Genomic DNA, 49,186 nt, shown 5'->3' on the forward strand with positions numbered 1-49,186 from the left:
GCGGCCATGTCTTGTGTCGCGCCGCTCTTCACCGTCACCAGGATCACGTCCGCCTCGCGCAGGGCGGCCGCCGGATCGGTGGTGATCCTGAGTGCGTCCGATGGGACCGAGCGACCGCGGCCGTCGACGTCGGTGACGAGCAATCCTCCCCGCAACGCCGCCGCGATGCGAGGCCGGGCCAGCAGGATCACCTTGCGCCCTGCGAGCAGCAGGCAGCCGCCGGCATAGCATCCGACGCTGCCGGCGCCGGCAATGACAATCGTCTTGTCCGCGTCCGCCATTCCGTCGCTCCGTCCGCGCCCGCGATTATACGACATGAAAACCATAATGTCGGCAGATGGTCGGCCATTGCGCTGGCCCCCATGTCTGGCCGTGACAGGCCATGCGCTTTCGACTATCGCTTTTGCCATGACGCTGCCGACCGACCCCGCCGCCAACCTCGCCGCCCTTATCCGTTGTGCCTCGGTGACGCCCGCCGAAGGCGGCGCGCTGAGCGCGCTGGAGGCGATGCTGAGGCCGCTCGGCTTCCTGGTCGACCGACCGGTCTTCTCCGAGGATGGCACGCCCGATATCGAGAACCTCTACGCGCGACGTTCCGGCAATGGCCCGCATCTGATGTTCGCCGGCCATACCGATGTCGTGCCGGTCGGCGACGAGGCCGCCTGGACGCATCCGCCCTTCGCCGCCGAAATCGCCAATGGCGAGATGTATGGCCGTGGCGCTGTCGACATGAAGGGCGGCATTGCCTGTTTCGTCGCAGCCGTGGCGCGCCATGTCGAGGCCCATGGCGGCCCCAAGGGCTCGGTCTCTCTGCTGATCACCGGCGACGAGGAGGGCCCTGCGATCAACGGCACCGTCAAGCTGCTCGACTGGGCGGCTTCGCGGGGCGAGAAATGGGATGCCTCGATCGTCGGCGAACCCACCAATCCGGACGCGCTCGGCGACATGATCAAGATAGGCCGGCGCGGCTCGCTGTCCGGCGCCATCACCGTCAACGGCCGCCAGGGCCACGCCGCCTATCCCCAACTCGCCGACAATCCGGTGCGGGGGTTGATCAGCCTGGTCGACGCCCTCCTGTATCCGGTCTTCGACGAGGGGACGAAGGATTTCCAGCCGACAAATCTCGAGGTGACGTCCGTCGATGTCGGCAACCCGGCCACCAATGTCATCCCGGCCAAGGCGACCGCGCTCTTCAACATCCGTTTCAACGACACCTGGACGGCGGAAACCGTGCAGGCGGAAATCCACAACCGGCTGGACCAGGCTGCCGGCCGCAAGAAATACCGGCCGGGCAAGGACACGCCGGTCGACTATGATCTCGTCTGGCGCGACCGGCCGAGCCATGTCTTCCTGACCCGCGACGACCGGCTGGTCGAGACGCTGAGCGGTTCGGTCGAGGCCGTCGTCGGCAGGCAGCCCACGCTATCGACCTCGGGCGGCACATCGGATGCGCGCTTCATCAAGGACTATTGTCCGGTGGTCGAGTTCGGGCTGGTCGGCAAGACCATGCATATGGTCGACGAGCGAGTTGCCCTTGCCGATCTCGAAACGCTGACGCAAATCTACCAGCGCTTCATTGAAGACTGGTTCGAACGGGGCTGAGCAGGATGCTTTCGGCGGAAGAGACCCAAGCTTCGCTGATCGGCGCCTGGCGACTGATGCTCGGCAAGGTCGATGGACTGCGTCTGCTCGACCTGTCGGCCGACGGGTTCTGGAATTCCTTTTTCGCCATCGTCGTCGCCGCGCCGGCCCTGATCGTCGGCTGGGTCGGCACGGCCAACCAGATCGGCGATCCCAATGCGTTCGCGGGGCGCCTGGGTATGTTGATACGCCTGGCCACCGTGGATCTGAGTTCGTGGATGCTGCCGCTATTGGCGCTTGCCCTGGTCGCCCCGCGCGTCGGCATAGGCGACCGGTTCGTCCACTACGTCGTTGCCAGCAACTGGGCGTCGGCGATCACTGCATGGATCATGCTGCCGTCAGCGCTGATCCAGCTCGTATTGCCGCCACCCAATGAAGTTTCCGACCTGGTGTGGCTGTTTCTGTTTGCGCTGTCGCTGGTGCTGACCTGGCGAATGACTGTCGCGGTGATCGGCAAGGGTATGGCTGTCGGCGCCGCTGTGTTCGCAGGCATGCTGGTTGCGTCATTCGTCGTCCTCTACAGCCTGGCCACGGTGCTCGGTATCACCGTGCCGACGGCGGCCGGGAGCTAGAGCAATTCCAGGAAAAGTGTGAAACGGTTTTCCGTCCGGAATTGCGTCAAAACAAAAAGTTAGAGCGGTTTGCCGTTTCCGTGAAACGGTGAACTGCTCTAACTTTCGGGATAATCGACACCAACGAGAAAGAGCCCATCCGGCGGCGCCACCTGGCCGCAGGCGGCTCGATCCCGTGCATCGAGTGCCGCTTTCAGGTCGGCCGTGGTCCAGCCCCCTTCGCCGACCCGCTTGAGCGAACCGACCATTGAGCGCACCTGGTTGTGCAGGAAGGAGCGTGCCGAAGCCTTGACCTCGATAAGGTCTCCCTCCCGGCTCACATCGATCCGCTCCAGCGTCCTGACCGGGCTGTTGGCCTGGCATTGGGTCGAGCGGAACGTGGTGAAATCATGCCGTCCGAGCAGGACCTTTGCCGCTTCGTGCATGGCGTAGGCGTCGAGCCTCTTGGGCACCCACCACACCTTGCCCTTGTCGAGCGCCGCCGGCGCGCGGCGGTTGACGATGCGATAGATATAGTGGCGGCCGGTGGCCGAGAAGCGCGCGTCGAATGCATCCGGCACCGCCGTCGCCTTCAGCACCGCGATGCGGTCGCCGGCGATCTGCAGATGCGCGTTGATGGCGTCGCGCACCTTCTCGCTTGGCCAGGCCTTGGCGAGATCGACATGCGCAACCTGGGCGGTGGCGTGGACGCCGGCATCGGTGCGGCCGGCGCCGCGCAGCGTTACCTGCTCGCCACAGAATTTCCCGATCGCCTGCTCGATCGCCTGTTGCACGGAAGGCTGGCCGGCCTGGCGCTGCCAGCCGGCGAAGAGACCGCCATCATACTCGATGTCGAGACGGAAACGCGGCATATCCGCGGGCCTTCGCCGCTCAGGCGGCGAGGGCGGCGAAGGCCGAGGCGTAGACCAGCCTTCCGGCATCGGGCGCGTCGCCCCAGGCCAGCGCCTGCAGCGACTCGCTTTGGTATCCGCTCTCGAAGTTCTCGGCGCGCGCGTGGGTGTAGCCGAAACGCCCGTAATAGGCGGGATCGCCCAGAACCACGGACAACGTCTCGCCTGCGTCCCTGAGGCGGATATGCGCCTCGCGGATCAGTGCGCCGCCGATGCCGCTGCCGTGATACGAAGGCTCCACCGCCAACGGCGCAAGCGCCACGGCGGCGAAGCTCTTGCCTTCGCCTTGCACCAACAGCCGCGAAAACAGGATGTGGCCGACGACCTGGCCTTCCTCTTCCGCCACCAGCTCGGCAACGGCATCACCGCCGGTGACCAGCGCGTCGACCAGCCCGGCCTCCGCCTGCTGGCCGAAAGCGTGTTCCTCGACGAGGCGGATGGCCTCGCGATCCCGCGGCGTCGCCGCGCGTATCGACATCATGCTCATGAGAATGCCATTCCTTTTTCGATCCTGGTCCCGCGCAGGAATTCCGATGCGACAGCAGGTCTTCCGCCCGCCCGTTGAACTTCGACCAGCCTGACCGCGCCCGACCCGCAGGCGACGGTGAACCGATCGTCGAGAATTCCACCCGGCTCGCCAACGCCGTCCGACAGCGTCGAGCGGAGCAGTTTCAGGCGCTCCGTGCGGCCGCCAATAACAAGCTCGGACCAGGCGCCGGGAAAGGGCGACAGGCCACGGATGGTGTTGTGGACGTCGGTCGCCGGCCGGGTCCAGTCCACGCGCGTCTCGGATTTATCGATCTTGCGGGCATAAGTCACCCCGTCCACCATTTGCTTGGTAAATGTCAGGCTATTGGCTTCCAGCCGCGCCAGGGCTTCCAGCATCAGGGCAGCACCGAGCCTCATCAATCGATCGTGCAGGTCGCCGGCCGTCATGTCCGGGTCGATGGCGCATTTTTCGACCGGACCCACCGGGCCGGTGTCGAGGCCCTCCTCCATGCGCATCACCATCATGCCGGTCTCGCTGTCGCCCGCCATGATGGCACGCTGTATGGGTGCAGCCCCTCGCCAGCGCGGCAGAAGCGATGCATGGCCGTTGATGCAGCCGAGCCTGGGCGCGTCCAGGACCGCCCTCGGCAACAGCAGGCCGTAGGCGACGACCACGGCGATGTCGGCCTGCACGGCACGGAATGCCTGCTGCTGGGCGTCGCCCCTGAGCGAAGTGGGTGTCCGGACCTCGATGCCCAGCCGTTCCGCCTCGCGCTGCACCGGCGACGGCGTCAGTTCAAGGCCGCGCCGTCCAGCCGCGCGCGGCGGCTGCGTGTAGACCGCGGCGATGTCGTGCCCGGCCTGCGAGATCGCGCGCAGGGTCGGCACGGAAAAGTCCGGCGTTCCCATGAATATGACGCGAAGCGGCATTGTCGTCCCATGTCCTGTCTTCCGCCCGGCCGTGAGCCGGCTCAGCTATCCGCTTCAAACGGGTTTATGAGCTTCAGGTCAAGGCCATCGAAGTCGCGAACATTGCGCGTGGCAAGCGTCGCACCGTGCGCAAGGCAGATCGCAGCGATCATCGCGTCGCAAAGGCTTATAGGGCGTCCGATACTCTCTCGTCGTGCCCGCAGCTTCCCGGCAAGTCGAGGGATCGAAGCGGAAAATTCCACGATACGACCGGCAAACTGCTGCGTGATCAGCTGATCGAGCACCCGAACGTAACGGTCCGATCCCGTCTTGCTCAAAAACCGTTCGGCACCGAAAGACTGCTCCATGATGACGGGCCCGCACATATAGAGTGCGAGAAGGTCCTGTTTGCGGAACCACGCGGAAACACTCGGATCGGGCAAAGGCTTGCTGGCTTCGGACACAACATTGGTATCGAGGACGATCACTCGAAATCCTCGACCGGGCGCCCGAAGTCGCCTTTCCTGGCTGCTTCGATCTCATCCATTATCTCGGAAAACTCATCGTCAATGGCGTTTTCCGCGGCGAATGCCGAACGAATAGCATCCCATGCCGAAAGCCTCGTTTCCGGCCGTGCTTCTTTTTCAGCAACCATACCTTTCCGCAAGAGATCGATCGCCTTGCCTGACAAGCTCTGGCCCCCCTTGTGTGCCGCCTGTTCAATCTCGCGCTTCAAAGGTTCGGGAATGTCCCTGATCAGCATGTCGCCCATCATCAACTCCAACGCATGATATCAATGATATCAAAGCTAGGTCCCGAGATCAACGAGCTCCGAGGATCTCCAATGACCAAGCATCGTGAACAGCGCCCGGCCTGATCGAGCCTAGCCCACCAGCTTGCCCGGAGCCTTGTCCTTGGCGAGCTTCTTGAATTTCTTCACCACCATGTCGCGCTTCAGCTTCGAGATGTGGTCGATGAACAGCACGCCGTTGAGATGGTCGATCTCGTGCTGCAGGCAGGTCGCCATCAGCCCTTCGGCTTCCATCTCCTGCAGCTTGCCGTCGCGGTCGAGATACTTGACCCGCACCGAGGCCGGGCGTTCAACCTCGGCGTAATAGTCCGGGATCGACAGGCAGCCTTCCTCGTAGACGGAGCGCGCGTCGGCGCTCTCCAGGATTTCAGGATTGATGAACACATGCGGCGCCGGCGTCTCGTCTTCCTTGGCGAGGTCGATGACCAGCATGCGGACCGGTTCGCCGATCTGGATCGCCGCCAGTCCAATGCCGGGCGCGTCATACATGGTCGCCAGCATGTCGTCGGCCAGCTTGCGCAAGGGTGCGTCGACGCGTTCCGCCGGCTTGGAAACCTGGCGCAGGATGGGGTCGGGAAGGATGATGAGCGGCTTGATCGGCATGGCGTTCCACGTAAGACGTCCAGCCAAAAGCGTCAACCTGTGGGTCCGGGTCTCGTTCCCGTTTTGATCTGTGACGGCGGCGCGAATCGTCTATGCTGTCCACATGAATGACCTGACATCGATCCTTTCGGAGCCTGTCGCCCGGCTTGGCGCCTCCACGGTCACGCTCGGCCACGCGCTGGCCTTTGGCGCCCTGCTGTTTCTTGGTCTCTTCATGGCGCTTGTCATCGCGCTGTGGCGGTCGGCCAAGGCGCGTGCCATTGCCGCGGCCGAGGCTGCGGACCATGCCCGCGATGCCGAGGCGCGCATGGCTGGCATCTTGCAGTCCCAATCGGAGATGCAGGGCCGCATGGGCGCGATCGCCGAAGTTTTCGGCGCACGGCAGGCGGAACTGACGCAATCGATCGGCCAGCGGCTCGACGCCATGACCGGCCGCCTTGGCCAGACCATGACCGAGCAGACCCGGTCCACGCATGAGAGCCTGGCCAAACTGCAGGAGCGGCTGGCCATCATCGATGTCGCGCAGGGGAATATCCAGTCGCTCGCCGGGCAGGTCGTGCAACTGCAGGCGATCCTCTCCAACAAGCAGACGCGCGGTGCCTTTGGCCAGTCGCGCATGGAGGCAATCGTCGCCGATGGCCTGCCGCATGGCGCCTACGAGTTCCAGGCGACTCTGTCGAACGGTAGCCGCCCGGATTGCCTGGTGAAGATGCCGAACGGCGCGCCGTCGCTAGCCATCGATGCCAAGTTTCCGCTCGAGGCCTGGAATGCCATCCGCGCCGCCGATGGCGCCGAACTTCAGAAGTCCGCCTCGCAGGCTTTCCGTCGCGACATCGAGATCCACGTCCGCGACATATCGGAAAAGTACCTGATCCAGGGCGAGACGCAGGACACCGCCTTCATGTTCGTGCCGTCGGAATCGGTGTTCGCCGAGATCCACGAGAATTTCGAGGCGATCGTCCATAAGGCCCACCGCGCCCGTATCGTCATCGTCTCGCCGTCGCTGCTGATGCTGTCGATCCAGGTCATCCAGGCCATCCTCAAGGACGCCCGCATGCGCGAACAGGCGCATCTGATCCAGGGCGAGGTCATCCGCCTGATGGAGGATGTGGCGCGTGTCGATGAGCGCGTGCGCAAACTGCAGGTGCATTTCGGCCAATCGGCCAAGGACATCGATGACATCCTTGTTTCGACATCGAAGGTGACTAAGCGCGGCCAGAAGATCGAGGCGCTGGAGTTCGGCGTTCAGCCCGACGGTGATGCCGCCGCGGACGCTGCGTCACGCACCCCTGCCGCAAAGGCCGATACGAGTACCCGGGTTGCCGACTCGAAGACCGGCCAGCTCAGGCTGAGGGTTGTCGAAGGGGACGATTGAGGCGTGGCGCCGCCCGGCGCTATTGCTCTTCCACGGTGGTCATACCCTGGAATTCCGGCAGCCAGTGCAGCGCCGAACGATGCCATTTCTGCAGTGTCGGAATAAGCTCCTGGCGTTGCCGTGCGGTCCCAACGCGAATGCCATAGACCTTCGGGCCATCTCCGACCGACGTGGCGTAAAGATGTGAACCACAGTCGGCGCAGAACGCCTGCTCGCGCCTGGCGCCGCTCGCCACGGTCTTGATGTAGACTTTCGGCGCGCCCTTCGTGATACGGTAGTTGCTTTCGGGCGCCGGAACCGTCACGCGGAAAGCCGTGCCCGTCAGTTGCTGGCAGTCCGTGCAGTGGCAGACGGTCGTCTTTTCCGGGTCGACCTCCGCCTCGTAGGTGATGGCGCCGCAATGGCACCCGCCGTCGATCTTCATCTTCCTTCCTCCAAGCCGCTTCAATCTAGCCGGTCAAAATATTGAGGCAATGGCGTCGCGCTAGTCCAGGACTGGATCGGACGCGGTTTCGATCAGCTTGCGCCGCTTCTTCCAAGTGCCGGTGGTCTGGGGCTTCACGAACAGCCGCGTGATCTCCGGCATCTCCTTCTTCAGCTGCGCCTCCAGTCGCTCGACGCAGGCTTCGATTTCCGGCGCCGTCAGATGATCCTCGAACTCGACGCTCAGTCCGGCGACGATCTCTGTCGGCCCCATATGCACGGTCAAAACCCCGTTCGCCTGCTGCACCGCCGGATCCTTCTGCACGATCGCCAGGACCTGTCTCTCCACCTCGGGCGATGCCGGCTCGCCGATCAGCAGGCCCTTGCTCTCGCGCGCCAGGAAGATGGCCGTCGCGCCGAGGACCAGTCCAATGCCGATCGAGGCGGCGCCATCGAGTTCCGGCATCTCCAGCAGTTCCGCCGCGAGAATGCCGACGAAGGCGACGATCAGGCCAAGCAGGGCCGCGCTGTCCTCGAACAGCACGGTGTAGACGCTCGGATCCTTGCTCGATCGCACGGCCCGCAGCCAGCCTTGCTTGCCCTTCTGCTGGCGGAACTCCTTCAGCGCCACCAGCCAGGAGCTTCCCTCGAACAGGAACGACAGGCCAAGGACGATATAGTTGACCTTGACATTGGCGACCGGCTCCGGGTCCATCATGTGGGCCACCCCCTCGTAGAAGGAGACGCCCGCGCCCAGCGCAAAGACCAGCAGGGCGACGATGAAGCTCCAGAAATAGAGTTCGCGGCCGTGGCCGAGCGGATGCGTGCGGTCGGCGGGGCGGGCCGCGCGATGCATGCCGTAGAGCAGCAGGCCGCCATTGCCGGTGTCGACCAGAGAATGCACGCCTTCCGACAGCATCGCCGAACTGCCGGTGAAGAAGGCGGCGCCGAACTTGGTCAGCGCGATGGCAAGGTTGCCGGCGAGCGCTGCGTAGATAACCCTTTTCGAGCCGCCATGCCCGGCCATGGTTTGGTCCCCGTTCAATGCATGCGTTTTAGCGGCCAGACGGCCGAAGCTACCACAACGCGCGAACGGGTGGGTCGTTCAACGCTTGATCTGTTAAGGTCTGGCGAAGGCCTGCTACTCGACGATCTCGTCGGTCCACACCTTGAAGCTTTCCAGCATGCCTGGTCCGAACGTATGGGTCAGCGGGACGTCGGCGGCATCGCGGCCGGAGGCGATCAGGATGCGGCCGATGCGAGGCGAATTGTTGCGCGGATCGAAGACGTGCCAGCGGCCGCCGAGATAGACTTCCATCCAGGCCGCGAAATCCATGCTCGACCACGGCTTCGGCATCCCGATGTCGCTGATATAGCCTGTGCAGTAGCGTGTCGGGATGTTGAGAGCCCGGCAGAAGGTGACGGCGAGATGGGCGAAGTCGCGGCAAACGCCGCTCTGCTCGCGGTAGGCTTCCGCCGCAGTGCGCGTCGGCCGCGCATTGCCGTAGCTGAAGACGATATGGTTGTGGACGAAGTCGCAGACCGCCTGCACGCGCGCAATGCCGAGCGGCGTATGGCCAAACAACCGCCATGCTTCGTCAGCCAGAAGGTCGCTCTCGCAAAACCGGCTCGGCAGCAGGAACAGCAAGGTCTCCGACGGCAGGTCGCGCACCTCGTGCTGCCAGGCCAACAGGTCGGTCATCTCGAACGTGCCGGGATCGCGAATGACGGCGTCGGTGCCCAGGGTGAAACGTCCGGGCGGGGCGACGAACCGGCTGCACCAATTGCCGAAACTGTCGCGATAGCTCTCGATGGGGACCGGCGGGTCGGAGATCAGGAAGTCCGGCCGCTCAAGATCGGAGGCTCGGGAATAGTGGACATTCAGCATCGCGATGAGCGGCGTTTCCTGCCGAAAGTCAAAGCTCATCTCGCAGCCGATATGGATTCGCATTTTCGTCCTGACCGTCCTGCCCGTTCATCACACGGCGGAGGCCGGGCCGATGCTGCAGTGCGAAGACGATAATGGCATGGACCGGCATGGTTTACGAGAAAATTAGAAACCGGTTGAAAGCGTCTGGCCGACAGCTGGTTGGTGCGCGAACCCCTTGCGGTCCGACCCTTCTCTTGTTTCAATTCGCTTCCCGCAATCGGAGAAACGAATCATGGCTAAAGGCGCGATGAAGGCCGGCAAGGAAGCCCGCAAGCCGAAGAAGGATGCCAAGAAGCCCGCCCCCGCCCCGGCCCTGAAGGCGCCGCCGGTCAAGGCGATGAAGCTCAAGGACAAGTAAATCCGGCCAATCCGTTTTGGTCAGGATGATGGCCGGCAACATTGTTATGTCGCCGGCCTTTGTTGATCAGGCGCGCGAGATTCCCATATTGCCGTGGCGGGGACGACCTCGCGCCCCCGAAATCAGGCCGGGACGACCCGCCATTCCTTGGTCGAGCATCGGTCCGATGCTCGGATGGAGCGTTCCCGATGTCATGGATCCTGCTGTTTTTCGCCGGCCTGTTCGAGGTCGGTTGGGCGACCGGCCTCAAATACACCGATGGGTTCTCGAAGTTGGTGCCGACTGTCCTGACGGTGGCTTCGATGATCGTCAGCCTCGCTCTGCTCGGCCTGGCGCTCAAAGTGCTCCCCGTCGGTACCGCCTACGCGGTCTGGACCGGCATCGGCACGGTTGGCACGGCGCTGCTCGGCATCTGGCTGCTCGGCGAGCCGGCCACCGCGATCAGGCTGGCCTGCATCGCGCTCATCGTCTGCGGCATCGCGGGGTTGAAGTTCGCGGCCTGAGCCTGGCCGTCGTCAGGACAAACGCCTTCAGGGCCGCTGAAAGGCGACCCTGATCTGCAACAGATGGCTTGACCCGAAGGTCTTAGCGGGCGGAGAAACCCGGAGGCGTTCTGCCGGTGCGCTGCTTGCGGGCCGCGTAGCGCGCATCGCGCTTGGCCTTGCGCTCGGCTTCATCGGCGAGCAGACGGGCGATACGCTCGTTCTCCTCGGATTCCTTGATCTTCGCTTCCGCGAGCGCCGCTTCTTCGGCCGCAAGGCGGGCTGCTTCGGCCGCTGCCTCGCGCTCGGCCTTCTCGATCGCCTCGCGCGCCAGCTTTTCCTGCTTCAGCCTAGCCTTCTCGGCCTCGCGGATTTCGCGGGCCTCGAGGATCGCCTTGCGTTCGGCCTGCCGTGCCAGCACCGCTGGATCGTCCGCCGCCGGCTTCGACTTGAAGCGCTCCAGAAGCGCTTTCTTTGCCTCGTTTGCGGCATTGCGCCGCTCGAACACGTCTTTTTCCCTGTAAATAGCCAAGTCCACTTCCCTGAAGTCAATTCGCGACGCTTACATACGCGCGAAAACCGAGAGTTCAAGCGCCAAAACGGCATGGCAGCCATGAAATTGTTGGCTGTTGCAGCCGGGAGACGCCTTTTCGACCGAACCGATATGCACTGTTCACCCATCCGCCTCTGGCGGCCAAGCAAGTCGGCCGCTACCTCTAGCCCGAAAACTCGACATCAGGATGACACTGGAATGGAACTCGGTCTCTATACTTTCGCCGACGTCAGCCCGCAGCCGGGGCCTGGCGCCATCAGCCCGCATGAGCGGCTGCGCAACCTGATGGAGGAGGTCGAACTGGCCGACCAGGTCGGCCTCGACGTCTTCGGCCTCGGCGAGCATCACCGGCCGGACTACGCGGCGTCGGCGCCGGTCGTGGCGCTGGCCGCGGCCGCCGAGCGCTCGAAGCGCATCAAGCTGACCAGCGCGGTCACCGTCCTGTCCTCCGACGATCCGGTGCGCGTCTTCCAGCAGTTCGCCACGCTCGACCTTCTGTCGGGCGGGCGCGCCGAGATCATGGCCGGGCGCGGCTCATTCATCGAATCGTTTCCGCTGTTTGGCTACAATCTCGAGGACTATGACGAGCTGTTTGCCGAAAAACTCGACCTGCTGCTGGCCATCCGCGACAGCGTGAACGTAACCTGGTCCGGCAATCTGCGTGCGCCGATCAACGATCGCGGCATCTATCCGCGCCCCTTCCAGGACAGGCTGCCGGTCTGGATCGCCATTGGCGGCACGCCTCAATCCGCCGCCCGCGCCGGTGCGTTGGGCCTGCCCCTGGCTTTGGCCATCATCGGCGGCGAGCCGGCGCGCTTCGCGCCGCTGTTCGATGTCTATCGCGAGGCGGCCAGACGCGCCGGCAGTGACCAGGCCGGCCTCGCCACCAGCATCAACGTGCACGGCTTCATCGCCGAAACGACCGAGCAGGCGGCCGACGATTTCTACGGTCCGCAGGCGGAGGTGATGAACCGCATCGGCCGCGAACGCGGCTGGGGGCCGACGTCTCGGGCGCATTTCGATCAGTCGCGTGGTCCGACCGGCGCATTGTTCGTCGGCAATCCCGAACAGGTCGCGGAAAAGATCGTCGCCCATCACAGGATCTTCCAGAACGACCGTTTCCTTCTGCAAATGGCAATCGGCACCATGCCGCACGCCAAGATCATGAAGGCGATCGAGCTGTATGGCACCAGGGTGGCGCCGATCGTGCGCAAGGAAACGGCCACCGCCGCGCCAGAGCCTGTGGCCTGACGCATGTTCCCTGCTGATCTGGCCCCCCGCTGATCTGGCCCCCCCTGCTGACTTGGCACTGGAACCTTGGCGGGGCGCGCACGTTTGAGAGGATTCGCCCCGTTGGCGGTGCGTGGGGGAAGAGATGAAAGCCGAACCGATCGCTTCGTCCGCCAGTGTTGTCGAGATCTCGGATCAGCGCGCCGCATCGTTGGCCGACATCCACCTGATGCGCTCGCTGCTCATTGGCATCTTCATCTTCATGGCGACCGGCGCGCTCTACTTCGGCCGCGCCTTCTTCATGCCGGTCATCCTGGCGTTCCTGCTCACGCTCACGCTCACACCGATCGTTCGCTTCCTGCGCAAGCGCGGCATCCCCGAGTTTGTCTCGGCGACGATGCTGGTCCTGCTGTCGATCTTTGTGTTCGCCAGCGCCGGCTACCTGCTGAGCGGGCCAATCATCGACCTCATGAACAACACGTCGTCGATCGGCCAACAACTGACCGAGCGGCTGGCGCAATTCAAGCAACCGCTTGCCCGGATGATGGATCTCTCGCACCAACTCGAGGCACTCACGGAGACGGCGCAGGAGCCGGGTATGCAGAAAGTCGCCGTGGCCCCATCCGGCATCCTGTCCACGGCCGCGGGCAATCTCCTCGAGGCCGGCACCAGCATCACCATCGTCTTCGTGCTGTCGCTGTTCCTGCTGGCTTCGGGGACACTCTTCTACGAGAAGATCATCCAGTCCTTCGCCAGCCTTTCGGAAAAGAAGCGCGCGCTGCGCGTCGTCTACGACGTGGAGCGCGAGATCTCGCACTATCTGCTCACGGTCGCCATCATCAATACGGGGTTGGGCTCCGTGATCGGGCTCGGCCTCTGGGCTCTTGGCATGCCGAATCCGCTGGTCTGGGGCGCGGCCGCGGCGATGCTCAACTTTCTCCCCTATGTGGGCGCGCTGATAACCATCGTGCTTGTCGCGGTCATTGCCCTCATCAGCTTCGACACGATCTCCTACGCGCTCCTGGCGCCCGCTTTCGTGCTGTTATGCGACATCATCGAAGGCCAGTTCGTGACGCCCATGGTGGTCGGCCGGCGCCTCGAGATCAACGCCGTGGCGATCTTCATCGCCATCGCCTTCTGGTCCTGGCTCTGGGGCTTCGTCGGCGCCCTGATGGCGGTGCCGCTGCTTGTCGTCATCAAGGTGTTCTGCGACCATTTCGACGGGCTTAGCCACGTCGGCAACTTCCTCGCCGCCCAGCAGACCACGACGGTCGAGGATGAGGTCGTCGCCGACACGCAAGCGACGAATGGCTGATCAATATTTTTGAATTTGCGGCGTCGCCGGACGCTTCCTACATGCGGTGTCACACAGGATGCCGCTCCATGACCGCCCTCTCCGTTCTCGATCTGTCGCCCATCGTCGAAGGCAGCGATGCCTCGCAGTCGCTGGCCAATTCGCTCGACCTTGCCCGTCACGCCGAACGGTTGGGCTACAAGCGCTTCTGGCTGGCCGAACATCACAACATGCCGGGCATAGCCAGCGCGGCAACGGCTGTCGTCATCGCCCATGTCGCCGGCGGCACCAGGACCATACGCGTCGGCGCCGGCGGTATCATGCTTCCCAACCATTCGCCCCTGGTCATTGCCGAGCAGTTCGGCACGCTGGCCGCCCTGCATCCGGGCCGCATCGATCTCGGCCTCGGCCGCGCGCCCGGCACCGACATGGGCACGGCGCGCGCCCTGCGCCGAAACCTCGATGCCGGTGTCGACAATTTTCCGCAGGATGTCATCGAGCTGATGGGCTACTTCCAGCCGGCCGAGCCGGGCCAGCGCGTCCACGCCGTCCCCGGCGAGGGCCAGAAGGTGCCGGTCTGGATCCTCGGCTCCAGCCTCTACGGCGCTCAACTCGCCGCCATGCTCGGCCTGCCCTACGCATTCGCCTCGCATTTTGCCCCGGCGGAGCTCGATCAGGCGCTGGACATCTATCGTTCGCGCTTCCAGCCCTCTGAACAGCTCGACAAGCCGCATGTCATGCTTGGCCTCAACGTTTTCGCGGCGCCCACCGATGCCGAGGCGCGGCTGTTGTTCACCTCGCTGCAGCAGGCCTTCGTCAATTTGCGCACGGGAAAGCCGGGAAAATTGCCGCCGCCTGTCGAAGGGTATGAAAGCAGTCTCGACCCGATGGCAAAGAGCATGCTTGGCCAGGCGTTGTCCTGCGCCGTTGTTGGCTCCCCCGAAACGGTCAGGCAAGGCATCGACGCCTTCATGCGCCGCACCGGCGCCGACGAGCTGATGGTCACCGCGCAGATGTTCGATCACGCGGCCCGCGTGCGATCGTTCGAGATCCTGGCCGACGCCCACAAATCGCTGTCGCAAGCGGCCTGAACTCGTTTTCTGCCCAACCGGCGCTTTTGCCGACGGCGACGTTTTGCTAAAGGCGGCTGACCCTCGGGAAGATCGGGCACTCCGTGACGAATGACCATGACGCGCGCATGCGCTTTGCAATAGAGCTGGCGCGGCGCGCCGGCGAGCTTGCGCTCAACTATTTCCGCGACCTGGAAAACCTGACCATCGAGAGCAAGGGACATCAGGACCTGGTCTCGCAAGCTGATCGCGAGGTCGAACTGTTCATCCGCGCCGCCATTGCCAGGGACTATCCGCAGGATGGCATCATTGGCGAGGAGCATGCCTCGGTCGCCGGCTCGACCGGCTATGTCTGGGTCATCGATCCCATCGACGGCACCGCCAATTTCGTGCGCGGCATTCCGGCCTGGTGCGTGGTGATCGCTTGCGCCAGGGATGGCGAGGCCGTTGTCGGCGTCATCCACGAGCCATCGACCGGCGAGACGTTCCACGGCAGGCGCGGCGGCGGCGCCTTCCTCAATGGCAGGCCGATCAGGACGAGCGCCGCCACGAGCTTGGAAGAAGGCTCGGTGGGCACCGGTCTCTCCAATCGAGCCGAGGCCGAAAATGTCGCCGTGCTGATCAGCAGGATCCTGGCCGAGGGCGGCGTCTTCTTCCGCAATGCCTCCGGCGCCTTGATGCTCGCCTATGTGGCCTCCGGCCGGTTGCTCGGCTATGTCGAGGAGCACATGAACGCCTGGGATTGCGTGGCCGGGATGCTTGTGGTCGAGGAGGCCGGCGGCACCATCGTGAAGCCCGATCCCAGGACGGTGCTGGGCGACGGCACGCTGGTGATCGCCAGCGGCAAGACTGTTTTCCCCAAGCTGCGGGAACTCTGCGAGCAAGCCTTCAAGCTCTGAACCCGAGGTCACGTCAGGCGATCGTGACGGCTCAGGCCAGCTTGGCCAGCAGTTTCATGAAGGTGGCGATCTCCCGGGCCGAGAGCGGCGCCAGTGTTTCCTGGGTGATCTCGCGGGCAAGTGGAATCAGCCGTTCGACCGCGTCGCGGCCTTCGGCGGTCAGATTGACCAGCAGCCGCCTCTTGTCGACCTCGTGGCGGGAAAGCTCGACCAGGCCGCGCGCCTTCAGCCGGTCGATCACGCCCTTGACCGTCGCCGCATCCATGGCGATCAGCGTGCCGAGCTGGTTCTGCGACGTCTCGCCGACATCGCGCAGCTTGGCGAGTGCTGCGAACTGCGGCGGCGTCAGGTCGGCGATACGCGCGGCGAAGATCGAGACATGGCGCTGGTGCGCCTTGCGCAGGATGAAGCCGACCTGTTCCTGCAGGCGATAGTCGTTTTCGTCGGGCTCTTCGGCCTCGACCAGCTTGAGCAGATTGTCCTCGCCGCTCACCGCAGCCCGTCCCAGGCCTTGATGTCTTGGGCCGCCAATCCACCCATGCGGTCATGCACGCGCGGCCCGCAGGTCATGGCGAGGCAGAACAGGATCTCGTCGGGGCGCGGACCGTCACTGATGCCGACTTCCATGGCGTCGAAATGGCCGCGCACGTAGGCGGCGTTGATATGGCCGAGCGGCACGTCCAGCCGCGACCCCAAGGCGCCGACCTTCTTGGCCGAAGGCACGATGGCCTTGGCGTCGCCGAGCCGCTCGCGCATGGCGTACCCTCCAGGCACATGCCAGAGCGCGCCATGTTCCAGCTCACCCGCCGTGCCGACAATGGCGCCCTTGCCGTAACCGTCGATCTGTTTCACGTCGCCGCCGAGTGCCGCGATCAGCCGGTCGGCGAGCAGCAGCCCAAGCGGCTTGAGATCCTCCATGGCGCTCTGCAACTCCTCGACATAGCGCCCGGCGAACGGGTTCCTGACCAGCGCCATGGCGGCGGCGCGACGGCGCGGCACTTTGGCGACTGGCCCGCCGTCGTGAAAGATCTCTTCGCTCAGCACCGCGATCTTGCGGATCGGAAACTCAGGCATGGACGACTTCCTCCTTCGGAGTTTTGTTGGGCGCGGCGAGCGTGATCGAGCCGCTGATGCGCGCTTCACCGCCAAGAAACAGTGCCGACCCGGCAATCAGGCCGCGCCGGCGAAAATCCTCTGCGACCGCGAGGCCATTGTCCAATGCCCGCGCCACCTCGCCAGCTGCAAGCGTGCCGACGCCTTGTGTCACCAGCCGCGCGCCGAGATCCGTGTCGGGCGACAGTTCATGTGCGGGGGTGCGCCTGATGGCGGGATTCCCAGGCAGGTCTACCGCGTTGGCAATGAGCGTCGCCGCCGCATCCGCCTCGGCGCCGGTCCGCGCCAGCACGGTGACGGCGTCGGCAATGCCAAGCGAGAAGGAGCGGCCGCGCCAGCCGCTTGTTGCGACGCCGCGGACGCCATCTTCGGCGCGGATCGTGATCCGGTCGGCCAAGCCGTTGCCGGTGCCGGCAACCGCCAGGCCCATCAACTGACCCCTGCCGATATGCAGGGCGCAATCGCCGCCATTGTTGACATAGGCGCGATCGAGCCTGCGACCGGCGAGCAGCGCGGCGAGCATTTCGTCGGCTACAGAACCGGCGACGGCGGCCATCGGGGTTATGAAACATTCGGCCAGGCGCATGACGGCCGCTTCCATGCGGCGGGCCGTCGGGCCGGCGAAGCTGCGCGGCGCCAGGAAGAACGCCGGCAGCCGCAATTCGGGTAGCTCCTCGACCAGCTCCATCAGGATCGTCTGGAACCGCGCCACCGCCTGCTCATAGGCCAGGCGGCATTCCTGCGCCTCGCCAAACACCTGGACGATCAGGTCGATCGGCCCGTGGTTGAGATGCAGACGCTTGCCGTCCTGCAGCCACTGCGCCCGCGGTCCGTCCATCATCCGGCCCCGTTCGGGCCGGCGCGCCGCAACTGCGCCAGCGGCGGCCATGGATTGCCGTCCGGCGCGCCCGTGCCACGGCGCGGATTGAGGTATTCGCCACCTTTGGCAACGATATCGTCGACACTGCGGATTTCGGCCTCGTAGCCGCCGAGCCTGATATAATCATCGCGCCGCAGGGTGAACTCGATCGGCGCCACCAGCGCCGGCGTCGGCACATAGCCGAAGGCGCCTTCCGGCACCCTGATAACATCGACCATCAGCGTGATGCCGCCGCCCGGCCATACATAGGTTGGCGCGCCGCCGACCGTCACATAGGTCTTGAGGCCCTGCACCGAGCGGGTCAGGTTGACAGGATTTTCGGTGACGCCGGCGCGCAGCGAACCGCCCGCGCCGCCGACAAAGAGGACCGTGCACAGGGCCGGCTCGCAATTGTCCTCTATCAGTTCCACCGACTTTCGCAGCCGCTCGGGGAAAGGCTTCCACACCGGCTTCAACGCGTCATCGAGTTCGTAATAGGCGAACTGCTCGCCGGTGGTCGAAACCATCAGCAGCGACAGGCCCGGCCGCGCGCCCTTCTTGGCATTCCATTCGCCGAGGATCGACAACGGATCGGAAATGCTGGTGCCGCCCCAGCCGAGGCCGGGCTCGGACACCTTGAAATAGCGACCCGGCGTCGAACGGCGGCCGATGATCTTGATGCCCGTGTCCTGCCAGTCCAGCACCTTGCCTGCCTGGTGCTCGGAAACGACGCCGGTGATGTGGTCGTCGACCACCACCACTTCGTCGACCAGCCCACGCCATTGCGTGGCGAACATGCCGATGGTGGCCGAACCACAGCCGACGCGCATACGGTGTTCGGCCTTGCCGTCGATGACAGGAGGTTTGCCGGCTTCGACGATGATCGTCGCGCCGCCGTCGATGGTCAGTTCGACGGGCTTGCGGTTGCACAGATTGAGCAGGGCATCGCAGGTGGCGCGGCCCTCCGCCTTCGAGCCGCCGGTCAGATGATGCACGCCGCCCAGCGACAGCATCTGCGAGCCGTATTCGCCCGTCGTGACATGGCCGATCGCCTCGCCCGCCGCGCGCACGACAGCTGTCTCGGGCCCGATATGACGGTCGGTGTCGATCTTCACCTTGACGCCGCAGTAGGAGAAGATGCCTTCGGTAACGACGGTAACGAGATCGACGCCCTCCACCTCCTGGCTGACGATAAACGGAGCCGGCTTGTAGTCGGGATAGGTGGTGCCGGCGCCTATTGCCGTGACAAAGCGACGGCCGGTATTGAGCAACTCGCCGTCCCACGCCTCTCCCTCGGCGGTGAACGGCACCAACGGGGCGCCGCTTTCGGCGGCATGATCGAGGATGGTCAGCGGGTCCATGCGCACGATGCGGCCGCTGACATTGCCGTAGCGGTCGCAGGCGCCGGTGCGGCCATCGGCGATGTAGCACATGACCGGACAGGCATCGCAGCGGATCTTCTCGGCCAGCAGTTTCTCGCCGGGATCATGGGTCTCGAAGCGTTCGGCAAGCTCGCTCATGCGCCTGCCTCCTTCGCGCGGATGCCATCTTTTTCCCGGATACCAGCGCGAATCCGCGTCGGTGTCGCCGGAACCTTGGTGATGAGAACACCGGTAGCGTGCCGGATGGCGTTGAGGATCGCCGGCGCCGTCGGGATCAGCACATGCTCGCCCAGGCCCTTGGCGCCGAACGGGCCTTCCGGGTCCGGGACCTCGACCAGAATGGTCTCGATCGGCGGCACGTCGCCAATCGTCGGGATCAGATAGTCGTGCAGATTCTCGGTGCGGCCGGGGATATATTCCTCCATCAGCGCCATGCCGATGCCCTGCGCGATGCCGCCCTCGATCTGGCCTTCGACCAGCAAGGGGTTGATCGCCTTGCCAATATCATGCGCGGCGGTGATCTTGATCAGCTTCACCGTGCCGAGCTTGAGGTCGACTTCCAGCTCGGCGATCTGCGCGCCATAGCCATAGACCGCATAGGGCTTGCCCTGGCCCTTGGCGTCGAGCGGCAGCGTCGGAGGATCGTAGGTCTCCTCGGCACGGAAGACGAAGCCGTCCGCATCCACCTCGAGGGAGAAGAGATCGATGCGGCGGGTCGCTTCGCCCTCGCGGATGACCAGCGCCTGGCCTTCGAGCAGCAAGGATGCATTCTCCGAAACATTGGCGAAACGCAGGATCCTGTCGCGCAAGGCGCGGCCCGCCTTCTCCGCCGCCTTGCCGGTGACGAAGGTCTGGCGCGACGCCGAGGTCTTGCCGGCATCCGGGGTGATAGCCGTGTCGGCGCTCTTCAGGCGAAACCTGTCCAGCGGCAGGCCGAGTGCGTCGGCGCAGATCTGCGCGATGACGGTGTTGGAACCCTGGCCGATGTCGACCGCGCCCTGGTGCAGGACGACCGTGCCGTCGGCCGCGATGCCCACCCGAATGGTGGACGGATTGGGCAGCGAGGTGTTGCCGCAGCCATACCAGCAGGACGCGACACCGACACCGCGCTTTCTATACGTATGAGAAGAATTGAATGCATCCGTGTCGGTCTTGGCACGCTCCCAATGCGGCCGCAGCGCCTCCAGGCACTCGGCGATGCCGACGCCCGACTCCAGCCTTTGCCCCGTGACCGTTTCGGAGCCGTCCCGAAGGCAGTTCTTCAGGCGAAAGTCGAGCCGGTCGATGCCGAGCTTGCCGGCGAGCTCGTCATACAGCGTCTCCTGCATGATCGTCGCCTGCGGCACACCGAAGCCACGGAACGCACCGGAGATGGGGCCGTGCGTGTGGATGGCGCGGCCCACGGCGCGGTAGTTCGGCGTCGCATAGGGACCAGACGCATGCACCGGCACGCGGTTGGCCACGGTCGGACCCCAGCTGGCATAGGCGCCGGTGTTGAAATCGCCGCTAAAGACCATGCCGGTGACACGGCCATCGGCATCGGCTCCGATAGTCGCCCTCATCTCGGCGGGATGGCGCTTGGTGGTCGACATCATTGATTCGCTGCGCGTATAGGTGAGAGCCGCCGGCCGCCCCGTCTTCAACGCCACAAGGCCGATCAGCGGCTGCAGCGACACGTCGAGCTTGGAGCCGAAGCCGCCGCCGGTCGCGGTCGGAACGATGCGCACCTTGTCGACGGCAAGCCCAAGCAGCCTGGCTGTCTCGTCGCGGTCCATGTAGGGCGCCTGGGTGCAGGCAACGATCACCAGCGTGTCGCCATCGAGATAGGCATGGCCGGCTTCCGGTTCGATATAGGCATGCTCGACATAGGACGTGTCGATGGCGCCCGAGACCGTGAACGCCGCACCGGCAAGCGCTGCCTCTGGATCGCCGCGCTCGACGAAGCCTGAGGTGAGCAGATTGTCGGGACGGTTCTCATGGATCAGTGCCGCGCCGTCGGCCTGCGCTTCGGCGGTATGGAGCAAATGCGGCAACTCGCTCCAGCGTACAGGGAATTCCGACAGATCGAGATCGAGCATCGCCTCGCGCTCGCCGGCGACCAGAGCCACCGCCTCGCCGCGAAGCCGGACAAAGCCTTCGGCCAGCGCCGGCTGGTCGGCGAATGGGCCGATGACACCAAAACAGTTCTTGCCCGGAATGTCGGCAGCGGTGAAGACACCGGCGATGCCGGGGTGAGCCCTTGCCCAGCCCTCCAGGTCGCCAAAGTCGAACGTCGCGTGATAATGCGGCGAGCGGACCACCAGCACGGCCAGCGCATCGGCGGGAAAGGAATCGCCGCCGAACTTTTCGTCGCCGGTGACTTTGGGGATGCCGTCGAGCCGGACAGGGGAGGAGCCTACGGCACTGCCGGAGACTGGCATCCTACGATCAATATCCGTTGCAGCTTCTCCCTTCTCCCCGTCACTATACGGGGAGAAGGTGCCGGCAGGCGGATGAGGGGCAGCGCGGTCGGTCGACAGTTCGAACCGCCCGGCATCCATCACCGCCGCGATGATCTTCCGGTAGCCGGTGCAGCGGCACAGAATGCCACCCAGAGCGTCCTGCACCTCTTCCTCGGTCGGCCTGGGCGTCTTGTCCAGCAAGGCGGTCGCCGCGACCAGCAGGGCCGGCGTGCAGATGCCGCATTGTGCCGCGCCATGGGCGAGGAAGGAGGCCTGCAGCGCCGATAGCCGGTCATTGGCCAGCCCCTCGACCGTCGTAACCGATGCCCCTGCGACGGAAGCCGCCGCCATCAGGCAGGCGCAGACGGGCTCGCCGTCGACCAGCACCGTGCAGGCGCCGCAATCGCCGGCGTCGCAGCCGACCTTGGTGCCGGTCAGCCGCAATTCGTCACGCAACACGGAAGACAGCCGGCGCAGCGGCGGCACGTTGACCGAGATGGCGGCGCCGTTGACCTCGAAGGCAATGTCGGCGTGCTCACAGCCGAGACCCGGCTGGCCCGCCAGGTTGGACAGCGTTTCACCGACGTCGGGCCATACCCGGTTCATGCCGCCACCATTTGCTGGTCGCTCGTCTGACCAGAGGCCGTCAGCACGGCGCGGGCGACGAGTTCGCGGACCGCGTCGAGCCTGTATTCGGCGCTGCCGCGCACATCGGCGATCGGTGACAGCTCACCTATCGGTGCGGCCAGGACCGCCGCGACGAGCCTGTGGTCGGACGGCAGGCCAAGCAGGGCGGCCTCGATGCCGGCAAGGCGCCTGGCCACCGCCGAACAGGAGCCGACGGCTATCGCGGCTTGCGTCACCATGCCGTTGTCCACGACCAGCCGTGCAGCCACCATGGCGATGGAAATGACGAGGTAGCGCCGCGCGCCGAGCTTGACGAAGGCTGACCTTCCGGAGGCGGAGGATTTCGGCACGTGGATTGCCGTGACTAGCTCGCCCAGACGCAGGGCCGTGCGGCGATTGCCGAGAATGAAGTCTTGCAGCGGGACATGCCGGGTGGCGGCGGCCGACCGCAGCTCGACCTCGGCATCGAGGGCCAGCAGGCCCGGCACGCCGTCGGCGGCCGGCGAGGCGTTGCAGAGATTGCCGGCAATCGAAGCGACATTCTGGATCTGCTGCGAACCGACTTCCCGCGCCGCCTGCTTCAACGCATCGAAGGCCGCCGGCAAGGGGTAGCGAATGATGTCGGTCCACGTCGTGCGCGCGCCGATGACGAAATGACCGTCCGTCTCGCTGATGCCGCGTAGCGCCGCGAGGCCGTTGATGTCTAAGACGTTGTCGCGGAACGGCTTGGAGCCTTGTGCCGGATAGAAATCGGTGCCGCCTGCAAGGATGCGCCAGGCGCCCTCGCCAAGCAGCGCGAGCGCCTCGTCGACCGTGGTGGGTTTCGCGTAACGGATCACGCTTTGCCTTCCAGAAAGAAGCCTTCCAGAACCGATCTTTGGAAAGCCTTCGCCGCATCGGCGCCGGTAAACTCATTCGTATGCAAATGATATCAAGCCGGCGGAAATTGTCAAAGCCCGAGTTTGCCAAGGTTCGGGCGCCACGCACTTGTTGTGCCTTTGTTATGCCTTAAGAGGTTGACGCAGCCGGCCATCTGGTCAAGTTTCTGCCTCCGGTCGCGACAGCGGCATCGAGACTGAGAGGGAGAAAGCCGCATGGCCGACCACGCGCTTGTTGTCATCGACATGCAGAACGATTTTTGCCCGGGTGGCGCGCTGGCCGTGACTGGAGGCGACGAGATCGTGCCGCTGGTCAACGACCTGATCCGCCACGCCGACCATGTCGTGCTGACGCAGGACTGGCACCCTGCCGGCCATTCGAGCTTCGCTTCCAGCCATCCCGCCTTGCCACAATATTCGACGATCGACATGCCCTATGGCCCGCAGACCCTGTGGCCGGACCATTGCATCCAGGGAAGCCTTGGCTCGGATTTTCACTCGGGCCTTGCCTGGACCAAGGCGGAGCTCGTCATCCGCAAGGGATTTCGCCCGGCCATCGACAGCTATTCGGCCTTCTTCGAAAACGACCGGACGACACCGACCGGCCTCGCCGGCTATCTCAAGGAGCGCCGCATCGACACGCTGACCCTGGTCGGCCTGGCGACCGACTTCTGCGTGGCCTTCTCGGCGCTGGACGCCGTCAGCCACGGCTTCAAGACCACGGTGCGGCTCGACGCTTGCCGCGGCATCGATCTCAACGGCTCGCTCGAGACGATGCTGCATCGCATGCGCGACGCCGGCGTCACACTTGAAGACCATTTGGCGGACTGACCGGACCGTGGGTACCAAGCGGGCTTTTTGGCGAACCGTGACCTGCGCCTGCGCCGCCATGGCTATCGTCATGGTGGCTCCTCCGGAAGCTTTCGCGGCGGAGGAACATGGCCTTCCCGGCGCCTCGATGCCACTGTGGTGGGCGTTGCCTTTCGCCGGCCTGTTGCTGTCGATCGCCACCGGGCCCTTGCTCTTCCACCATGTCTGGGAACATCACTACGGCAAGATCGCGGCCCTGTGGGCGGCGCTGGTGATCGTGCCGTTGGCGCTTGCCTTCGGCCTTCCCTCTGCGGTCGAGGCGGTGCTGCACGCGCTGCTCACCGAATACATGTCCTTCATTATCCTGCTGTTCGCTCTGTTCACCATTTCGGGCGGCATCCTGGTCGCCGGCAACATCCACGGCACGCCGCTGGTCAATGCCGGGCTGCTGCTGGTTGGGGCGCTGTTGGCCTCGGTCATCGGCACCACCGGCGCCTCGATGATCCTGATCCGGCCGATCATCCGCGCCAACGATAACAGGCCGTTCAACGCCCATGTCGTTGTCTTCTTCATCTTCCTGGTTTCCAACATCGGCGGCTCGCTCACACCGCTCGGCGACCCGCCCCTGTTCGTCGGCTTCCTGCGCGGGGTCGACTTCTTCTGGACCACCACGAACCTATATCGGGAAACGCTGTTTGTCGGCGGCGTCGTGCTGGCGGCTTTCCTGGCGCTCGACATCATCCTGCATCGGCGCGAAGACGGCGCGCCGAAGATCAAGGATCCGACACCGCATTCGAAGATCCGAATCCGCGGCCTGCCCAATATCCCGTTGCTCGCGGGCGTCATCGCCGCCATCCTGCTCTCGGCCGCCTGGAAGCCCGGGGTCAGCGTCTCGATCCAAGGCGTGACGCTGGAACTGCAGAACCTGGTGCGCGACGCCATCATCCTGGCGCTGGCCTTTGTCTCGCTCGCTGTCTCGCGCAAGGAGTATCGCAAGGCGAACGGCTTCAACTGGGGACCGATCGCAGAGGTGGCGAAGTTGTTTGCCGGCATCTTCATCTGCATCGTGCCGGTCATCGCCATACTGAGGGCCGGCCATGACGGCGCGCTGGCGCCACTGGTCGCGCTCGTCACCTCCGCGCAAGGCACGCCCAACGACCTCGCCTATTTCTGGCTGACCGGTGCGCTGTCGTCCTTCCTCGACAACGCGCCGACCTATCTGGTGTTTTTCGAGCTCGCCGGCGGCGATCCCCAGCATCTGATGACCGAATTTGCCTCGACGCTCGCGGCGATTTCCGCCGGCGCCGTGTTCATGGGCGCCAACACCTATATCGGCAACGCGCCCAACTTCATGGTTTATGCGATTGCCAGGCAGAGCGGCGTCAGCATGCCTGGCTTCTTCGGCTACATGCTCTGGTCCGGGCTGGTGTTGATTCCGACATTCCTGGTTGCGGGCTTTCTGTTCTTCGGCTGATCAGCCCACGCCGACATAGCGCCGGACCGCCGAGGGGTCGGCGCGCAGTGCCTCGACATCGACCGTCTCGCGGTTGCGGCCGTTCTCGATGAACGAGACTCGGTCGGCGACCGACAGCACCGCATCGACGCGCTGCTCGACGAGGATGGTGGAGACACCCATGTCGCGCAGTTTCGCCACCGTCTCGCGGATCTTGGCGATCATCGACGGCATCAGCCCTTCGGTCGGCTCGTCCAGCAACAGCACCTGTGGTTCCAGACAGAGCGCGCGGGCCATGGCCAGCATCTGCTGTTCGCCGCCCGACAGCGTGCCGGAGCGTTGCCGCAACCTGTGGCGCAGCAATGGAAAGAGGTCGAGGACATTTTCCCGCACGGCCTTGCCCTTGCGGCGCGCCATCAGCCCGATCTCGATGTTCTCCGCCACCGTCATCTCGGCGAACAGCCGCCTGCCCTGCGGCACATAGGCGACGCCCGCCTTCGGGACCTCATGCGCGGGCAGCCCGGTCAATTCCTGGCCGGCGAGTTTGATCGAGCCGGCGCGGGCCGGAACCAGCCCCATGATCGCCTTCAGCGTCGTCGTCTTGCCGGCCCCGTTGCGGCCAAACAGGCACAGCACCTCACCCTTGTGGAGCACAAGGTCGAGGCCGTGGAGTATCTGGACCTCGCCATAAAAGCAGTCCAGTCCCGAGATCGTCAGGGCTTTGGCCTTTGGAGTGCCGGTGTTCATCCCGGTCATGGGGCGGTCCCCAGATAGGCTTCCTGCACCGCCGCGTTCTCGCGGATTGCTTCCGGCGTCCCTTCGGCGAGAATCTTGCCCAAGTTGAAGACGGTGATGCGATCGGCGAGTTGCATGACGACCGGCATGTTGTGCTCGATCAGCAACACGGTGGCGCTCGCCGCGATCTCGCGCACCAGGACAATGAAATTGTCGATCTCGCTGTCGGCCAGTCCCTGCGTCGGTTCGTCGAGGATCAGCAGGCGCGGCTTCAGCGCCAGGCCCATCGCCACTTCCAGCAGGCGCTGGTGGCCATAGGACAACTGCCCGGCCGGCATGTCGGCTCGGTCGGCGAGGCCGGTTCGTTCGAGGGCGGCCATGACAGCGGGCTGTATCGCGCTCGGGGAAGGGCCATGCCGCATCGTCAGTTGCACGGGCAGTGCAACGTTGGCGTAGACGGACAGGTTGGGATAAATGCTGGTGATCTGGAACGTGTAGGCAATGCCCATGCGGACGCGGGCATAGGCCGGCAGGCTGGTGATATCGGCGCCGTCGAAGACGATCATGCCGGCGGACGGCTGGATGCGGCCGCTGAGCAGGCTGACAAAGGTGGTCTTCCCCGCGCCGTTGGGACCGATGACGGCGCGGATTTCGCCGGGCATCAGGGTGAAATCAACGCTGTCGACCGCGCGCAGGCCGCCAAAATCGCGCGACAGCCCCCTTGTCGTCAGAAGCGGCGTCATGGCAGCCACCCGAGCCAGCGCTGGCGCAGGCTGCCCAGGATGCCTTTGGGAAAAAACAGCACCAGCGCGATGAGCGCGATGCCGACGATCAGCAGATAGGCTGAGGTATAGCCGCTGGTGACGTCGGTGACATAATACATGAACAGCGTGCCGACCAGCGGCCCGAGTGTGGTGGCCGCACCTCCGAGCAGCACCCACAGGAGCGGCAGGATCGAATATTGTACCGAGGCGAAGCTCGACCCGACATAGCCGAACAGCAGCGCATAGGCGGCGCCCGAGGCGGCGCAGATGGTGCCGGAGACGACCACGGCGGCAAGCTTGTTGGAGAAGGTGTTGTAGCCCAGCATCTTCGTCCTCTCCTCGTTCTCGCGGATGGCGACCAGCACGCGGCCGTACCGTGAACGCACGATGGCCAAGGTGATCAGGAGCACGACCGAGAACAGCGCCAGCGCCGTCATGTAGCGGACCGTCGGATCGGTGAGATCGAGTGAGGTCGCACCGAAAGCGAGGACGCGCGCCGGCTGCGGCACCACCATGCCCTGGTCGCCGCCGGTCCAGGTCGCGAAGTAGAGGACGACGAGATAAAAGACCTGGGCGAACATCATGGTGACGATCATGAAGGCGACGCCCGTGGTGCGCAGCGCCAACAGGCCGATGGCGAGCGCCAGGGCCGCGCCGCAGGCAATCCCGCCGAGAAAGGCCAAGGGCACGCTCCAGCCCAGATGGATGACGGCAAGGCCGGCGCCATAGAGTCCGGCGGCAAAGAACATGGCATGGCCGAGGCTGAGCAGGCCGACATAGCCGAACAGCATGTTGTAGCCCATGGCGAACACCGCCAGCAGCATGATGCGAGCGAGCAGGCCGTGATAGTAAGCCGGCAACAGGAAGCTCAGCACGAACAGCAGTGTAATGACAGCGGCATGCAGGGCATAGGCTTTAACAGGCGAAGCCTCGCTCATCGCGCCGCGGTCCCGAACAGGCCCTGGGGGCGGAACACCAGCACCATCGCGACCAGCAGCGTGGCGATGATCTTGGCCAGGGTCGGGGAGAAGAACATCGAGATGATGCCGTCCGACATGCCGATCAGCAAGGCGGCGACGACGGTGCCGCGCAGCGAGCCGAGGCCGCCTATGATGACGACGATGAAGGAGAGCAGTAGCGGGTCCTGCCCCATCAAATAGTGCGCCTGGCTGATCGGCACGATCAGCACCGCGGCGACCGCCGCAAGCATGGCGCCGAGCGCGAAGACGCCGCCATAGACGCGGTCGACCGCAATGCCGAAGGCCTGCGCCGTCTCGCTGTCATATTGCGTAGCGCGCATGACGAGGCCGATCCTGGTGCGCGTCAGCACCAGCCATGTCGCGACAAGTAGCAGCGCGGAAGCGGCGATGACAGACAGCTTGTAGCCGGAATAGCCGAACCAGGGCAAAAGGATGCGATAGGTGAAAGGCGGCTCCACCGGGCGCGCTTCCGGGCCGTAGAAGGTCAGTGCCAGCTGCTGGATGATGTAGAGCATGCCAATCGTGGCAACGATGGTGGCTTCCGGATTGTAGTTGAGCCGGCGCAAGACGAGCCGCTCTGCGACCAGGGCGATGGCGCCGACGATCAGCGGCGCGATCACCAACGCCGCCAGGAAGCCGAGCGCCGGGTGGCCGCCGACCGCCGTGGTGATCGCCCAGGCAAGCACCGCGCCGAGCATGAAAAACTCGCCATGCGCGACATTGACCACCCGCATCACGCCGAACACCAGCGACAGCCCAAGCGCCGTCAGCGCCAGCACGGCGGAGGTGACCAGGCCTTCGAGGGCGGCGAGGAGGAGGTGAGGTCCGAAGTGCATGGGCTACGCACCGAGGGATGCGCGAGGCACCCCCCTCTGGCCTGGCGGACCCAGCGCAGCGCTGTCGCTCCGGGCGTTCGTCGTTCGGAAAGCCAAGCAATTGGCTTTCCGTCCGCTGCGCGGACCACTTCTCACCCCCCGCAAGGGGGGAGATTGGATGTCGTCACGCGTCTGCCCAATCGTCAACTCTGGCAGATGAGCGCTGCCGCGATAACTGCTGATCTCCCCCTTTGCGGGGGAGATGCCCGGCAGGGCAGAGGGGGGTGCCTTGACGCTCACGCTTGCTAGATAGCCAAGCCTAAAGCGCCTGCGTCGTGTAATCCCCCTCGGCCTCGTAAAGCCCGTCCTCGATCTTGGTCTTGTGCACGACCTTCAGCCTGCCGCCTTCGACCTTGGAGATGTTCTGGATGCCGAAGCACTGGTGGATCTTGCCGTTGAAGGTCTTCGGTCCCTGCGGATGCTCGGGCCCTTCGGCGAACGCTGTCAGCGCCTCGGTCGCCTCGACCAGCTTGGCGCGGTCGTCCGGGCCCTTGTAGCCGGCATCTTCCATCGCCTTCTTGACGACGTAGAGCGTTTCCCAGCAGCCGAACATGTGCGCGGCGGTGGAGACGTCCTTGGCATCGCCGACGGCGGCGCCATTGTCGTCGATCCCGACGGCGGCGCGATAGGCTTTCTGGGCTTCGCTATCGTCGGGCTGCGCATAACGCGGCGAGCCTTCCCAGAAATGGCTGCCGTCGAGGAATTCGAGGCCTGGGCTGTTGATGTCGGTGGCCTCGAGCGAATCGATGAAACCGAACAGCTGCGGCCGGTTGGAGCCGTAGAATTCGCCAAGTTCCTTGACGAAGGTGAGCACCGCCGGACCGACCATGACGTGGTAGATCACCTCTGTCTCGGCCGGGATCTGCGGAAAATACTTGGTGAAGGACGATTCCGTCGGAGGAATGGCGATCTGCGCGATGACGTCGGCGCCTTGCGCCTTCAGCGCCGGCGGCAGGTAGTCGCGATGGTCGTAGCCGAAGGCGAAATCCGGGAAGATCATGGTGACCTTCTTGCCGACATTGCCCGATATCCACGGCGCCATCGACTGGATCTGGCTCTTCACATCGGTGATGCCGGGCTGGAAGACGTAGCGGTTCAGCTTCGTCGAGGCGACGTGGTGGCCTTCGCTGACGACGAAATAGGGCATCTTGTTTTCACCGGCGGCGGGCGCCGAGCCGATGACGACATGCGAGAACAGCGTGCCGAAGACGATATCGGTCTTGTGCTGGGTGGCGAACTTGCCGACCACCTCGGCGCCGCGGCCGGGATCGGTGCCGTCATCCTCGATGATGATTTCGACCTGACGGCCATTGATGCCGCCGGCGCCGTTGATCGCCTTGATCGCGGCGGCCGTGGTCTTTTCGTACCAGCGGCCATAGGCGGCGCCGATGCCGGTGCGGTGCGACTGGAAGCCGATCTTAATCGGCGCCGAACTCTGTGCCTGCGCGTAGCGCACGAAGCCCGGGGCGACGGCAAGGCCGGCGCCGGCCGCGAGGCCCTTCAGCGCCGTGCGGCGGGTGAGCCCGGTTTTGCTGAGATCGAAAAACCCATTCTTGTCAGTCACGGTGGTTCCCCTGTTCTTTGAGTCTTGACCAATGGCTGGAACGTATCGGGTTCTCCCTGCGGGAGGTCCGAAATCGCATGTGTACAAACTAAACACCAAAGTCCGGACACGGCAATGCCGCTTTCCGGGGGAAACTACGGATTCTTTCCCGGCGCAACAGCTCAGCCGATCGTCGGCGTGGAGAGCAGCCAGAGGCCGAAGACGGTATAGGCGATCATCAGCAAGGTGAGCGGAAACTGGCTGAGCGCGGCGCGAGCCGGCACCGGGTGCAGTCGTCCGGCGAAACCATGCGCGACGAGGACGGCGAGCACATGGCCAAGGATGATGGCGCCGGCCTGGATATTCCACAGCCACCACGCCGATGCCGCGCCGGCGACGATGCCGGCCTCGACCTGCATGTCGGCGGTGCCGAACAGGTTCCAGCCGATCGCGAACGGGTCGGACAGGGAGGCCAGCGCATATTGGCCGTCGACGAGCAGGGCGGTCAGATAGTGCGCGACATGATAGGCGAGCGCGATCGGCACGATCGACCATACCAGCAAACCCGCCGCTTGGGCGAATGGCCGATTGCGGCCGGCAAGGAACCGGCCGAGCCAGACCGCGAGAAGAAAGACCGCCGCCAGCAGCATGAATGTCAGGACTAGCCCGAGAGTGCCGCTGCCGATCACGGCGGTGCGGCCAGCGAATTCGAGCGGGTTAAGACCGAAGAGGCCGAGCCAGAAGAAGGTCTTCGACAGGCCGTCGAAGGAGACCGAGGACAGGGCCAGCAGCAGGAAGGCGATGCCGCTGGCCGGCAACGGCTCGGCCGCCAGCAGCCTGGCGCCCGGCCAGCACAATGCGAGCCGGCCGTTCTCGTCGCGTTCGACGGGCGCGAAACGCGCCACCATCGAGAAGACGAGGGTTAGGAATTCACCAGCGCGGCTCCAGGCCCGGTAACCGAAGACCAGCATGGCGACGAAACTGAACAGCCAGTACAGGCCCGCAGCCAAGGCCAGCCGCGCCGGGTCGTCAGGTGCCGGATCGATGAGTTCGAACCAGGCGAAGGCGAAGAACAGCAGGACAGCCGGCCAGCAGCCGATCCACCGGGGAAGGCGCCGTGCCCGTTCCTCATTGAGACCGAACAAGCGCGACACAAGGCGATACGGCCCAACCCAGGGGTTGAGCCACGACCACAGGTCGCCGAAAATCCCCTGCACCAGAGTGAGGCCGGCCCACTGCAGCGTCCAGATCACCAGGGGCAGCGGGTTGGAAAGCGGGTCGCGGCTACCGAACAGCCCGGCAGAGACAAGGGTGGCAAAGCCGGCAAATGAAACCAGGCTGACGGCGATGCGGGCGCGGTCGTGGAGTGTGAACAGCGGCAGGCGCCGGCGCCAGAAGCACTCAAGCCGGTCCGCCGGCAGCAGTGCCAGCACGAGGAAACTGATGGCGACGGCGAAGGCGCCGCCGATCAGGTAATAGCCGGTCGGGAGCAGCAGGACGTGGCCGCGATCGGAGGCGTGAGCGAAGGCGGGGGTTGGCGAGACGAGCCAGGGCGCCGCAGGGAGTATCGCCAACCATAGACGACGGCGCTCCACGGCGCCCCCCTCTGTCCTGCCGGACATCTCCCCCACGGGTGGGGAGATTGGCACTTCGCTCGATCGGCGCTCTTTATTCGACGTTGGACATTGGCGAGGGTGCCGACGACAGCCAATCTTCCCCCTCGTGGGGGAGATGTCCGGCAGGACAGAGGGGGGCACCAAGGAACTCGATCTATCCAAGAGCCCGCCTACTCCTCACACCTTGACCAGATGCTCCACGCGGTCCTTCTCGCCGAAAATCCTGAGATAGCGCTCGATCTCCTTCTCATCACCGGTCGCCTTGGCCGGGTTGTCGGAAAGCTTGACCGCCGGCCTGCCATTGGCCTCGGTGACCTTGCAGACCAGCGAGATGGCGTCGAGGCTGTGGGTCTCGGTCGGCGCGCAGCCTTCGAAATCATTGGTCAAATTGGTGCCCCAGCCGAACGACATGCGCACCTTGCCCTTGAAGTGGCGATAGGTCTCCTCGATGGTTTCCACCTCCAGTCCGTCGGAGAAGATCAGCAGCTTCTGGCGGGGATCCTTGCCCTTCTCGCGCCACCAGGACAGGATCTTCTCGCCGCCCTCGATCGGCGGCGCGCTGTCGGGGCGGAAACCGGTCCAGTCGGCCACCCAGTCCGGCGCGTCGCGCAGGAAGGAAGCGGTGCCGAAGGCGTCGGGCAGCACGATCAGCAGGTTGCCGCCATAATAGCGCTGCCAGTCCTGCAGCACCTTGTAGGGCGACTGCTTCAGTTCCTGTTCCGAATTGGCGAGCGCGGCAAACACCATCGGCAATTCATGCGCATTGGTGCCGAGCGCCTCGAGGTCGTTGTCCATGGCCAGAAGCACGTTGGAGGTGCCGGTGAACGCCCCGCCGATGCCTTCCTTCAAAGCCTCGACGCACCAGCGCTGCCACAGGAAGGAATGGCGCCGGCGCGTGCCGAAGTCCGAGATGCGGATGTCGGGCAGCGCCTTCAGCCGCTCGGTCTTGGCCCACATCTTGGACTTGGCGCGGGCATAGAGCACGTCGAGCGCGAACGGTCCGAACGCACGCATCGCCGCGCGGGAGCGCAGCTCATTGATGATGGCAAGCGCCGGGATCTCCCACAATGTGGTGTACATCCACGGCCCGCTGAAGGTCAGTTCGTACTGGCCGTCGCGCTTGGAAAGCTCGTATTCCGGCAGCCGGAAATTCTCCAGCCAGGCCAGGAATTCCGGTTCGAAGATCTGCTTGCGGCCATAGAAATTGTTGCCGCCGAGCCAGATCATCTCCTTCTTGCTGAGACGCAGGGTGCGGACATGGTCGAGTTGTTCGCGCAGTTCGCCTTCGTCGATCTGGTCGGCCAGCCGCACCGAGGTGGTCCGGTTGATCAGCGAGAAGGTCGTGTCGACCTTGGGGTACATGCCCCAGATCATCTGCAGCATCAGGAGCTTGTAGAAATCCGTGTCGAGCAGGCTGCGCACGATCGGGTCGAGCTTCCAGGTGTGGTTGTAGACGCGCCGCGCAATATCGGTCTTAGCCATAGTTCAACATCGCCTTCGCTGCCTGCCATCCAAAACCGCGACAGGCCTCATAGCATCGAATGATCCGAAGCGCTGCCCGGTTTCAGGCTGGTCCGACAAAAAGAAAACCCTGCATCCGGCCAGAACGGAAGCGCGCCGTCAGGTCCCCGTCTTCCCGCCGAGCACCTTGAGCGCCGGACGCTTGCGGCGGCTGACGAAGCGGCCGGCCACCGGGGCGTCGGCGCGGCTGTCGGCCTGCGCCTTCTCGGCAAACAGCCAGTCGATGAAGACCTGGACTATCGGCGCCGCCCGCATCTCGTTGCGGCAGACGACATAGAAATCATCGACGGCCGGCACCGACAGGGTGAACGGTGCGATCAGCATGCCCCTGGCCAGCAGGGCGCTCGCCGTCACGGAATCGCCGAGCGCCACGCCATGGCCGTGGACCGCGGCCTCCGTCGCCATGCGCGCGTCGCCGAGATGGTGGCGGCGGCCCCGTTCAAGGTCGAGCGCGTCGGCCGCCGCCAGCCAGGTGTGCCATTCGCGCCCGTCGTCGCCATGCAGGAAGACATGGTCGGCAAGATCGCGCACGGTGCGGATCGGGCGGTTGTTGATCAGGGTCGGGCTCACCACCGGGAACAATTCGAGCCCCGACCATTTGCGCATCCAGCAATCGGTCCAGCCGCCGTCGCCATAGTGGACGCAGACATCGATGTGCTGCGCCCGCACATCCCTGGCGTCGTTGGATGGGATGAGGGTCAGCTGGATGTCGGGATATTGCGCCGTGAAGCTGCCCAGCCTTGGCGTCATCCACAGGAGCAGCAGGGCCGGCACGCAGGATACCGACAGCGCGCCACTGCTTGCCGGACGCGTCAGCCGCTGGGTGGCGGCGGCGATGCCGTCGAAAGCGGTCGAAACGGCGGGCAGAAGTTCGGCGCCATGCGGCGTCAGTTTGACCCGCTGGCCGACGCGCTCGAACAGCTTGACGCCGAGCGACTGTTCGAGCGCCTTGATCTGGTGGCTGATGGCGCCATGCGTGACATTCAATTCACCCGCCGCCTTGGTCAGTGAACCATGGCGCGCCGTTGCCTCGAAGGCGCGCAACGGATTCAGGGGCGGCAGGCGGTTGGCCATGATGCTCCACATCTCTGTGAGATTTTCTCACAGAAACCACCCTAACAATATCAATTGATTTTTCAAAGCAGCTGCCGGACACTTCAGCCCGGAACAAGCATTAGGCGTGAAATCTGCAGGCAGCCAGCGGGACAGCGACCCGGCCGGATGACGGCCAGTTCGCTCGAGGTCGCCGGCGGTCATACTGCATCGGCCAGGGAGAACCGGCATGGGTTACGATCGCGGCAAGCTCGACGCGTTGCGTCGCAAATATGGCGAGAGCCATGGCGGCGAGATGTTCGACCCGAAATTCCGCAAGGTCGCCGACAAGATCTTCTCCAAGAGCGGCACGCGGCTGGCGCCCTATTCCGGCATCCCGACTTTCCTTGCCGCGCCCTACCGCGAAATCGCTGCCGAGAACCCGGATTTCGGCGATCTGCAGGTGGCGATGATCGGCGTGCCGATGGACCTCGGCGTCACCAACCGGCCGGGCTCGCGCTTCGGACCGAGGGCGCTGCGCGCCATCGAGCGCATCGGCCCCTACAACCATGTGCTGGAATGCGCGCCGACGCATGAACTCAGGGTCGCCGACATTGGCGACACGCCGTTCCGCAGCCGCTACCGGCTGGAGATCAGCCATGAGGACATCGAGCGCCGCACCAACCAGATCGTCGATGCCGGCGTCATTCCGCTGTCCGTCGGCGGCGACCATTCCATCAGCCATCCGATCCTGAAGGCCGTCGGCAAGAAGGCGCCGGTCGGCCTCATCCACATCGACGCCCATTGCGACACAAGCGGCCTGTTCGACATGACCAAGTTCCACCATGGCGGGCCGTTCCGGAATGCGGTGCTGGACGGCGTGCTCGACCCGACGCGCACCATCCAGATCGGCATCCGCGGCTCGGCCGAGTATCTGTGGGAGTTCACCTACGAGTCCGGCATGACCGTCGTCCATGCCGAGGAGGTGACCGGCATGGGCATTCCGGCCATCATCGAGAAGGCGCGCAGGATCGTCGGTGACGGGCCGACCTATATTTCCTTCGACATTGACAGCGTCGATCCGGCCTTCGCGCCCGGCACCGGCACGCCGGAAGTCGGCGGGCTGACGACGCGCGAGGTGCTCGAACTGCTGCGCGGCCTGAAGGGTCTCAACATCGTCGGCGGCGACGTCGTCGAAGTGGCGCCGCAATATGACGCCACCACCAACACGGCGCATGCCGCCGGGCAGGTGCTGTTCGAGATCCTGAGCCTGATGGTGTTCAGCCCGGCCATATCAGGCAAGGCAGCCTGAACCTGACAAAGCAAAGGGCGGCCGCCGTGCTGGAGCCGGCGACTGCCTCAAACAGACAAAGCTTCCAGACAGGGGAATAACAATGACAATTCGCACGACACTCAAATCAACCATCGCCGCCGTCCTGGTGCTGGGCGCCGCCGGTCTCGGCTTCGCCACGCAGGCCGCCAACGCCGACGCGCTGGCCGACATCACCAAGGCCGGCACCATCAATGTCGGCGTCTTCGCCGACTTCCCGCCCTTCTCCTCGGCCAGCGCCGACATGAGCCTCAAGGGCTACGACATGGATGTCGCGCAATACATCGCCGACACGCTGAAGGTGAAGCTCAACCCGGTCCCGGTCACCGGCCAGAACCGCATCCCCTATTTGAACGACCACCGCGTCGATATCCTGATGAGCGTCGGCTATTCGAAGGAGCGCGAGCAGGTCATCGACTTCGCCGCCGCCTATGCGCCTTACTACATCGCCGTGATCGGTCCGGCAGCGCTTGCGGTCAAAGGCAAGGAAGACCTTGCCGACAAGTCGATCGCGGTCAATCGCGGCACGCTCGAAGACACGTCGCTGACCGAGGCAGCGCCGGCTTCGGCCGACATCAAGCGCTTCGACAACTACAATTCGGTGATCCAGGCCTTCATCTCCGGCCAGACGCAGCTGATGGTCGTCGGCAACGATGTCGGCGCGCAGGTGCTGGCCAAGCAGGACCAGCTCAAGCCGGAGCAGAAGTTCCAGCTCCTGACCTCGCCCTCGCATATCGGTCTCAACAAGAACGAGGACGCCCTCAAGAAGGCGGTCAACGACGCCGTCGCCAAGATGCTGGCCGACGGCAAGCTGGACGAAAGCTCGAAGGCCTGGCTGAAGACGCCGCTCAATCCCGACAACCTCAAGGATTGAGGCCAGGTGGCCTTCGCCTGGCTTCCGGGCGCCCTGGGCGACATCGCGCGCGGCGCGGCCACGACGGTCCTGTTGATCGCCGTGACCACGCTGGCGGGAACGTTGCTCAGCATCCTGGGCGCCGCCGGACGCCGGAACGGGCCTGCCCTGCTCAGGCATGCCATCGGCTGGTATGTCGAGATCGTCCGCAACACGCCGTTCCTGGTGCAGCTGTTCTTCATCTTCTTCGGCCTGCCCAGCCTCGGCATACGTCTCGACCCGGTGCTGGCCGCCATGCTGGCCATGACGCTCAACATGGCGGCCTACACGATCGAGATCGTCGGCGCCGGGCTTGACGCCGTCCCGGCCGGGCAGACCGAAGCGGCCCTGTCGCTCGGCCTGCGGCCGCGCCAGGTGTTCATCAAGATCGTGCTGCCGCAGGCGCTCAAGGTCATCTATCCCGCGCTCACCAGCCAGATCGTCATCATGATGCTGGAATCCGCCGTCGTGTCGCAGATCGCGGTGCGTGAGCTGACCTACGAGGCCGACATGCTGCAGGCGCGCACCTTCCGCTCCTTCGAGACCTATCTTGTCGTGACCATCGTCTATCTCGCTTTGTCGATGGCCTTGCGGCGGCTGCTGGTCACCGGCGGGCGCCGCGTTCTGGGGGCCGGCGTGTCATGATCGAGTTCACCTTCTGGGACATCGTGCGCAACCTGCTGTTTGCCGCCCGCTGGACGGTGCTGCTGTCGCTGGCGGCCTTTATCGGCGGCGGCATCGTCGGCATGATCGTGCTGTTCTTCCGCATCGCCAAGAATAGATGGAGCCGGCGCATTGCCTCCGGCTACATTGCCCTGTTCCAAGGCACGCCGCTGCTGATGCAGCTGTTCCTGATGTTTTTCGGCCTGCCGATGCTGGGCCTACGCATCGAGCCGTGGACGGCCGCCGTGCTCGGCCTCACCTTCTTCGCCAGCGCCTATCTGGCCGAGATATGGCGCTCCGGCGTCGATGCGCTGCCGCTGGGCCAATGGGATGCCGGCGCCAGCCTCGGCCTGCACTATCTGCAGGAGCTCAGGCTGATCATCCTGCCGCAGGCGTTCTCGATCACCCGCGCGCCGACCGTCGGCTTCCTGGTGCAGCTGATCAAGTCGACGGCGCTGACCTCGATCATCGGCTTCGAGGAGCTGGTGCGGACCTCCAACGCCATCAACAACGCCACCTTCGAACCGTTCAAGGTCTATGGCCTGGTCGCGCTGATCTTCTTCGCCATGTGCTTCCCGCTGACGCAATATGCGCGCGCCCTGGAACGCCGCGCCTCGGCTCGGTGAGCCAGGAGGCCCGACAAGCAAATCGTTTGCATTGGCCGCCGACTTTCGACACCCTCATTCACCGACCCCCAACGCGGCGTGATGGAATGGCCAGTTTTGAACCCTTGCCCGGCAGCGAGCTGACGTCGCACCACTCGGCGCGATCGCCTGCAGAGGTCACGACGATCATCGTTCACTATTATCGCGGCGAGATGGCGCGCATGTCGAGTTGGCGGGCTCGGCTCGACCAGACGTCCAATTGGGCGATCACGGTGACCGCGGCGATGCTATCGGTGTCGTTGTCGACCCCGACCTCGCATCACGGCGTGCTGCTGTTCGCCATGGTGCTGGTGCTGCTGCTGCTGTTCATCGAGGCCAGGCGATACCGGTTTTTCGACGTCTATCGCGATCGCGTCCGCCTTGTCGAAAAGCACTATCTCGGATCGTTCTTCGGCTCAGAACCCGCGCACCGGCCGTGGCAGGACGTGCTGTCGCAGAGCCTGAAACATCCGCAGTTCAACATCACGGCGTTCGGCGCCATGTGCCGGCGCCTCCGGCGCAATTACATCTGGATGTTCCTGATCCTGCTGCTGGCATGGCTGCTCAAGATATCGTCGTCGCTGCTGCAGCCGGCAGGTGCTGCCACCGCCGACGCGCATGCCCCCTATATCGACATGATCGCCAGCGCCCAGCTCGGCCCCATCCCCGGCTGGGCGGTGCTGGGCGGGGTCGCGGCCTTCTATGCGTTCCTGGGCTGGATGTCGCGGCAGCGGATAACCCGCGATGAAGACGACGGCTCGGTTCATGTGTAGGGGTGCGGCGCTTGTCTTTTAGCCGGGATCGCCGCAAGCCGGAGCCCGGGCATCGAAGGCGAACCGGAAGTCGTTGGGCGCCGACGCAACGAACGGCCGCCTGAGTCGTTCTGATCCGCCGCGCCCGCGGTCGGGGACATTCAAAGCATGACGACACCGCAGATCCTTTCATTCTCCATCATCGCGGTCATGATGGCGGCCTTCGTGTGGGGACGATACCGTTACGATCTCGTCGCTGCCGCGGCCCTCCTGGTCTCGGTCGCGGCCGGGATCGTGCCGTTCGACCAGATGTTCTCGGGCTTCAGCGACGACATCGTCATCATCGTCGGCAGCGCGCTGCTGGTCAGCGCCGGCATCGCGCGCACGGGCATCATGGAAGCGGCCATCAAGCGCTACGTGCCGAACCTGACGGGCGTGCGCTCGCAGCTGGCACTCCTCGTCATCACGGTCACCATCCTGTCCGCCTTCGTCAAGAACATCGGCGCGCTCGCCATCATGATCCCGATCGCCTTCCAGTTCGCGCGCCGGTCGAACATCTCGCCCTCGGTGTTCCTGATGCCGATGTCGTTCGGCTCGCTGCTTGGCGGCCTGATGACGCAGATCGGCACGTCGCCGAACATCGTCGTCTCGCGTGTCCGCGAACAGCTGACCGGGACCGCCTTCACCATGTTCGACTTCACGCCGGTGGGCGCCGCGCTCGCCGTGGCCGGCACCATATTCCTGCTGTTCTTCTACTGGCTGGTGCCCGTGCGCCAGAAGACCGGCGGGGCGCTCAACGAAGCCATCGACATCAAGAACTATCTCGCCGAGGCCAGGATCGTCGCGGACTCCACGGTGCTGGGCAAGACCGTCGCCGATCTGCTCAAGCTGTCGGGTGGCGACGCCAGGGTTACCTCGATCCTGCGCAACCGCACCATGCGCATGACGCCGCTCCCCGATGCCGTCCTGAAGACGGACGACATCCTCCTGCTGGAGGGCGACCCCGAGGCGCTGGATCGCCTGGTCTCGCAGGCCAAGCTGAGCGTGACCGGCGACCGAAAGGGCGACGAGGACGCCGGCAGCGACATCATGGCGATCGAAGCCGTCATCGGCGAGAGCTCGTCGCTGATCGGCTGGACCGCGCAGCGCCTGGCGCTCTACGACCGCTTCAAGGTCAATCTGCTGGCGGTCAGCCGCCGTGGCGAGCGCCTCGATCGACGCCTGGCCGAGGTCCAGCTCCGGCTTGGCGATGTCATCGTGCTGCAGGGCAGTGCCGCGGCCATGCCCGAGGTGCTGCGCGAGTTCGGCTGCCTGCCGCTCGCCGAGCGCGCGATCCTGCTCGGCAGCGTGCGCAAGGGCATCGTCCCCGTCGCCGTCCTGGCCGCCGCCATGGCGGCCACCGCGCTCGGCCTGCTGCCTGTCCCGGTCGCCTTCTTCGCCGCCGCCGTCGCCATGGTGCTGTTCAAGGTCATCCCGGCCCGTGAAGTCTACCAGGGGCTCGACGGCCCGATCCTGGTCATGCTGGCGGCGCTCATCCCCGTCAGCGACTCGCTGCGCAGCACCGGCGCGACCGAAATCATCGCCGGCGAGCTCGCCCAGCTGGGAACGGTGCTGCCGGCGGCGGGCGCGCTGACGCTCATCCTCGTCGTCGCCATGGCGGTGACGCCGTTCCTCAACAATGCCGCCACGGTCCTCGTCATGGCGCCCATCGCCGCCCAGTTCGCCGGCGATCTGGGCTACAGGCCCGAAGCCTTCCTGATGGCGGTCGCCATCGGCGCCGGCTGCGACTTCCTGACCCCGATCGGCCACCAGTGCAACACGCTGGTCATGGGCCCGGGCGGGTACCGCTTCAGCGACTATCCGCGTCTAGGGCTGCCCTTGTCGTTCCTGGTGATTGCGGTTGCGGTGCCCATGCTGATGGTGGTGTGGCCGATGAGGTGAGGGGTGGTGTCCCAAGGCGTTGGCGACCGCATGGCCAATCGGCTGGAAGCGGCACGCTCGCCGCGCTGGCGGAGAAGGATGCGGTGCTGGTCGGTCAAGCGAAGCAGCTGTCGATGCTGGAAGGTGTGGCGGGGGATGAGATGCTGGCAGCAGGCGCGAGATCGAGGAGGGGATTGGCGCGATCACGACGACGTTAAGGGAGCAGCAGACGTTCTTGTCGTGAGGGTGGGCGGACGGACTGTCGAACGCTAGTACTAAATGACTGATTTGCGCCTGATCTTAGTTACTACGCCGACCATTCCAGTCCTCCAGACGGGACAATCCGTCCGGCGGATCATGACGCGGCGCTCCTCTCAATTTCGGATATCATGGCGACCTCGGCCGCCTAATACTGTCTTGGGAGGGCAATGCCATGGCCAACTAATCAGCTGTTGTAAAAACGGTGCAGGAATGCACGTCGGAAGAGCGAGAAGAGTGCATAGCGCTTGTCGCAAAGGTGGCGAGGTAAAGCCGGCGTTCGCACGAGCTGGAATGGAGCGTGCGGAAAGTTTGTCGTTTGCCTTCGTCGGAGAGCAACTTGCCGGAGTCGCTTGCCTAAAGCAGCCTCTGGACTCCTACAGGGATGGCGTTTTCGGAAAAGCCAAATCCCGCACCGGTCCCAGCGACTTCAATACTGAACTTGATACGTCTCGGTGGGGCCAGAATTTCAACGGCGCCGTCTCTCGTCGAAGCTAATCGACGCACTGCTGAGGGGCTCAACCACAAAGATGTTTGCCACATCCGCCGTGGGCAACCCACGAGTGCACGCGACGCTAACTCGCTTTGGATTTCAGCGCGAGGGAGAAGCATATGCCTCCGCCGACGATCCCAAGAAGGCGCTCTACCTTTTGTCCGCGCGAGTGAAAAGGATAAGCATATTATTATGGCAACCGAATAGTTTTATTATTTGCATTTCATTGAAGAATAACACATCCCTTCTTATGCGATTTGGAAGGCGGTAAAGCGTGCATCTCGAAAGTCTAGCCATCAGAAACTTCCGCTGCTATGGCGATGAGCCTGTACGATTGAAGCTGAAGCCCGGAACGAATGCATTCGTCGGCAACAACGGTGCTGGAAAAACAGCCGCGCTGGAAGCCTTGAAACGCCTCTTCTCTCCCACTGCAGCCGATCGTCAGATAAGGCGATCCGATGTGCACTTTGGTCCAGCCGAGGACGCCCTCACGCTCGATAAGCGCGAGATAGTCATCGACGCTGTTTTCGGATTCCTGCCGAGCGATGACGTATCCCCTGTCTTCAACGATTTGTTTTTCAGCGCTGCCGACAAATCTATGAAGGTTCGTATCGTTCTGGAGGGGTGTTACGAACGATCGGAATCGTTTGAAGACAACATCGAAGTAAAATTATACTCAGTGAATACGATCGATCCCGTACCCTTTGGGCCTGACGACGAGCGGAAAACCTCATTTCGTGGCCGTCCGACGCAATTTGCGGAAGTGATTTACATCCCTGCACATCGTGACTCGCGAGGTGTAAGCCAATACGCCCTCAAAAACGTACTTCAACGGTTGGAGTGGTCCGCTGATTGGACTGATGCGACGAAAACTAAGTCGCAGAAATTTGCGGAAGACCTGGAAAGCAATCTTAATGCGACCGACGCGATCACCGAAGTCACGAAAAAGTTGCATGGCTTTTGGTCAAGCCTCCATGATGGGTACTATGACGCTTCGCCGAAAATTAGCGTCGTCGCCGTCGAATTTGAGAAGCTCATTCGGGAGTTGACGCTCAAATTCGACAAATCCCCTGGCGGCGGTCTTCGCCAACTTGCCGAGTTGAGCGAAGGGCAAATGTCGCTTCTATATTTTGCCCTCTCGGCCACTCTGCACAATCTCGTATGGGAAATGCACAAGCAGCTTCCCAACGCGCTCAAAGGCTTCAAGGCCGCGGATTTCGCACATCCGCCTCTAACAATTTTCGCGCTTGAAGAACCTGAGAACCATCTATCCCCTTTCTATCTTCCCCGTCTGATGCGGCTCCTCGAAAATCTAAATACTACGGGCGGCGCGCAATCGATCGTGACAAGTCATGCGACCAGCATTTTGTCTCGGGTGAACCCACGCCACGTTCTGTATTTCAAGAATTGCCCCACTTCGCTTTGTTCGTCGGCGTTGCGACTGCCGCTTCCCACCGCTGAAAGTGAGGCAGATAAATTCGTTCAACAGGTGATACTGGCAAACCCGGAAATCTATTTCGCCAAACTTGCGATCATCGGTGAGGGCGATACGGAGCGCATAGTGATACCAAAGATGGCGGAGGCTCTCGGAACGAGCCTTGATCCGTCGTTTATCGCCTATGTCTCGATCGGCGGGCGCCACGCGCAACATCTTTGGAAGTTGCTAAATGGCCTGAGTATTCCGCATCTGACACTTCTCGATTTCGACCTTGGTAGGTTTGGCGGTGGAATGGGGCGCATAAAGAACGCCGTGAGCTGGCTAACTGATCTTGGAGCGCCGTTCGTTCCCAAGCTATACTTTCCGCCTCCGACGGGAACAGGCCCGACGATTCCTAAGCCTGCGGGGGTATCCGATGTGCCTGACAACTCGGCTCTTACCCCCGCAAATTTCAATCAATGGGTCAATTGGCTTCGGGCTAGTCATATCTACTATTCGTCACCCCTCGACCTCGACATGATGATGCTTGTGGCATTTCCGGAAGCGTATCAGGCGGAAATAGCATTCGATCCGGCCGAGGTGGATAAGGCGAAGCTAGAAAAATCCGTCTTCGGTAACAGCGGAAAAGGCAGTGCCGAGTTGAACGCGGTAGGCCTAGGGTTCTCTGACGAGCAGTTGTATCACTACAAGGCGCTGTTCAAATCGTCGTCGAAGCCCGGTTCTCACTTATTGGCATTTGGAAAGCTGACGGAGACGAGAATAAAGACCGGCTGTCCGGAGCCGCTGAAGGCGCTGATAGACCACGCGGTATCTCTTATCGCGCCGGCCAGTACGAGGCCGTGATGTTCGTCAAACCAGAAAATTGGAAGCCCACCCCTGGAATATCCCTTGAAGGGACGGCGTTGGATGTCGTCAAGTCCGCCGCCTCAGTGTCGGTCTTAGCTGGCCCGGGTGCCGGTAAGACCGAGCTTCTTGCTCAGCGCGCGGCATATTTGCTTAATACCGGCCTCTGTCCGCCCCCGAAGCGGATATTGGCAATTGCGTTCAAGGTCGACGCAGCCGGCAACCTTCAAAGCAGAGTTGAACAGCGATGTGAGCCGGAAGTCGCAAGGCGGTTCGAGTCCTTGACACTGCACGCATTCGCCAAAAGAACGCTCGACCAATTCAGAGAGGCGCTCAATCCATTGCAGCGCCCATCTCCCGATTACAAGATTATCTTCCCCAACCGTGATACTTGGGAAGCGTTTCGACGGAACAATGCCGCTGAATATCCTGACCTGAATGCGCTAAACAACACGCAAATATCCCAGATTGTACAAGGCCGCCTTCCAACTATGGAGGGAGAGGTGATCTCTCAAGATCGCATACGCCGCGCTTGGTGGAGGGCGCGACTTCGCGCACCGTCCACAATCACGTTCGATATGATCATCCAGCTCGCTACGCACATAGTTGAAACGGAGCCATTGGTCAGAGGCGCGATTGCCACGACCTATATGCACGTTTTTCTCGATGAATTTCAGGATGTTACCGGGCAACAATACGACTTGGTGCGGCGAATCTTCCAAGGCACATCGGTAGTGGTGACAGCTGTGGGCGACACCAATCAGGCGATCATGGGTTGGGCTGGCGCGTTGCCAGGAATCTTCAGTTCGTTCAGCGCGGACTTCACCGCGACCAATAGACGGCTGCAGTTCAACTTTCGTTCAAACGCCACTATTGTTGAACTCATCAACAATTTGTCGGAGCTTTTCACGGACGAGGAACCCGTTCGAACCGAAAGCGGCCGGCGCGATGACCCTTCTCCGCCCGACGCCGTGGAAGGATGGATGTTCCCTGGCAGGGATTCAGAGGGTGTCGGCATCGCTAATTTTATCAGCGGGTCACTCTCAGCTGACGCGGCGCTGAAGCCGCATGACTTTGTGATCTTGGCTCGTCTTAGAGCAGACGACGTGGAAAAGAGGCTTGCTCCAAAATTGGCGGAGAAGGGCCTTCGCCTTAGAAACGACGCAAGGTCGCTGGGACCGTTGTCAATTCAGGACTTAGCAAAAGAACCTGTCTTTCTGTTCATCACATCGTTGCTGAAAATGGCTCATGGCGTGCGCGACGGAAGCCCCTTTCAAGTTTGCCGGGACTTCCTCGCCAATCTTGAGGGTGTTGATCTGGGGACTGACCGAGGTGCCGCCCGCAGCCTTCGCGCGGTTCAGGATTTGGTCCAAGCAGTCACTCGACTAACGAAAGACACGCTCCCCCACCAAGTCGCATGGGAGGAATTAGCACCGATCGCATTTCCCGAAGATCGAAAGGATCAATTGGCGAGAACTTTTAAGGGTTTTCAGGACCGCGAGTATTTACACTCCGTGATTGAAGCATGCTTGGCCTTCTATCGAGAATGCACGGCTCATGAACCTTCGTGGCCGACTTTCATCGACAATGTTGAGGGCCGCGACGTGGTGAGGATCATGACGATCCATAAATCCAAGGGCCTCGAATATCACACTGTCATCTTCACAGAATTCAACGACGACGCGTTCTGGAATAATGCCGACGACGTCAATGTGTTTTTCGTTGCCCTCTCTCGCGCGCGAGAAAGAATTCGATTCTCATTAACGAGGGATGCCCGCGGCTTTAAGAATGTGAGCCGTTTCATCGAAAAACTTATGGAGTCTGGTGTTAGGTTTGAAGAGATGGCGTGAGGGTCCAGCCTCTCTGCTTTCCGAGCGCCGCTCATCGTCAGGCCCTAGCCTTCCCTTCCGCCTCGATCGCCGCCAGGCGAGCTAGCAATGTGACAAAAAAGAGTTGAAGAACAAAAACGGCGATCGTTACATCAGCGTGAACTGGAAGTGATGAAAATCGGTCGTTGTGCATTCACTTGAAATGATGGGTAACGAATGGATGCGCTTCAATTCGAAATCGCCCGATTCTTGGCTGCAAAGGCTCTACATAAGAGGCGGACGACATACCAGCAGGTCGGTGAGGCAGTAGGCTGGAACCACCCAACGGGCCGAGGGCTTGGGCGAAATCTCGAGGTCATACTGCACTATTTGGAGGATCGCGGGCTGCCGCCTCTCACGACGATCCTGGTGAAGAAGGGGGAGCGGCATCCGGCTGAAGATGCGATGGCATACATCCGCAGTGCACTCGGAGCTATAGACATCGAGGCTGCCCAGCAAGAGGTGTTTGCGTTTGACTGGACGTCGGTTCCAGAACTCGCGCCGGCGACCGATACGCTACCTGATGGCCGGCAGGTCTGGCTGACATCGTTCTGGGGTTTCGATCCAGCGAGCTGGGGATGCATCGGATTTGCCGACGAAGCACGGCGGTCCCGTTATCTTAGCAGCTGCAAGCCGGGGACACTGGTCGCGATCTACGTGACCAAGGGAAAGGGCCCGGATAACATGCGCGGCAAGGTTGTCGGGGTCCTCGAGATCTCCCACGAGATCGGTCATGCGCAGGAGTTCATCTCGGGGGATCGCTGGGCTGAAAAGGAGCGCGATCAGGACTCCCGTGGGAAGTGGCTCTATGCGGTAAAGGCGACGAGGGCATGGCGCATTGTTCCAGAGGATTGGCAACCAGTGGAGGTGCTGTTTCCTCAGGCTTATCGTGGCTCGAATGCAGAACTTATAGGAGCAAACGGTGTCCCCGTCTCAGCCGACGAGGCGGCAGAGCTCTATGAGTTGGACGTCTACGAAGTGCCGGTCTATAGGCAGACAGAGCCCGTGGACGCGACAATTCAGACCCTCGAATCCGCACTTAGCCCGAGCCGCGCCGTGAGACCGGCCTCACGGCCTTACTGGGTCGGGGAGACGGACGGGCCGAAGCATCTCTACATACTCCGCCTCGTGGGCAACATCGGAGCCTATCTGGGGCGTGGAGATGATGAAGTCGAAGACAAACATATCATCAAAGTAGGCTTCTCAAAGAGCCCGCAGGCGCGCCGCGATCAGATCCAGAGCGCCTACCCCAGAGGAGCCTTCCATTGGGAGGTCTTCAAGCCAAGCTCTCAGCCCGACACCGCACCATATGCGAGTGCAGAAATTGCGATCGCCGGCGAGGACGCCATGAAGAAGCGCCTGGTGGAAGATGGCGCAGAGGTGCTTGGAGGCGAGTTTTTCCTCGCAGACGACAACCTGATCTATCGGACCTGGGCAGCGGGCAGCAACGCGTCGAGGGCAGCGCAGGATGAACTGCGAAACCAGCAATCTCCAGAATAGGCGCCGACGGTTTGAGCCCTACAACAGCCAAGCAGCAGGTTCTATTCCTATATCGACCCATCGGCACGGCACCCGGAACCAGACAGTCCGCTTGCGGCCCTACCAAGACATGATGTTAAGCGATGATGCCAGCGCCGCCTCCTCATCCCCCCGCCAGCCTCGGCAGCAAAAAAATCTCCGCCCCCTGCGGCAGCTCCTTGCTCCACGTGTCGCGATAGATCGTCCCGTCGATCGCCACCGCGATCCCCTTGTCGATCCATGGCTCGAAGGCGGGATACTGTTCAGCCAGTTTCCTGAACAGCTCCCTGATGTCCTTGGCCTCGATCTCGACCTTGGTCTTGCCGCCGGCGAGCTGGCCGAGCGCGCCCCAGAGGGTGACTTCGACCATTCGCCGGCCTCCTATCCCTGATGGAGCCTATCAGCCGAAAGCCGCTTTACGCTTTTCGGCTTCATGCTCTCAGCCTTCCCGTTCCGCCTCGATCGCCGCCAGGATGCGGGGCGGCGACATCGGGATGTGGGTCATGCGCACGCCGGCCGCGTTCGACACCGCGTTGGCGATCGCCGCCAGCGGCGGCACGATCGAGGTTTCGCCGACGCCGCGCACGCCATAGGGGTGGTTGGGGTTGGGGATTTCCAGGATCTGCGTGTCGATCATAGGCAGGTCGGAGCAGACCGGGATGCGGTAGTCGAGGAAGCCCGCGTTCTGCAGCCTTCCATCCTTGCCGTAGATATACTCCTCGTTGAGCGCCCAGCCGATGCCTTGCGCGGCACCGCCCTGGTACTGGCCCTCGACATAGGTCGGGTGCACCGCCTTGCCGGCATCCTGCACCACCGTATAGCGGATCACCCTGGTCGAGCCGGTCTCCGGGTCGACCTCGATGTCGCATATATGGGTGGCGAAGGAGACGCCGGCGCCGTCGGCGACGAGCTCGCTATGGCCGGCGATCGGGCCGCCGGTCTTGCCGGAGGCCGCCGCGATCTCCTTGAGCGACAGCGCGGCGAGGTTGCCGTACTTCTCGCCCCTGGCGATGGCCTGGCCCTTTTCCCAGGCCACGTCTTCGACCGGGATGTCCCATGTCTGCGCGGCGCGCTCGCGCAGGATCTTGATCGCGTTGCGGGCGGCCGAGATGGTCGCCATGGATGACGAGAAAGTGCCGCGGCTGCCGTCGGTCATGTCGTTGTAGCCGAGGCTTGACGTGTCGGCGACGATCGCCTTGACCTGGGAATAGTCGATGCCGAGCTCTTCCGCCGCCACCAGCGACAGCGAGGCGCGCGAGCCACCGACGTCCACCGTGCCGACGGCGAGCGAGACCGAGCCGTCCATGCCGATGTTGAGGTCGGTGCAGGTCTGGCCGCCGAAGTTGAACCAGAAGCCGCAGGCCATGCCGCGGCCCTGGTTCTTGCCCAGCGGCGCCTTCATGTGCGGATGGTTCTTCACCGCTTCCAGCGTCGGGCCGATGCCGATCGGTCCGTAGACCGGGCCGTAGGACGAGCGCGTGCCTTCCTGGGCGGCATTCTTGATGCGGAATTCGACCGGGTCCATGTCGAGCTCCTTGGCCAGCTCGTCGACAGCGCTTTCCACCGCGAAGGCCGCCATCGGCGCCGAAGGCGCGCGATAGGCAGCGGTCTTGGGCCGGTTGACCAGCACTTCGTAGCCGACCGTCTTGACGTTATCGAGCCTGTAGCAGGCGAACGCCGTCATGGCGCCGATCTCCGCCCACATGCCGGCATAGGGGCCGCATGTGTAGCGCAGCGTCGCTTCGGCGGCGGTGATGGTGCCGTCCTTGCGGGCGCCGATCTTGACGTCGATCGAGGTGGCGCTGGTCGGCCCCGAGGCGCGGAACACCTCGTCGCGGGTCATCACCAGCTTCACCGGCCGGCCGGCTTTCCGTGACAAGGCAAGCGCCACCGGCTCGGCCCAGACATGGGTCTTGCCGCCGAAGCCGCCGCCGATCTCCGACGAGGTGACGCGCAGCTTCGAGGCTTCCATGCCGAGCAGCTGCGCGCAGTGCTGGCGGTAGACGAAATGGCCCTGCGTGCAGACCCAGAGGTCGGCGGTGCCATCGGAGCTGACACTGGCGACGCAGGCATGCGGCTCGATATAGCCCTGGTGCGTCTGCTCGGTCTTGAACGAGCGCTCGACGATGAAGTCGGCGTGGCCGAACCCTTCATGCACGTCGCCATGGCCGTATTGCGTGCGCTTGGAGACGTTGGACGGCTTGACCGGCTTTTCCTCGAGGCCCTCGGTGAAGATGGCGTCGTTGACCAGCGGCGCGGTGTGCTTCATCGCCTCGTCGACATCGGTGACATGCGGCAGGATCTCGTAGTCGACCTCGATCAGCTTCAGCGCCTGCCTGGCGGTGCGGGCGTCGACGGCGGCGACGGCGGCCACCGCATGGCCGTCATAGAGCGCCTTGGTGCGCGCCA

At 63.7% G+C, this 49,186-nt stretch carries 47 protein-coding genes; 20 read left to right on the forward strand and 27 right to left on the reverse strand.

The features are described 5' to 3' along the window. Window positions 1-281 (reverse strand): 2-dehydropantoate 2-reductase N-terminal domain-containing protein (locus WC739_RS04645; protein WP_372951845.1); only part of this gene is annotated, 281 nt, incomplete at its 3' end. Window positions 282-408: 127 nt separating this feature from the next. On the opposite strand from WC739_RS04645, the gene dapE reads away from it, so the two are divergent. Both dapE and WC739_RS04655 read left to right on the forward strand, forming a co-directional pair. Continuing rightward, on the forward strand, window positions 409-1,602 hold the full coding sequence (gene dapE / locus WC739_RS04650) for a succinyl-diaminopimelate desuccinylase (protein ID WP_372951846.1): 1,194 nt from the start codon (window positions 409-411) through the stop codon (window positions 1,600-1,602). A 5-nt stretch (window positions 1,603-1,607) separates the two neighbouring features. Further along, window positions 1,608-2,213 carry a transporter gene (locus tag WC739_RS04655; RefSeq protein WP_372951847.1) on the forward strand — a complete coding sequence of 202 codons (606 nt, stop codon included), beginning with the start codon at window positions 1,608-1,610 and terminating at the stop codon, window positions 2,211-2,213. Window positions 2,214-2,311: 98 nt separating this feature from the next. On the opposite strand, the gene truA is transcribed toward WC739_RS04655, so the two are convergent. The 6 genes from truA to def all read right to left on the reverse strand — a co-directional run bounded on the left by truA (window position 2,312) and on the right by def (window position 5,915). Next, a complete protein-coding gene (gene truA, locus WC739_RS04660; RefSeq protein WP_372951848.1) occupies window positions 2,312-3,064 on the reverse strand; it encodes a tRNA pseudouridine(38-40) synthase TruA in 753 nt (250 codons plus the stop codon). A gap of 19 nt (window positions 3,065-3,083) precedes the next feature. Further along, the gene (locus tag WC739_RS04665) at window positions 3,084-3,590 is read right to left on the reverse strand and encodes a GNAT family N-acetyltransferase (RefSeq protein ID WP_372951849.1); all 507 of its coding nucleotides are present in this window, start codon (window positions 3,588-3,590) and stop codon (window positions 3,084-3,086) included. Continuing rightward, complete coding sequence (gene fmt / locus WC739_RS04670) at window positions 3,587-4,522, reverse strand: methionyl-tRNA formyltransferase (RefSeq protein ID WP_372951850.1); 936 nt, start codon at window positions 4,520-4,522, stop codon at window positions 3,587-3,589. Before fmt ends, WC739_RS04665 begins: the two co-directional genes overlap by 4 nt. 41 nt (window positions 4,523-4,563) lie before the next feature. Next, a complete protein-coding gene (locus WC739_RS04675) occupies window positions 4,564-4,989 on the reverse strand; it encodes a type II toxin-antitoxin system VapC family toxin (RefSeq protein WP_372951851.1) in 426 nt (141 codons plus the stop codon). Next, window positions 4,986-5,273, reverse strand: a complete 288-nt coding sequence (locus tag WC739_RS04680) for a plasmid stabilization protein (protein ID WP_372951852.1) — start codon at window positions 5,271-5,273, stop codon at window positions 4,986-4,988. The genes WC739_RS04675 and WC739_RS04680 overlap by 4 nt, the downstream gene beginning before the upstream one ends. Before the next feature lie 111 nt (window positions 5,274-5,384). Next, window positions 5,385-5,915, reverse strand: a complete 531-nt coding sequence (gene def, locus WC739_RS04685; protein ID WP_224665061.1) for a peptide deformylase — start codon at window positions 5,913-5,915, stop codon at window positions 5,385-5,387. 103 nt (window positions 5,916-6,018) lie between these two features. Between def and WC739_RS04690 the strand changes: the two genes are divergently transcribed. After that, a complete protein-coding gene (locus tag WC739_RS04690) occupies window positions 6,019-7,290 on the forward strand; it encodes a DNA recombination protein RmuC (protein WP_372951853.1) in 1,272 nt (423 codons plus the stop codon). Window positions 7,291-7,309: 19 nt separating this feature from the next. On the opposite strand, the gene WC739_RS04695 is transcribed toward WC739_RS04690, so the two are convergent. From WC739_RS04695 to WC739_RS04705, 3 genes are all read right to left on the reverse strand, one after another. Continuing rightward, on the reverse strand, window positions 7,310-7,714 hold the full coding sequence (locus tag WC739_RS04695; RefSeq protein ID WP_372951854.1) for a GFA family protein: 405 nt from the start codon (window positions 7,712-7,714) through the stop codon (window positions 7,310-7,312). Between the two features lie 60 nt (window positions 7,715-7,774). Next, window positions 7,775-8,740, reverse strand: coding sequence for a cation diffusion facilitator family transporter (locus tag WC739_RS04700; RefSeq protein ID WP_372951855.1), 966 nt, complete (start codon window positions 8,738-8,740; stop codon window positions 7,775-7,777). A gap of 114 nt (window positions 8,741-8,854) precedes the next feature. Continuing rightward, a complete protein-coding gene (locus tag WC739_RS04705) occupies window positions 8,855-9,664 on the reverse strand; it encodes a transglutaminase family protein (protein ID WP_372951856.1) in 810 nt (269 codons plus the stop codon). 211 nt (window positions 9,665-9,875) lie between these two features. Between WC739_RS04705 and WC739_RS04710 the strand changes: the two genes are divergently transcribed. Further along, window positions 9,876-10,001, forward strand: a complete 126-nt coding sequence (locus WC739_RS04710; RefSeq protein WP_013528464.1) for a hypothetical protein — start codon at window positions 9,876-9,878, stop codon at window positions 9,999-10,001. Window positions 10,002-10,189: 188 nt separating this feature from the next. Further along, a complete protein-coding gene (sugE, locus tag WC739_RS04715; RefSeq protein WP_372951857.1) occupies window positions 10,190-10,504 on the forward strand; it encodes a quaternary ammonium compound efflux SMR transporter SugE in 315 nt (104 codons plus the stop codon). An 82-nt stretch (window positions 10,505-10,586) separates the two neighbouring features. Here sugE and WC739_RS04720 read toward each other — a convergent pair whose 3' ends face one another. After that, entirely contained in the window at window positions 10,587-11,015 is a 429-nt protein-coding gene (locus WC739_RS04720) for a DUF6481 family protein (RefSeq protein ID WP_372951858.1), read from the reverse strand. Window positions 11,016-11,234: 219 nt separating this feature from the next. On the opposite strand from WC739_RS04720, the gene WC739_RS04725 reads away from it, so the two are divergent. The 4 genes from WC739_RS04725 (at window position 11,235) to WC739_RS04740 (ending at window position 15,529) form a co-directional block, all read left to right on the forward strand. Continuing rightward, window positions 11,235-12,287 (forward strand): LLM class flavin-dependent oxidoreductase, encoded by a 1,053-nt coding sequence (locus tag WC739_RS04725; RefSeq protein WP_372951859.1) that lies wholly within the window; start codon window positions 11,235-11,237, stop codon window positions 12,285-12,287. Between the two features lie 124 nt (window positions 12,288-12,411). Further along, window positions 12,412-13,581, forward strand: a complete 1,170-nt coding sequence (locus tag WC739_RS04730) for an AI-2E family transporter (RefSeq protein WP_372951860.1) — start codon at window positions 12,412-12,414, stop codon at window positions 13,579-13,581. Window positions 13,582-13,649: 68 nt separating this feature from the next. After that, on the forward strand, window positions 13,650-14,651 hold the full coding sequence (locus tag WC739_RS04735) for an LLM class flavin-dependent oxidoreductase (RefSeq protein ID WP_372951861.1): 1,002 nt from the start codon (window positions 13,650-13,652) through the stop codon (window positions 14,649-14,651). A gap of 107 nt (window positions 14,652-14,758) precedes the next feature. Further along, the gene (locus tag WC739_RS04740; protein WP_372951862.1) at window positions 14,759-15,529 is read left to right on the forward strand and encodes an inositol monophosphatase family protein; all 771 of its coding nucleotides are present in this window, start codon (window positions 14,759-14,761) and stop codon (window positions 15,527-15,529) included. 31 nt (window positions 15,530-15,560) lie between these two features. Here WC739_RS04740 and WC739_RS04745 read toward each other — a convergent pair whose 3' ends face one another. The 6 genes from WC739_RS04745 to WC739_RS04770 are packed head-to-tail and all read right to left on the reverse strand — an operon-like array spanning window position 15,561 to window position 22,790. Continuing rightward, a complete protein-coding gene (locus WC739_RS04745) occupies window positions 15,561-16,022 on the reverse strand; it encodes a MarR family winged helix-turn-helix transcriptional regulator (RefSeq protein WP_372951863.1) in 462 nt (153 codons plus the stop codon). Beyond that, on the reverse strand, window positions 16,019-16,603 hold the full coding sequence (locus WC739_RS04750) for an amino acid synthesis family protein (RefSeq protein ID WP_372951864.1): 585 nt from the start codon (window positions 16,601-16,603) through the stop codon (window positions 16,019-16,021). Before WC739_RS04750 ends, WC739_RS04745 begins: the two co-directional genes overlap by 4 nt. Beyond that, a complete protein-coding gene (locus tag WC739_RS04755) occupies window positions 16,596-17,480 on the reverse strand; it encodes a UPF0280 family protein (protein WP_372951888.1) in 885 nt (294 codons plus the stop codon). The genes WC739_RS04750 and WC739_RS04755 overlap by 8 nt, the downstream gene beginning before the upstream one ends. Then, window positions 17,480-19,021, reverse strand: a complete 1,542-nt coding sequence (locus WC739_RS04760; RefSeq protein ID WP_372951865.1) for a 6-hydroxynicotinate reductase — start codon at window positions 19,019-19,021, stop codon at window positions 17,480-17,482. The genes WC739_RS04755 and WC739_RS04760 overlap by 1 nt, the downstream gene beginning before the upstream one ends. Further along, a complete protein-coding gene (locus tag WC739_RS04765; protein ID WP_372951866.1) occupies window positions 19,018-21,930 on the reverse strand; it encodes a molybdopterin-dependent oxidoreductase in 2,913 nt (970 codons plus the stop codon). The genes WC739_RS04760 and WC739_RS04765 overlap by 4 nt, the downstream gene beginning before the upstream one ends. Further along, on the reverse strand, window positions 21,927-22,790 hold the full coding sequence (locus WC739_RS04770; protein ID WP_372951867.1) for a xanthine dehydrogenase family protein subunit M: 864 nt from the start codon (window positions 22,788-22,790) through the stop codon (window positions 21,927-21,929). Before WC739_RS04770 ends, WC739_RS04765 begins: the two co-directional genes overlap by 4 nt. A gap of 255 nt (window positions 22,791-23,045) precedes the next feature. Between WC739_RS04770 and pncA the strand changes: the two genes are divergently transcribed. Together pncA and WC739_RS04780 are read left to right on the forward strand one after the other, a co-directional pair. Then, window positions 23,046-23,660 (forward strand): bifunctional nicotinamidase/pyrazinamidase, encoded by a 615-nt coding sequence (gene pncA / locus WC739_RS04775; RefSeq protein WP_372951868.1) that lies wholly within the window; start codon window positions 23,046-23,048, stop codon window positions 23,658-23,660. A 58-nt stretch (window positions 23,661-23,718) separates the two neighbouring features. Further along, the gene (locus WC739_RS04780) at window positions 23,719-25,113 is read left to right on the forward strand and encodes a sodium:proton antiporter (protein ID WP_372951869.1); all 1,395 of its coding nucleotides are present in this window, start codon (window positions 23,719-23,721) and stop codon (window positions 25,111-25,113) included. Here the strand turns inward: WC739_RS04780 and WC739_RS04785 are convergent, their stop codons facing one another. The 8 genes from WC739_RS04785 to gcvA form a co-directional block, all read right to left on the reverse strand. After that, the gene (locus WC739_RS04785; RefSeq protein WP_372951870.1) at window positions 25,114-25,848 is read right to left on the reverse strand and encodes an ABC transporter ATP-binding protein; all 735 of its coding nucleotides are present in this window, start codon (window positions 25,846-25,848) and stop codon (window positions 25,114-25,116) included. After that, window positions 25,845-26,570 carry an ABC transporter ATP-binding protein gene (locus WC739_RS04790; RefSeq protein ID WP_372951871.1) on the reverse strand — a complete coding sequence of 242 codons (726 nt, stop codon included), beginning with the start codon at window positions 26,568-26,570 and terminating at the stop codon, window positions 25,845-25,847. The genes WC739_RS04785 and WC739_RS04790 overlap by 4 nt, the downstream gene beginning before the upstream one ends. After that, complete coding sequence (locus WC739_RS04795; protein ID WP_372951872.1) at window positions 26,567-27,529, reverse strand: branched-chain amino acid ABC transporter permease; 963 nt, start codon at window positions 27,527-27,529, stop codon at window positions 26,567-26,569. Before WC739_RS04795 ends, WC739_RS04790 begins: the two co-directional genes overlap by 4 nt. Continuing rightward, entirely contained in the window at window positions 27,526-28,407 is an 882-nt protein-coding gene (locus tag WC739_RS04800) for a branched-chain amino acid ABC transporter permease (protein ID WP_372951873.1), read from the reverse strand. The genes WC739_RS04795 and WC739_RS04800 overlap by 4 nt, the downstream gene beginning before the upstream one ends. A gap of 298 nt (window positions 28,408-28,705) precedes the next feature. Continuing rightward, window positions 28,706-30,010, reverse strand: a complete 1,305-nt coding sequence (locus WC739_RS04805) for an ABC transporter substrate-binding protein (protein ID WP_372951874.1) — start codon at window positions 30,008-30,010, stop codon at window positions 28,706-28,708. 161 nt (window positions 30,011-30,171) lie between these two features. Continuing rightward, entirely contained in the window at window positions 30,172-31,611 is a 1,440-nt protein-coding gene (locus WC739_RS04810; RefSeq protein WP_372951875.1) for a hypothetical protein, read from the reverse strand. A gap of 171 nt (window positions 31,612-31,782) precedes the next feature. After that, the gene (pncB, locus tag WC739_RS04815; RefSeq protein ID WP_372951876.1) at window positions 31,783-33,087 is read right to left on the reverse strand and encodes a nicotinate phosphoribosyltransferase; all 1,305 of its coding nucleotides are present in this window, start codon (window positions 33,085-33,087) and stop codon (window positions 31,783-31,785) included. A gap of 138 nt (window positions 33,088-33,225) precedes the next feature. Next, window positions 33,226-34,200: a transcriptional regulator GcvA gene (gene gcvA, locus WC739_RS04820; RefSeq protein WP_372951877.1), complete on the reverse strand. Its 975-nt coding sequence runs from the start codon at window positions 34,198-34,200 to the stop codon at window positions 33,226-33,228. 208 nt (window positions 34,201-34,408) lie between these two features. Between gcvA and speB the strand changes: the two genes are divergently transcribed. The 9 genes from speB to WC739_RS04865 all read left to right on the forward strand — a co-directional run bounded on the left by speB (window position 34,409) and on the right by WC739_RS04865 (window position 46,759). After that, window positions 34,409-35,470 (forward strand): agmatinase, encoded by a 1,062-nt coding sequence (gene speB, locus WC739_RS04825; RefSeq protein WP_372951878.1) that lies wholly within the window; start codon window positions 34,409-34,411, stop codon window positions 35,468-35,470. 82 nt (window positions 35,471-35,552) lie between these two features. Beyond that, window positions 35,553-36,362 carry a transporter substrate-binding domain-containing protein gene (locus tag WC739_RS04830; RefSeq protein ID WP_372951879.1) on the forward strand — a complete coding sequence of 270 codons (810 nt, stop codon included), beginning with the start codon at window positions 35,553-35,555 and terminating at the stop codon, window positions 36,360-36,362. A 6-nt stretch (window positions 36,363-36,368) separates the two neighbouring features. Beyond that, on the forward strand, window positions 36,369-37,025 hold the full coding sequence (locus WC739_RS04835) for an amino acid ABC transporter permease (RefSeq protein WP_372951880.1): 657 nt from the start codon (window positions 36,369-36,371) through the stop codon (window positions 37,023-37,025). Beyond that, window positions 37,022-37,669: an amino acid ABC transporter permease gene (locus tag WC739_RS04840; protein ID WP_372951881.1), complete on the forward strand. Its 648-nt coding sequence runs from the start codon at window positions 37,022-37,024 to the stop codon at window positions 37,667-37,669. Before WC739_RS04835 ends, WC739_RS04840 begins: the two co-directional genes overlap by 4 nt. Window positions 37,670-37,755: 86 nt before the next feature. Beyond that, a complete protein-coding gene (locus WC739_RS04845; RefSeq protein ID WP_372951882.1) occupies window positions 37,756-38,460 on the forward strand; it encodes a DUF2270 domain-containing protein in 705 nt (234 codons plus the stop codon). A gap of 147 nt (window positions 38,461-38,607) precedes the next feature. Next, a complete protein-coding gene (locus WC739_RS04850) occupies window positions 38,608-40,380 on the forward strand; it encodes an SLC13 family permease (protein WP_372951883.1) in 1,773 nt (590 codons plus the stop codon). Window positions 40,381-41,384: 1,004 nt separating this feature from the next. Beyond that, on the forward strand, window positions 41,385-43,391 hold the full coding sequence (locus WC739_RS04855) for an ATP-dependent endonuclease (RefSeq protein ID WP_372951884.1): 2,007 nt from the start codon (window positions 41,385-41,387) through the stop codon (window positions 43,389-43,391). After that, a complete protein-coding gene (locus WC739_RS04860; RefSeq protein ID WP_372951885.1) occupies window positions 43,391-45,241 on the forward strand; it encodes a UvrD-helicase domain-containing protein in 1,851 nt (616 codons plus the stop codon). The genes WC739_RS04855 and WC739_RS04860 overlap by 1 nt, the downstream gene beginning before the upstream one ends. A gap of 195 nt (window positions 45,242-45,436) precedes the next feature. Beyond that, the gene (locus WC739_RS04865) at window positions 45,437-46,759 is read left to right on the forward strand and encodes a hypothetical protein (protein ID WP_372951886.1); all 1,323 of its coding nucleotides are present in this window, start codon (window positions 45,437-45,439) and stop codon (window positions 46,757-46,759) included. A gap of 142 nt (window positions 46,760-46,901) precedes the next feature. Here the strand turns inward: WC739_RS04865 and WC739_RS04870 are convergent, their stop codons facing one another. Together WC739_RS04870 and WC739_RS04875 are read right to left on the reverse strand one after the other, a co-directional pair. Further along, window positions 46,902-47,147 (reverse strand): MoaD/ThiS family protein, encoded by a 246-nt coding sequence (locus WC739_RS04870; RefSeq protein WP_224665024.1) that lies wholly within the window; start codon window positions 47,145-47,147, stop codon window positions 46,902-46,904. 69 nt (window positions 47,148-47,216) lie between these two features. Continuing rightward, a partial coding sequence (locus tag WC739_RS04875; RefSeq protein ID WP_372951887.1) for a xanthine dehydrogenase family protein molybdopterin-binding subunit occupies window positions 47,217-49,186 on the reverse strand: 1,970 nt, incomplete at its 5' end.

Source organism: Mesorhizobium sp., assembly GCF_041661565.1.
In the GTDB taxonomy this organism is placed as follows: domain Bacteria; phylum Pseudomonadota; class Alphaproteobacteria; order Rhizobiales; family Rhizobiaceae; genus Mesorhizobium.

Excerpts from the sequence above, each read along its gene's own strand:
- dapE (WP_372951846.1), top strand. The coding sequence starts at position 409 with ATGACGCTGCCGACCGACCCCGCCGCCAACCTCGCCGCCCTTATCCGT.
- WC739_RS04655 (WP_372951847.1), top strand. The coding sequence starts at position 1,608 with ATGCTTTCGGCGGAAGAGACCCAAGCTTCGCTGATCGGCGCCTGGCGA.
- truA (WP_372951848.1), bottom strand. The coding sequence starts at position 3,064 with ATGCCGCGTTTCCGTCTCGACATCGAGTATGATGGCGGTCTCTTCGCC.
- WC739_RS04665 (WP_372951849.1), bottom strand. The coding sequence starts at position 3,590 with ATGAGCATGATGTCGATACGCGCGGCGACGCCGCGGGATCGCGAGGCC.
- fmt (WP_372951850.1), bottom strand. The coding sequence starts at position 4,522 with ATGCCGCTTCGCGTCATATTCATGGGAACGCCGGACTTTTCCGTGCCG.
- WC739_RS04680 (WP_372951852.1), bottom strand. The coding sequence starts at position 5,273 with ATGGGCGACATGCTGATCAGGGACATTCCCGAACCTTTGAAGCGCGAG.
- def (WP_224665061.1), bottom strand. The coding sequence starts at position 5,915 with ATGCCGATCAAGCCGCTCATCATCCTTCCCGACCCCATCCTGCGCCAG.
- WC739_RS04690 (WP_372951853.1), top strand. The coding sequence starts at position 6,019 with ATGAATGACCTGACATCGATCCTTTCGGAGCCTGTCGCCCGGCTTGGC.
- WC739_RS04695 (WP_372951854.1), bottom strand. The coding sequence starts at position 7,714 with ATGAAGATCGACGGCGGGTGCCATTGCGGCGCCATCACCTACGAGGCG.
- WC739_RS04700 (WP_372951855.1), bottom strand. The coding sequence starts at position 8,740 with ATGGCCGGGCATGGCGGCTCGAAAAGGGTTATCTACGCAGCGCTCGCC.
- WC739_RS04705 (WP_372951856.1), bottom strand. The coding sequence starts at position 9,664 with ATGCGAATCCATATCGGCTGCGAGATGAGCTTTGACTTTCGGCAGGAA.
- WC739_RS04710 (WP_013528464.1), top strand. The coding sequence starts at position 9,876 with ATGGCTAAAGGCGCGATGAAGGCCGGCAAGGAAGCCCGCAAGCCGAAG.
- sugE (WP_372951857.1), top strand. The coding sequence starts at position 10,190 with ATGTCATGGATCCTGCTGTTTTTCGCCGGCCTGTTCGAGGTCGGTTGG.
- WC739_RS04725 (WP_372951859.1), top strand. The coding sequence starts at position 11,235 with ATGGAACTCGGTCTCTATACTTTCGCCGACGTCAGCCCGCAGCCGGGG.
- WC739_RS04730 (WP_372951860.1), top strand. The coding sequence starts at position 12,412 with ATGAAAGCCGAACCGATCGCTTCGTCCGCCAGTGTTGTCGAGATCTCG.
- WC739_RS04735 (WP_372951861.1), top strand. The coding sequence starts at position 13,650 with ATGACCGCCCTCTCCGTTCTCGATCTGTCGCCCATCGTCGAAGGCAGC.
- WC739_RS04740 (WP_372951862.1), top strand. The coding sequence starts at position 14,759 with ATGCGCTTTGCAATAGAGCTGGCGCGGCGCGCCGGCGAGCTTGCGCTC.
- WC739_RS04750 (WP_372951864.1), bottom strand. The coding sequence starts at position 16,603 with ATGCCTGAGTTTCCGATCCGCAAGATCGCGGTGCTGAGCGAAGAGATC.
- WC739_RS04755 (WP_372951888.1), bottom strand. The coding sequence starts at position 17,480 with ATGGACGGACCGCGGGCGCAGTGGCTGCAGGACGGCAAGCGTCTGCAT.
- WC739_RS04760 (WP_372951865.1), bottom strand. The coding sequence starts at position 19,021 with ATGAGCGAGCTTGCCGAACGCTTCGAGACCCATGATCCCGGCGAGAAA.
- WC739_RS04765 (WP_372951866.1), bottom strand. The coding sequence starts at position 21,930 with ATGAACCGGGTATGGCCCGACGTCGGTGAAACGCTGTCCAACCTGGCG.
- pncA (WP_372951868.1), top strand. The coding sequence starts at position 23,046 with ATGGCCGACCACGCGCTTGTTGTCATCGACATGCAGAACGATTTTTGC.
- WC739_RS04780 (WP_372951869.1), top strand. The coding sequence starts at position 23,719 with ATGGCTATCGTCATGGTGGCTCCTCCGGAAGCTTTCGCGGCGGAGGAA.
- WC739_RS04785 (WP_372951870.1), bottom strand. The coding sequence starts at position 25,848 with ATGACCGGGATGAACACCGGCACTCCAAAGGCCAAAGCCCTGACGATC.
- WC739_RS04790 (WP_372951871.1), bottom strand. The coding sequence starts at position 26,570 with ATGACGCCGCTTCTGACGACAAGGGGGCTGTCGCGCGATTTTGGCGGC.
- WC739_RS04795 (WP_372951872.1), bottom strand. The coding sequence starts at position 27,529 with ATGAGCGAGGCTTCGCCTGTTAAAGCCTATGCCCTGCATGCCGCTGTC.
- WC739_RS04800 (WP_372951873.1), bottom strand. The coding sequence starts at position 28,407 with ATGCACTTCGGACCTCACCTCCTCCTCGCCGCCCTCGAAGGCCTGGTC.
- WC739_RS04810 (WP_372951875.1), bottom strand. The coding sequence starts at position 31,611 with ATGTCCGGCAGGACAGAGGGGGGCGCCGTGGAGCGCCGTCGTCTATGG.
- pncB (WP_372951876.1), bottom strand. The coding sequence starts at position 33,087 with ATGGCTAAGACCGATATTGCGCGGCGCGTCTACAACCACACCTGGAAG.
- gcvA (WP_372951877.1), bottom strand. The coding sequence starts at position 34,200 with ATGGCCAACCGCCTGCCGCCCCTGAATCCGTTGCGCGCCTTCGAGGCA.
- speB (WP_372951878.1), top strand. The coding sequence starts at position 34,409 with ATGGGTTACGATCGCGGCAAGCTCGACGCGTTGCGTCGCAAATATGGC.
- WC739_RS04830 (WP_372951879.1), top strand. The coding sequence starts at position 35,553 with ATGACAATTCGCACGACACTCAAATCAACCATCGCCGCCGTCCTGGTG.
- WC739_RS04840 (WP_372951881.1), top strand. The coding sequence starts at position 37,022 with ATGATCGAGTTCACCTTCTGGGACATCGTGCGCAACCTGCTGTTTGCC.
- WC739_RS04845 (WP_372951882.1), top strand. The coding sequence starts at position 37,756 with ATGGCCAGTTTTGAACCCTTGCCCGGCAGCGAGCTGACGTCGCACCAC.
- WC739_RS04850 (WP_372951883.1), top strand. The coding sequence starts at position 38,608 with ATGACGACACCGCAGATCCTTTCATTCTCCATCATCGCGGTCATGATG.
- WC739_RS04860 (WP_372951885.1), top strand. The coding sequence starts at position 43,391 with ATGTTCGTCAAACCAGAAAATTGGAAGCCCACCCCTGGAATATCCCTT.
- WC739_RS04865 (WP_372951886.1), top strand. The coding sequence starts at position 45,437 with ATGGATGCGCTTCAATTCGAAATCGCCCGATTCTTGGCTGCAAAGGCT.
- WC739_RS04870 (WP_224665024.1), bottom strand. The coding sequence starts at position 47,147 with ATGGTCGAAGTCACCCTCTGGGGCGCGCTCGGCCAGCTCGCCGGCGGC.